This is a genomic window from Kitasatospora sp. NPDC085464 (assembly GCF_044541955.1).
Classification (GTDB): Bacteria; Actinomycetota; Actinomycetes; order Streptomycetales; family Streptomycetaceae; genus Kitasatospora.
This window is the reverse complement of the sequence record NZ_JBITTM010000025.1, coordinates 57,672-106,169: the sequence shown is the minus strand read 5'-3', so window position 1 is coordinate 106,169 and position 48,498 is coordinate 57,672. Positions and strand designations below refer to the sequence as shown.

Sequence of the window (48,498 nt, the reverse complement as noted above, 5' to 3'; positions counted from 1 at the left end):
CGGCAAGGCCAACCAGCAGTGGTCGCTCGTCCCGGTCGCCGGAACCGGCACCGTTCAGCTGGTGTCGGCGAACAGCGGCAAGTGCCTGGACGTCACCGGGGCCTCGACGGCCGACGGCGCGCTGATCGTCCAGTGGGCCTGCGGGGCCGGCAAGGCCAACCAGCAGTGGTCGCTCGTCCCGGTCGCCGGAACCGGCACCGTTCAGCTGGTGTCGGCGAACAGCGGCAAGTGCCTGGACGTCACGGGCGCCTCGACGGCCGACGGCGCGACGGTCGTCCAGTGGACCTGCGGCAGCGGCCGGGCCAACCAGCAGTGGACCGTCTCGTAACGGGACCGGCGAAGCAACTCCCCTCCCGCGTCGTGCCGGGCGCCTCCGGGCGCCCGGCACGGATCCCCCACCCCTTCCCACCAGGAGACGCCCATGGGTCGTCAACACCTGTCATCCGCCTGGCGCACCGCCCTGAGCGCGGCACTCGTGCTCGCCGGCGCGCTGGGCGGCCTCACCGCGCCGTCGGCCGCCCGGGCCGCCGCGCCGCAGGCCGCCGCCTCCACCGCGATCACCATCGACGGCACCAAGCCGGGCCTCACCTTCGACGGGGTCGGCGCGATCTCCGGCGGCGGTGGCAACTCCCGCCTGCTGGCGGACTACCCGGAGCCCCAGCGCAGCCGACTGCTCGACTACCTGTTCAAACCCGGCTACGGCGCTTCGCTGCAGGTGCTGAAGCTGGAGATCGGCGGCGACACCAACTCCACCGACGGCGCCGAGCCCAGCATCGAGCACACCCGGGGCACCGTCGACTGCAACCAGGGCTACGAGTGGTGGCTGGCCGAGCAGGCCAAGGCCCGCAACCCCGACATCAAGTTCTACGGGCTGTCCTGGGGTGCCCCCGGCTGGATCGGCAACACCGGTGACGGCGGCAACTTCTGGTCCCAGGACTCCGTCGACTACCTGATGTCGTGGATGGGCTGCGCCGCCCAGCACCACCTGACCGTCTCCTACCTCGGCGGGTGGAACGAGCGCGGCTTCGACAAGGCCTGGTACGAGAACCTCAAGAGCACGCTCGTGGCCCGTGGCTACGGCGCCACCAAGGTCGTCGCCGCCGACGACACCTGGGCCGTGGCCGACGCCATGGCCACCGACCCGGCGTTCAGGAACGCCGTCGACATCGTCGGCGTGCACTACCCCTGCGGGTACATGAGCTCCTTCACCGACTGCCCCAGCACGCCGACCGCCCAGGCGCTCGGCAAGCCGCTGTGGGCGAGCGAGAACGGCTCCGAGGACGCCGACGCGGGCGCCCCGGCGGTGGCGCGCGGGATCAACCGCGGCTACCTCGACGGGAAGATGACCTCGTTCCTCAACTGGCCGGCCATCGCCGCGCTCTACCCCGACCTGTTCTTCTCCACCGACGGCATGTCGATCGCCGACCAGCCCTGGTCCGGCAACTACAGCATCGGCAGGACGACCTGGGTCACCGCGCACACCACCCAGTTCACCAAGCCCGGTTGGCGTTACATCGACTCCGCGAGCGGCTACCTCGGCGACGCCCGTACCAACGGCAGCTACGTCACGCTGAAGGGCACGAACGGCCGCGACTACAGCACCGTCATCGAGACGATGGACGCCACCGCCGCCCGGACCGCGAGCTTCACCGTGACGGGCGGCCTGTCCACCGGCAAGGTCCACGTCTGGTCCACCGACCTCCACTCGACGAACCCCGCCGACTGGTTCGTCCACCAGCAGGACGTCACCCCGGCCCACGGCTCGTACACCCTCACCCTGCAGCCCGGGCGGGTCTACACCGTGACCACCACCACCGGCCAGGGCAAGGGCACCGCCACCCCGCCGGCCGCCGCGCCGATGAAGCTGCCCTACGCCGACGGCTTCGAGACCCCGGCCACGACCACCTCGCCGAAGTACTTCGCGGACATGAACGGCGCCTTCCGGACCGTCGCCTGCGGCGGCGGCCGCACCGGCACCTGCCTGCGCCAGATGGCGCCGACCAGGCCGATCAACTGGACGGACGAGCCGTACAGCGCGCCGTACACGATGATGGGCGACGGCAGCTGGTCCAACTACACCGTCACCGCCGACACGATGTTCGAGCAGTCGAGCACCGTCGAGCTCCTCGGCCGGGTCAACCAGCAGGGCCGCAACAACAACGGCCTGAACGCCTACCACCTGCGGGTGAGCGACACCGGGGCCTGGTCCATCGACAAGAGCGACACCCGCTGGAACTTCACCACCCTCGCGAGCGGCACCACCACCGCCCTCGGCACCGGCCGCTGGCACACCGTCGCGCTCGCCCTGGACAACGCGACCCTCACCGCGAGCATCGACGGCACCACCGTGGGCAGCGCGACCGACACGAGCTTCACCAACGGCCGGGCCGGCCTCGGCGTGACGGGCTACCAGACCGACCAGTTCGACAACTTCGCCCTCACCCCCGGCACCCCGACCACCCACACCGGCCCGATCGCCTCCGCCCTGCCCGGCACCTGCGCCCGGCCCGCTGCCGGCACCAGCGGCGCCGCCGTCCAGCTCTGGGCCTGCGACGGCAGCGCCGAGCAGGTGTGGACCCGTACGAACGGCACCCTCACCCACAACGGCAAGTGCCTCGACGTGACCGGTGCCGCCACCGCCAACGGCAGCACGGTCGAGCTGTGGGACTGCACCGGCGGCGCCAACCAGCAGTGGACGCCCCAGCCGGACGGCACCCTGAGGAGCGACCAGTCCGGCCGCTGCCTCGACGATCCGGCGGCGGCCACCGCCGACGGCACCCCGCTGGAGATCTGGGACTGCAACGGCGGCGCCAACCAGCGCTGGACCCTGCCGTAGCCTCCGGCCGCCCGCCCTACTCCGGACACCTGCCCGGCCCCGCGCGGAAACCCCGCCCGGGGCCGGGCGGTTCGTGTGCGCCGGTGACCGCGGCGGCGAGGGCGTGGGTGACCGCGCTCAAAGTTGTCTGGTCAAGTTTGGTAGGCGTTCTTCCGGTGGACAGCGCCGGCCGGTACTTATGTCCCGCTCATGGCGAACAGCCATGGCACCCACCCTCACCAACGGGACGAGGTACCCCCCATGAGACTGCGCTTGAGCTCCCTCGGCGGGCTGCTCGCCGCCCTCCCCCTGGTCGGCGCACTGGTCGTCGCCACCCCCGCCACCGCCGGGGCCACGGGCGGCAGCGGCAACCTGATCGTCAACGGCGACGCGGAGGCCGGCGGCTACTGCACCGGCGACTGGAGCGCGGCCGCCACCGTCCCCGGCTGGACCGTCCAGGCCGGCGGCATCGACGTCATGTGCCACTCGGTCGCGTCCTTCGGCCTGCCGAACGACGGCCGGACGCCCGGCAAGGCCTTCTTCGGGCCGGGCAACTTCGGCGACGGCTCGATGGCCCAGACCGTCGACGTCTCCTCGGCCGCCACGGCGATCGACGGCGGCGGCGTGCACTTCAACCTCGCCGGCTGGCTGGGCGGTTGGACCGTCAACAGCGGCTACGTCGCCGTCAGCCTGCACTTCCAGGACGCCGCCGGCCGCCCGCTCGGCGCCACCGCCAAGCTGCCGACCGTCTCCGCGACCGACCGCGGCCTGAGCACCCGGTTCCTCTCCCGCAGCGCCACCGGAGCGGTCCCGGCCGGCACCCGGTCGATCCAGGTCGAGGCGCAGTTCCTCTCCACCTCCAGCGAGAGCGGCTACCTGGACAACCTCTCGCTCACCCTGGACACCCCGGTCGCCCCGCCCGCGCCGCTCGGCCCGCCGGCGTCCGCCGTACCGGGCTACGACCACGTGTTCGTCGTCATGATGGAGAACACCGACTACACCCAGGTCATGAACGACCCGGCGGACACGCCGTTCATGCACACCCTGATGTCCCAGGGCGCCACCCTCACCGACTCCCACGGCGTCTACCACCCCAGCGACGAGAACTACCTGGCCATCGCGGGCGGCGACACCTACGCCAAGGGCGCCACCTACTTCCCCGACATCAACTCCCCCCAGCGCAACCTCGGCGACACCATCGAGGAGGCCGGCAAGACCTGGAAGGCCTACGAGCAGGGCATGGGCACCCCCTGCAACACCGGCAAGAGCAGCGACAGCTACTACGAGCCCGACGACGCGCCGTTCATCAACTACACCGACATCAGCGGCAACCCGGCCCGCTGCGCGGCGCACCTCTTCGACACCACGCAGCTCACCACCGACCTGCAGTCCGCGGCCACCACGCCGAACTTCTCCTGGATCGCCGCCGACGACTACTACGACGGCGAGGCCTCCGGCAACGGCAGCGCCGCCAGCCTGAAGGTGCAGGACGGCTGGCTGCAGCAGACCCTCGCCCCGGTGCTGTCCTCCCCGGCCTGGACCCAGCAGCGCTCGCTGCTGCTGCTGACCTGGGACGAGAGCCACGCCGAGGCGTACAACCACCTCGTCACCGTCGCCGTCGGCTCGCAGGGCACCGTCCCGGCCGGGACCAGCAGCCCGCTGCACTACGACCACTACAGCGTCGGCCGCACCATCGACCAGGCCCTCGGCCTGCCGGGCCTGACGGCCAACGACACCTACGCGACGCCGCTCAACGCCGCCTTCGCGCCGTCCCGGGCGACCGCGCCGACGCTGACCGGCGACCTGAACGCGGTGGCCGGCGGCGGCAACGTCACGCTGCGCTACGCGCTGCCGAACGCCTCCCAGGCCGGTGCGAAGAACTGGGTCGGCTTCTACCCGGCGGGCGTGACCCCGGGCTCGCGGTCCTCGCTGACCTGGTCCTACACGCCGAACCAGAGCGGCGCGGTCACCTTCGCCACGGGCAAGCTGGGCGGTGCCGGCGCGTACGACGCGTACTTCCTGGCCAACGACGGCTACTCGGTGCTGGCCGGCCCCTTCCGGGTGACCGTCGGCTGACGCCGCGCCCGGTGCGGCGGGGTCGGGGCAGGACCCCGCCGCACCGGGCATCCGGCCGCGTCCCCGGCGGGCGGGCCGGTCCGGGTGACCGCGGCCGTCGTCCGGGTGCTCAGGCGGCGGCGAGGCCGAACCTGGCGCGGTGCGAGGCGGGGACCAGGCCGGTGTACTCCGGGTGCTTGGTGATCCAGCCGCGGATGAACGGGCAGTAGGGCAGGACGGAGAGCTTCTGCTCGCGTGCCGCGTCCAGGGCGGCGCGCGCCAGCTTGCCGCCCAGCCCCCGGCCCCCGAAGCGGGGGTCGATCTCGGTGTGGATGAAGGCGATCTCGTCGCCGGAGCGGTGGTACTCGGCGAAGCCCGCGAGTTCACCGTCGTCGTGGATCTCGAACCGCGACATCTCGGCGTTGTCGACGACGGACTGCTCCATGGTTCCTCCTCCTGGGTGCGGCCCGATCGGGCCGACGAGAAGGACTGTAGTTGAAGAATCAACATTCGTCGATCGACATGCGCCGAGGGGTCGCCGACCCGGGGGTGGCAGTCGGCCCGGGCCGCCCGCACGAGGCCGCGGGGGACCGGCGCCGACTGCCGGGTGCGGTCCGTCAGAAGGCGACGATGCCCTCGCCGCCGACGCCGCGGGGAACGACCTGGGAGCCGATCGGCGTGAGGGACCCGTCGTCGCCGATCGCGAACTCGTCGAGGATGCCGTTGACGCCGGTCTGGACGTAGAGGAAGTGCCCGTTCGAGGAGACCGCGGCGTCGACGGTGCCGGGATCGGTGGGCGTGTTGCCCAGCGCGGTCAGCCGGCGGCCGTGGTCGGCGGTGCGGAAGCCGCTGAGGGTCGAGCTGCCCGCGTTGGAGGCGTAGAGCAGGTCGCGGACGGCGACGATCCAGCAGGTGGCGGACTGGTTCGTGGGCGCGAACGCCTCCTGCGTCGCGGTGCCGTCGCGATGGACCGTGAAGGTGGCGACGGCGTTGGTCCCGGCCTCGGTCAGGAAGAGGCCGTGCCCGCCGTTCGGGACGAAGGCGAAGGGCACCGCCCCGGGCAGGGTCGTCGTGACGGGCGTGTCGGCGGGGGTGCCGGAGCGGTCGAGGTTGAAGACCAGCAGGCTGCTGCCGTTCGCCTTGGTGGTGACCACGAGCTGGGAGCCCTCGCCGGTGAAGCCCACCTGCCCCGGGGTGTTGGTGAACTGCGGAGTGGCGTTCGGGTCGAGCCCCAGCGGACGGTTCCGGTCGGCCCGCGCCTCCAGGCGGCGGTCGTGCACGGTGTAGCCCTGGATCGAGCCGCCGTCCAGGGCGTTGAGGACGTAGACGGCGTCGTCGTGCACCGCGACGCTCACCGGGAACCGGCCGCCGGAGCCGACGACCTGGCGCAGGGCGAGGCGGTCGCCGTCCACCGAGAACACCGAGACGGTGTCGCTGCCGGCGTTCACCGCGTACAGGAGGGCGTGGCCCGGGTCGTAGGTGAGGGAGCCCTGCGAGGCCAGGTGGTCGGCGACCGATCCGTCCAGCACGCCGCCGAGGCCGTGGGTGTCGTAGGTCCCGGCCGGGGTGAGCTGCCCGCCCTCCGCCCGCCGGTAGGCGACGACCTGATTGCCCGCCGGGTCGTCGGTCTGGACGAACACGGCGTGGTGCCCGCCGCGCGGGTGTCCGGCGCCGCCGTGCGTCGCGGCGGCCGCGGACGGGGCGCAGACGGCTGCCGCCGCGAGCGCGGTCGCGAGGGCGACGGCGAGCCGAGTGGTCTTCTGCATGGGGTTCTGCCTTCCAGGGGTCCGTAATCGATCCCGGCCCGGGGCTGGGTGCCCGGCCGGGAGTCGGGGCGACGGGGGCGAGGGTCGTGGCGGGTGCCTTGGGTGCCCGTCATATCGCCCCGCGATACGGTATGTGACGTTTTGTCCGAAACCACTGAGGCCGACGGTGTCGGTCCCGACCGCCCCGGCGCGGCCGCGGATGCGGAGCGAAGCGGCGTACGTGTCGCTCGGGGGCGCGTGCGCCGGGGTGCAGCACAGTGGGGGGACGACGGCGCCGAGGGACAGCGAGCAGCGATGGGAATCCGGGTCGGATGCGGCGGAAGCGCGCGGTGTCATGAGTGACACCGCCTGGACCGGCGCGGCGGTGGCCGGTGTCGTGGCCGTCTACGCGCTCGGGTCGGCGCGGCTGGCTCGGTCGCCGGTGTCCGCCGCGATGGTGTTCGTCGGCTGCGGGATCCTGATCGGACCGGTCGGCCTCGACCTGGTGAGCCTGGCGAACGACGCCGGACCGCTGCTCGCGCTCCTGGAGGCCGCCCTCACCCTGGTGCTGTTCACCGACGCCACGTCGGTGCGCCTCGGGGACCTGCGCACCGGCGGAGCGCTGCCGGGCCGGCTCCTCGGGATCGGCCTGCTGCTCAGCATCGGGGCGGGCTGGCTGCTGGCCTGGCCGCTCCTGCCGGGGCTGACGGCCTGGGAGCCGGCGCTCGTCGGTGCGATCCTCGCCCCCACCGACGCCGCGCTCGGCGCGAGCGCCATCTCCGACCCGCGGGTGCCGCGACTGGTCCGTCAGACGCTGAACGTGGAGAGCGGGCTGAACGACGGCATGGTGCTGCCCTTCTTCGTCCTCTTCCTGGCCGGCGTCCCGGGCACCTCCTACGCGGAGGAGGGCGTGGGCGGGACGTTCTGGCGCGCGCTCCTGCTCAGCACCGCGTTCGGCCTGGCCCTCGGCTGGGGCGGAGGTCGGCTCCTGCGGTGGGCGGCGGCGCGCGGCTGGGTCACGGGCGAGTGGCGCCAGATCTACGTCCTCGCGGTGGCCTTCGCCCCGTACTCGCTCTCCGTGGTCACGCACGGGAGCGGTTTCATCGCCGCGTGGGTGGCCGGTTTCGCGTTCGCGCAGGGGCTGGGGACGGGCCGGCCCGCCGGGGCCGAAGCGCCCGCCGCAGCCGGCCGGCCCGCCGCCGCCGCCGGGCCCGCCGCGGACGACGGGCACACGACCGACCTGGCGGAGTACCTGGGTGGCCTGCTGGCCGTGCTGAGCCTGCTGTTCTTCGGCGCGGTGCTGCTCGGCCCGGCGTTGGAGCACCTCGGCTGGCGGATCGTCGGCTACGCCGTGCTCAGCCTCACCGTGGTGCGGATGGTGCCGGTGGCCCTCGCCCTCGTCGGCAGCGGGCTGCGGCCGCCCACGGTGCTCTACATCGGCTGGTTCGGGCCGCGCGGCCTCGCCTCGATCGTGCTCGGGCTCCTCGTCGCCGAGGAGCACATCACCGCGGTGGAGACGATCGGGCGGGTGGTCGCGGTCACCGTCGGCCTGAGCGTGCTGCTCCACGGCGTGTCCGCGGTGTGGGCCGCGGGCCGATACGGCGGGTGGTACCGGCGGGCCGCCGGCGCACTGCCGGGGTTGCGGGAGAGCGCGAGCGTACCGGCCGTGCGACGGCGTCGCAGGATCACCCTGGTCCACCGGCCGGACAACTGAGCGCCACCTTTCCACGGCGTCACCATGCTCACGACGAGCTGACCCGGAGTGCTCCCGTCATCACAGGTCACAGGGCACGTCCTGGTGGTCGGGACGTCCGCGGTCGCTTGCCGCCCGGCCGATGCAGCTCCAAAGCCTCAGCACAAGATGCACACATCCCCTTCTTCGGGCGGCCCTGATGCTCTAGATTGACCGTGCTTCGCGAGTTTGGGCACGAGTGGACAAATGGTGATCTACGGGTCCGGCCCTGCGGACGGCCAGCCGCCGTGCCCCGGCGCCGGACGTGGGGGTGATCGATTCTTGGAGCCCGAGAGGGCGCTTGGCGTGCCGGGAGCAACCGTCGACGGGTCCCCGCGCGCATCGGGAGGCGGGCGGGACGTACGGGTCCGCTGCCGCCGGGGTGGGATGTTCACGTAGCGCTGCAACAACCGGTTTTGCCATGTCGCGGGGAGGCGGGGGCGTCCTTGCGGAAGGAACGGCGCGGCGCGGGAGGCGGTGCCTCCCGGGGGAGGAACAGTGCGGGAGGCGCATGCGCCTCCCGGGGGGAGGAACCGTGTGGAGCGAACACGTCGAACCCACTGGTGACCTGGAAAACGCTGTGGAGGAGGGGGAGTTAGCCGACTCGTTCCGGTCGGCCCGGGGGCGCCCGGGGAACGGGGCGATCAAGCGGCCCGCGCGGCACTGGGAGCAGCGGTACCGCCGGACCGTGATCGTCAGTGACACCGTGGCCACCGCCTTCGTCGTGGCGGCGATCGGGGGCTTCTTCGGGGTCCGCGACGCGGCCAACTGGCACGAGAAGTGGGGGATCCTGGCCTTCGGCACCGAACTGCTGGTGCTGGGCGCGCTGACGGTGACCCGCTCCTGGGCGCCGGCCGTGCTCGGCCAGGGTGCCGAGGAGTTCCGCCGGCTCGGACGCTCGCTGTTCACGGCGGCCGTCGTCCTGGCCCTCGGCGGGATCGCCCTCAGCTCGCACAACATCAGGCTCTGGATCTTCGTCGCCATCCCGGCGATCACGCTCGTCACCATGACCGAGCGGTACCTGCTGCGCCTTCGGCTGCACAAGCAGCGCAACGAGGGACTGTGCCTGCGCCCGGTGCTCGCCGCCGGGAGCGTGGCCACCGTGCGCGACCTGATCGCCCGGACCCGCAAGTTCCCGCACCTCGGCTGGCGGGTGGAGGCGGTGTGCACGCCGGACGGCCTCGGGCCCGACGGCGACCGGCTGGACGGCGTGCCGGTCGTCGGGCGGCTGACGGACGTCGCCAACCACGTCCGCCGCGACGGCTACCGGGTCGTCGCGATCACACCGGACCCGCACTGGTCGCCGGACCGGCTGCAGCGGCTGGCCTGGAACCTCGAAGGCAGCGACGCCGAGATGGTCGTGGCGCCCGTGCTGATGGAGGTGGCCGGCCCGCGGCTGCACGTCGACGCGGTGCTCGGGATCCCGATGCTGCGGGTGAGCATGCCGACGTTCACCGGGGGGCGCCGGGTGGTCAAGGAGGTCGTGGACCGGCTGGGCGCCGCCGTCCTGCTGGTCCTCCTCGCGCCGCTGATGCTGTTCGTCGGGCTGCTGGTGCTGGCGGACAGCCGGGGCGGGGCGTTCTACCGCCAGCACCGGGTCGGCAAGGACGGCCGCGAGTTCACCATCGTCAAGTTCCGCACCATGGTCGTCGGCGCCGACCGGGCGCGGGCCGGGCTGGCCGACCGCAACGAGGGCGCCGGCCTGCTGTTCAAGCTCCGCCGGGACCCTCGGGTGACCAGGGTGGGAGGAGTGCTGCGCCGGTACTCGCTTGACGAGCTCCCGCAGCTCGTCAACGTGCTCACCGGCTCGATGTCGCTCGTCGGCCCGCGGCCGCCGCTGCCGGAGGAGTCCGCGGCGTACGGCCCGGAGATCCGGCGGCGGCTGCTCGTCAAGCCCGGGCTCACCGGCCTGTGGCAGATCAGCGGACGCAGCGACCTGCCGTGGGAGGAGGCGGTGCGGCTGGACCTGCGGTACGTGGAGGACTGGTCGCTCGCCCTGGACACGGTGATCTTGTGGAAGACGCTGCGGGCCGTGCTCCAGGGACAGGGGGCCTACTGATGGGTGGGGGGCGTCGTCCGGACGGCGCGCGGACGGCAGGCCGCAGGGGCCTGCCCGAGGGGAGGAACGGGTCATGAGGGTGAGCGTCCTGGGGCTCGGCTACGTGGGCTGCGTGTCGGCCGCGTGCCTGGCCAGCCTGGGGCACGAGGTCATCGGGGTGGACGTGAACCAGGTGAAGGTCGACCTGGTCAACGAGGGCAAGGCCCCGGTGGTCGAGGAGCGGATCGGCGAGCTCATCGCCGAGGTCGTGCGGACCGGGGCGCTGCGCGCGACCGCCGACGTCCGCGAGGCGATCATGGGCAGCGACGTGTCGCTGGTCTGCGTGGGCACGCCGTCGGAGCCCAACGGCAGCCTGTGCACCACCTACCTGGAGCGGGTCACCGAGCAGATCGGTGCCGCGGTGGCCGAGCGGGGCGGGCGGCAGACCGTCGTGTTCCGCAGCACCATGCTCCCGGGCACCTGCCTGAACCTGCTGGTCCCGATCCTGGAGAAGTACGCCGGCGGCACCGCCGGGGTGGACTTCGGAGTCGCCGTCAACCCGGAGTTCCTGCGCGAGGGCACGAGCGTGCGGGACTTCTTCGATCCGCCCAAGACCGTCATCGGCGAGCTCGACCCGGCCGGCGGCGACGTGGTCGCGGCGCTGTACGAGGGCCTGCCCGGCGAGGTGTTCCGGGTGCCGGTCCCGACGGCCGAGGCGATCAAGTACGCGGACAACGCCTTCCACGGCCTCAAGATCGGCTTCGCGAACGAGCTGGGCGCGGTGTGCCGGGCGCTCGGGGTGGACTCGCACCAGGTGATCGACGTCTTCCTGGCGGACCGCAAGCTGAACGTCAGCCCCGCCTACCTGCGGCCCGGCTTCGCCTTCGGCGGCTCCTGCCTGCCCAAGGACCTGCGCAGCCTGGTCCACGCGGCGCAGCGGGCCGACGTCGCGGTTCCCATCCTCGCCCACGTGCTGCCCTCCAACGCCGAACACCTGCAGCGCGCGGTGGAGTTGGTCGAGCGCACCGGCAAGCGCCGGGTGGGCCTGTTCGGCCTCTCGTTCAAGCCCGGCACCGACGACCTGCGCGAGAGCCCGCTCGTCGAGCTGGCGGAGCGGCTCTTCGGCAAGGGCTACGACCTGCGGATCTACGACCCCAACGTGAACCTCTCCCGGTTGCTCGGCGCGAACCGCGAGTACATCGAGACCCGGCTGCCGCACCTCGCGCAGCTGCTCGCGGAGTCCGTCGACGAGGTGCTCGAACACGCCGAGGTGTGCGTGGTCGGGACCAGGGAGCCGGCCGTCCTGTCGGCGCTGCCCCATGCCGGCGGCCCGGAGATCATCGACCTCATCCGCCTTCCCGACGCCGACGTGCGCCGGACCGAACCGGGGTACACCGGCCTTGCTTGGTGACGCGTCGTTCAGCGAGCCGGTCGGCGACGGCGCGGGCCGCCGCGCGCTGGTCCTGGTGGAGAACCTGTCGGTGCCGTTCGACCGGCGGGTGTGGCAGGAGTGCACGACACTGCGCGACGCGGGCTGGGAGGTGCACGTCGTCTGCCCGCGGGGCACCAAGCGGGACACCGAGCCGGAAGCGGTGATCGACGGCGTGCGGATCCACCGCTACCCGTTGCGCGCGGCCACCGGCGGGCCGGCCGGCTACCTGCAGGAGTACGGATCGGCGCTGTGGCACACCGCCCGGCTGGCCCGCAGGGTCGGCCCGGTCGACGTGGTCCACATCTGTAACCCGCCGGACCTGCTGTTCCTGCCGGCCCTGTGGCTGAAGCGGCGCGGGGCGCGGATCGTCTTCGACCAGCACGACCTGGTGCCCGAGCTCTACCTCTCCCGGTTCGACCGCGGCGCGGACCTGCTCCACCGCGCCGTGTGCGCGCTGGAACGGTGGACCTACCGGTCCGCGGACGTCGTGCTGGCCACGAACGAGAGCTACCGGGACGTCGCGCTGCGCCGCGGCGGCCGGCGGCCGGAGGACGTCTTCGTGGTGCGCAGCGCGCCCGACACCGACCGGTTCCAACCGGTGCCGCCCGAGCCGGAGTTGAAGCGCGGCAAGCCCCATCTGCTGTGCTACCTCGGTGTGATGGGCCCGCAGGACGGCGTCGACTACGCCTTGCGGGCCCTCGCGAAGCTGCGCGACGAGCAGGGGCGGACCGACTGGCACGCGGTGTTCGTGGGCGGCGGCGACACCTTCGACGCGATGGTGGAGCTGTCCCGGCGGCTCGGTCTCTCGGAGCAGGTGGAGTTCACCGGGCGGGTGCCGGACGCCGACCTGGTGCGCTACCTGTCCAGCGCCGACGTCTGCCTCTCGCCCGACCCGCGCAACCCGCTCAACGACGTGTCGACCATGAACAAGGTCCTGGAGTACATGGTGATGGGGCGGCCGATCGTCTCCTTCGACCTCCGGGAGGCGCGGGTCTCCGCCGGTGACGCCGCCGTCTACGCGCCCGCGAACGACGAGGCCGAGTTCGCCGCGCTCATCGCGCGGCTGCTGGACGATCCGGAGGAGCGCGGCCGGATGGGCAAGCTCGGTCAGGAGCGGATCAACGGGCCGCTCGCCTGGCGGAACTCCCAGCGATCGCTGCTCGCCGCGTACGCCGCCGCCTGCCGTGGTCGGGCGCCGGTGTCGGCGGGCGGCCCGAACCGGGCAGGGAGAAGGCCCCGCCGTTGAGCGATGAAACGATACGTCTGGTCACGATCGGTTGGATCCTGCGTCGGCGCTGGCGGCTCCTCGCCGTCCTCGCCGTGCTGGGTGCGCTCGTCGGCTACGGCACGTCCTTCCTGTTCCCGCCGCGCTTCACGGCGTCGGCGTCCGTCCTGCTGCCCGGGGCGTGGCAGGAGCGCGAGCTGCTGACCCAGGCGGAGATCGCGAGCAGTTCGGTGGTGGTCGACCGCGCGGCCGCCGCGCTCGGCTGGAGCGGCGTCACCGGCACCGCGCTGCAGGACCGGGTGAGCGCCACGGCCGCCGACGGGAACATCATCAAGATCTCGGGCACGGCCGAGACCCCGGAGCGCGCCCAGCAGCTCTCCGACCAGGTCGCCCAGCAGTTCGTCACCTTCGCCGCGCGGATCGCCGGCGACAGCACCGACCCCGCGGCGTCCCAGCCCGAGGCGCTGCGGCAGATGGTGGTGCAGGCCAGTCGGCGCATCACCGACCTGGCCGACGCGGCCGATCCGGGGCAGACCGTGGAGAGTGTGCAGACCCGCACCGAACTCGCCAAGCTGCGCACCGCGCTGCAGGACGCCGTCAAGAAGCTGGACCAGGTCGACCCGGCGGCGAACCGGGCCAACATGGTCGTCATGGGGCCGGCCGCCCGGCCGACCGGCGAGGCACCGCCGACGCGGATGCAGCTCGTCGTCGCCGGGGCGCTGCTGTTCCTCGTCCTCGCCGTCATCGGCCACCTCACCGCCGCACGGATGAGCCGCCGCCCGCGTACCGAGCCCGAGATCGCCGCGGCGCTGGGCTCGGTCGTCCTCGGCACCGTCGACGTCCCCGGTGAACGGCCCGTCCACCGGCCGCAGGGCCGCGGCCCGCTGGCCCGGCTCCGCCGACTGCTGGGCGTCGACACCCGGTGGGACGTCCCGGCCCCGCAGGCCTCCGGCGACGAGGCCGGACGGCAGGTCCGCTACCGGCGGGTGTGCGCCCGCCTCCGGGACCGGCTGCCCGCCGCCCAGCGGCTGCTGGTCCTCGTCCCGGACGGCGACGAGACGGCCCGCCTGGCCGCCGGGCAGCTCGTCACCGAGGCCGGCGGCGATCCGCTGCTGCGGGTGGTGGGGGTGTCGGTGTCCCGGCCGCTGGTGCCGGACCGTGACGACGAGTCCGGTGTCCTGGTCGTGCTCAGCGCGGGCAACTGGACCGCGGGCGAGCTCACCGGCATCGCCGAGGCGTGCGCGGACGCCCGGCACAAGGTCGTCGGCGCGGTCGTCGCCGGCGCGGTCCGGGCACCGGCGCGGACGGCCGGACGCCCGCCGGAGGGCGCCGAGCCCGCGGCCGCGGCTGCGCCCGAGCCGGAGACCGTACCCGAGCCGGGGACCGACATCCCGGCCGCCGTCGGCGACGAGGCGAGGAGAGGTTCGGGGTGACGACGAGTACGACGTCGGAGTCGCCGGCCGCCACGCCGCTGCTGGACCTGCAGGCGCTGGTGGTCGCGGTGCGCAGGCGCCGCCGCCTCTGGTGTGCCATGGCGCTGCTCGGGCTGCTGCTCGGCGCGGCGGCGGCGGTGCTGATGCCGGCGCCGCCGAGTGCGGTGGCCAAGGTGCTGGTCGCGCACGAGGCGGACCAGCCGAACGACCCCGGGACCCTCATCCGCACCGACGTCGCCCTGCTGCAGACCACGGGGATCGCCGGCAAGGCCCTGCAGGCCCTCGGCTCCCCGGACAAGCCGGAGGACTTCATGCAGGACTACGGGGGCATCGGCCTGACCAACAACCTGCTGCAGATCACCGTGAAGGGCCGCAGCGACGCGGAGGCGGTGGCCCGGGCCAAGGCGCTGGCCGACGCGTTCGTCGCCGACCACGTCCGGCGGATCCAGGAGGCCGCGGCCGCCGAGGCCAAGAGCCTGCTCGACCAGCGCGACCGGCTGCAGGAGCAACTCGCCCAGGTCAACAAGGCGATCGGCGACGCGACGCCGCAGAGCGGTCCGAAGGCCTCGGCGAACATGGAGTCGCTCTTCGCCAGCCGGGCCGAACTCACCTCGCGGATCACCGACTTCGGCCAGCGGGCCGCCGAGGCGAGCGTCGGCACGCCCCGGCTCGTCGCCGGCACCCAGATCGTGGACACCCCGCGCGCCGAGCGGCACTCCCTGGCGAGGACCGCCGCCACCGACGCCGTGGTCGGACTCGTCCTCGGGCTCGTCCTCGGGCTCGCGGTGTCGGCCGTCGGCGTGGTGGTGGCGGACCGGCCCGTGCTGCGCCGGGAGATCGCGGCGAACCTCGGCGCCTCCGTCATCGCGGAGCTGCGCCGGGTGCCCCGTCGGCGGGGGCGGCGGTGGCAGGGACGCCGGACCAGGAGGGCCCGCAGCCGGCTCACCGCGACCCTGGTCCGCAGCGTGCGCGACTCCGCGGAGCCGGTGTCGCTGCTGGAACTGGGCTGTGCGCGCAGCACGGGCGCGATCGCCCTGGACCTCGCCGCGGCACTGGGCGAGGAGGGGCAGGTCGTCGTGGTCGACGGCCTGCCCGGCTCGAAGCTCGCCGACCGCCGCCCCGGGCCCGGGGCGCCGACGGTGGTCGCCGACGGGACGGCCGAGGCCGAGTCGGCGCAGGAACGGCGGGTCGGCGTCGGCTCGGTGGCGCCCGGCACGGCGTGGACCGACCTGCGCCACCTCGGCACCCGGACCGTGCTCGTCGTGCGGGCCGGCCACGGCAGCGCCGCATGGCTGCACACCGTGGCGCGGCAACTCGCGGACCAGCGCATACCGGTGATCGGTGTGGTGCTGATCGACCCCGATCCGCGGGACCGGACCGACGGCACGCTCTGGGACGGGCCGCCCGCCGCGCCGCGCGGCCGCAACGACCGGCCGGCCCGGCCGATCGGCACGGGGCGGCGGCGGACCGAGCGGCTACCGATGTGGACCGCCATGGTCCCGGACAGCGACCAGGAGGCGAGGTAGGACATGTGCGGCATCGCAGGAACGTACCGATGGCCGGACGGGAAGGCGGTGACCGACCTGCTCACCGAGACCCTCGCGCACCGGGGGCCGGACGGGGCGGGCCGGTACAGCCACCCCGTCGGTGACGGCGAGGTGCACCTCGGGCACCGCCGACTGGCCATCATCGACCTGTCGGAGACCGGCGCCCAGCCGATGGTCTCGAACGGCCTCGTCCTGACGTACAACGGCGAGCTGTACAACGCGCCCGAGCTGCGGGCCGAACTGTCGGCCGCCGGGGTGCGCTTCCGCGGGACCTCCGACACCGAGGTGCTGCTGGAGGCCTGGCGGCGCTGGGGCACGGACTGCCTGCCCCGGCTGCGCGGCATGTTCGCGTTCGGGATCTTCGACGAGCGGACCGGCGAGCTGGTGCTCGCCCGCGACCAACTCGGCATCAAGCCGCTCTTCCTGCTCCGGCGCGGCGAGGGCCTGGTGTTCGCCTCCGAGCTCAAGGCGCTGGCCGCCGCCACCGGCGGGTCGCTGCAGGTGGACCACGCGGCGCTGGTGGCCTCACTGCTGTACTACTGGGTGCCGGACTCGCGGTGCGCGTTCCGCGAGGCGGAGAAGCTGCCGCCAGGCAGCTGGCTGCGGTGCCGGCCCGACGGCCGGGTGGAGCGCGGCCGGTTCTGGCACCTGCGGGACGTCGCCGCCGAGGGCCGGGAACGGGCCCGCAGCGGCGAACTGCCCGACATCGCCGCGATCGTCGAGGAGTCGACCCGGCGCCACCTGCTCTCCGACGTCCCCGTGGCGACCTTCCTCTCCGGCGGGCTGGACTCCAGCTACCTGACCGCGCTGGCGGCCCGCGACCACCCCGGGATCTCCGCCTACACGATCGGGTTCCGCGCCGAGGACGCCAGGTTCGAGGCGATGCCGGACGACCTCCGCTACGCCCGTCAGGTGGCCGAGCGGTTCGGCGTCGACCTGCACGAGATCGAGATCGCCCCGGACGTGCTCGACCTGCTGCCGCGGATGACGTACCACCTGGACGAGCCGATCGGCGACCCCGCCGCGATCAACACCTTCCTGATCTGCTCGGCCGCCCGGGAGGCCGGCGTCAAGGTGCTGCTCTCGGGGATGGGCGCCGACGAGCTGTTCGCCGGCTACCGCAAGCACCTGGCCAACCTGATCGCGCTGCGCTACCAGCGCGTCCCGCGGCCCCTGCGGCGCGGCCTGTCCGCGGCGGTGGACCGGCTGCCGGTGGCCTCGGCCCGCCGCGGGTACCGGTCGGTGCGGTTCGCCAAGCGGTTCCTGTCCTTCGCCGACCTGCCGGAGGAGACGGCGTTCCGGCGCAGCTACACCATGTACGACCGGGCCGAACTGCTCGCCCTGGTCGATCCGGACCTCGCCGGGACCGTCGACGACGTCCTGACCGAGCACGCGGACGTCTACCGGGACAACGAACTCGACGACTTCGTCAACCGGATGTGCCTGGGCGACGCCCGGATGTTCCTGCCGGGCCTGAACCTCGCGTACACCGACCGCTCCAGCATGGCCGCGTCGACCGAGGTGCGGGTGCCGTACGTGGACGTCGAGGTGGTCAGGGCGGCGTTCGCCGTGCCCGGCGACCGGAAGATCGTCGGACGGCAGGGCAAGGCCGTCCTCAAGGAGGCGGCCACCTCGGTCCTGCCCCGGGAGATCGTGTACCGGCCCAAGGGCCTGTTCAGCGCCCCGCTGCGGGCCTGGATGAGCCGGGACCTCGCCCCGCTGGTGCGCGAGGTGGTGCACGACGGCGTGCTCGTCCGCTCCGGGTTCCTGCGGCGCGACGCGCTGGCGCGGCTCGTCGCCGAGGACGCCTCCGGGCAGCGGGACTTCTCCAAACACCTGTGGCACGTGCTGACCCTGGAGTACTGGTACCGCAGTGCGACCTCCGGGGCCGACCACAGCGCCGGTTCGCCGGCGTAGAGCACACGTGACGGCTGAGAAACCTAGGGGACTCCGAGTGAAACAGGTCGTGCAGAACTACAAGAGCGGCGAGCTGGCGGTGCTCGACGTGCCGGCGCCGGGGTGCAAGCCGGGCGGGGTGCTGGTCCGTACCGCCTACTCGCTGATCTCCACCGGAACCGAACTGATGAAGGTCTCCGAGGCCGGCATGTCGATGCTGGGCAAGGCCCGCTCCCGGCCGGACCAGGTGGCCAAGGTCATGCAGAGCGTGGCCACCAACGGACTGCCCGCCACCTACCGCAAGGTGATGGGCAAGCTGGACTCGTACACGCCGCTGGGCTACTCGCTGTGCGGGGTGGTCGAGCAGGTCGGCGCCGGGATCGACGACGTGAAGGCCGGCGACCTGGTGGCCTGCGCCGGCAACGAGCACGCGCTGCACGCCGAGCTGAACTGGGTGCCGAAGAACCTCTACACCCCGGTGCCGGACGGCCTGGCGCCGCGGCACGCGGCCTTCGGCACCGTCGGGTCGATCGCGCTGCAGGGCGTCCGCCAGGGCGAGCCGCAGCTCGGCGAGGTGGCGCTGGTGATCGGCCTCGGGCTGATCGGGCAGCTGGTGGTGCAGCTGCTCACCGCGGCGGGCGTGCGCGTGGTCGGCGCCGACCCGGACCCCTCGCGCTGCGAGCTCGCCGAGCGCCTGGGCGCGGCGGCCTGCGGCGACCCGGGCTCGGCGGCCGTGGAGAACGCCGTCGCGGAGCTGACGGACGGCCACGGCGTGGACCAGGTGTACCTGGCGGCCGGCGGCGGCAGCAACCAGCCCGTGGAGCTGGCCGCGCACCTGGCCCGGGACCGCGGCCGGGTCGTCGACATCGGCAAGTGCCGCCTGGACCTGCCGTGGAACGCGTACTACGAGAAGGAGCTGGACGTCCGCTTCTCGCGCTCCTACGGCCCCGGGCGCTACGACCCGGAGTACGAGCTGGAGGGACGCGACTACCCGATCGGGTACGTGCGCTGGACGGAGCGGCGCAACCTGGCCTGCTTCATCGACCTGATGGCCCGCGGCCGCGTCGACGTCGACCCGCTGATCTCCCACGTCGCCGACTTCGAGGACGCCGTGGAGACGTACCGGCGCCTCAAGGACGGCGAACTGAAGGCCGTCACCGCGCTGTTCCGCTACGCCCCGGCGGAATCGGAGCCGCCGGCGAAGGCCGAGGCCCCGAAGCTGGAGATCCCCGCCGTCAGGCTCCCCGCCGCGCGGACGGCCGCGGCCCGCCCGGCCGGCGCCCCGGTGCGGCTGGCGTTCGTCGGCGCGGGCAACTACGCGTCCTCCATGCTGCTGCCGCACCTGGCCCGGCGCGAGGGCGTGGCACTGTCCGCCGTCGTCACCACCACGTCCCTGTCCGCGGCCAACGCCCAGCGCAAGTTCGGCTTCGCCCGGGCGACCACCGACCTGGACGCCGTCCTCGGGGACTCCTCGATCGACGCCGTCTTCGTGGTCACCCGGCACAGCTCGCACGCCTCCCTGACCCGCAAGGCGCTGCTGGCCGGCAAGGCCGTCTTCGTGGAGAAGCCGCTCGCCCTGACCGAGGACGAACTCGCCTCCGTGCTCGCCACGGTGGAGGAGTCCGGCAACGACCGCCTCCAAGTCGGGTTCAACCGCCGCTTCGCCCCGCTGCTGCGCGAGGCCAGGGCCCGCCTCGGCGCCCGTACGGGCCCGGCCAGCCTGCGCTACCTCGTCAACGCGGGCCGCCTCCAGCACGGCAGCTGGTACCTCCAGCAGGGCACCGAGGGCTCGCGCTTCGAGGGCGAGGGCGGCCACTTCATCGACACCGCGAGCTGGCTGCTCGGCGCGGACCCGGTGTCGGTGTACGCCGTCGCCCCGTCCGGCAACGAGGACCTCCAGATCGTGCTGGGCTACCCCGACGGCTCCACCGCCACCATCAGCTACGTCACCTCCGGGGCGCCCGGCTTCCCCAAGGAGACGCTGGACCTGCTCGCCGACGGCAAGGTGCTCAAGCTCGACGACTTCGTCCGCGCCTCGGTGTACGGCCGCAAGCGGTGGGTCAGCTCGCGGCTGCCCAAGGCCCGGGACAAGGGCCAGTCCAACGAGCTGGCCTCGTTCGTCAAGGCCGTGCGTACCGGCGGGCCGATGCCGGTGCCGCTGGAGTCCCTGGTCGCCACCACGGCGGCCACCCTCGCGGTGCAGGCCAGCCTGGGCGCCGGCGCCCCGGTGGCCCTGGCGAGGTCGCTGTGACCATGAGCGCGGGCTGGTACCTGCGGCGCCTGTCCGCGATGGGGCCGCAGGAGGTCGCCGGCCGGGTGGGCGACACGCTGCGCCGGCGCCGGTGGGGCAACGAGATCCCGCCGGCGGGCCCGGCCGTCAGCGGCGCCCGGTTCACCGCCGTGCTGCCCGCCGGGGCGGTCGAGGCGGTGCCCGCCGAGGCTGCCAAGCGGCTGGTCGCCGAGGCGGACCGGCTGATGGACGGCCGCGCCGGGTTCTTCGGCGTGGAGCGCGCGGACATGGCCGACCCGGACTGGTGGTTCGACCCGAAGACCGGCCGCCGGGCCACCGCCGGCTACGCCTTCGACGTGCCCTACCGGGACGAGGGCGCCGTCGGCGACATCAAGCAGATCTGGGAGCCCTCCCGGCACCAGTACCTGACGGTGCTCGCCGCCGCGTACGCCGTCACCGGCAACGAGCGCTACGCCGAGCGCGTCGCCGACCACCTGCGCTCCTGGTGGAAGGTCAACCCGCCGCTGGAGGGCGTGCACTGGGTCAGCGGCATCGAGCTGGGCATCCGGCTGCTGTCCTGGGTGTGGGTGCGCCGGCTGCTGGACGGCTGGTCGGGCGCGGCCGCGCTGTTCGAGGCCAACCCGACGGCGCTGCACCAGATCTGGCACCACCAGCGCTGGCTGGCGGCCTTCCCCAGCCGGGGCTCCTCCGCGAACAACCACGTCATCGCCGAGGCCGCCGGGCAGTTCGCCGCCTCCTGCGCCTTCGACTGGTTCCCCGAGTCGGAGCGCCGGCGCGCGGAGGCGCTGCGCTCGCTGGACCGGCACCTGCGCGCCAACACCTTCCTGTCCGGCCTCAACCGGGAGCTGGCCAGCGAGTACCACGGGCTCGTCCTGGAGCTCGGCCTGGCCGCGGTCGCCGAGGCGGACGCCGCCGGGGTGCCCGTCCCCGCGACGGTCCGTCTGGTGCTGCTGCGCATGACCGACGCCCTCGCGGCCGTGGTCGACAACCGGCTGCGGCCCCCGCGCCAGGGCGACGCGGACGACGGGCACGGCCTGGTCGTGGACGGCGCGGGCACCGACCGCTGGGCCTCGCTGCTCGCCACCGGGGAGGCCGTGTTCGGCCGCCTGCCCTGGTGGCCGGAGGTGGCGGCCGGCGACGTCCGCACCCCGCTGCTGGCCGCGCTGCTGAAGCCGTACGGGGCGGGCGTGGCCCGCCCGGCGAGCCGGCCCGTCCACCTGGCCGACGCCGGGATGACCATCCTCCGCGACGAGGAGGACCGGATCTGGTGCCGCTGCGACGGCGGTCCGCACGGGTTCCGGTCCATCGCCGCGCACGCCCACGCCGACGCGCTGTCCCTGGAGGTCCGGCAGGACGGGGTCGACGTGCTCGCCGACCCGGGGACGTTCTGCTACCACGGACAGCCGGAGTGGCGGCGGTACTTCCGCTCGACCCTCGGCCACAACACGCTGGAACTGGACGGCGCCGACCAGTCCGTCTCCGGCGGCCCGTTCCTGTGGACCCGGCAGGCCCGCAGCCGCGTCCTGGTCGCGGACGTGGCAGACAAGGACGCGGCCGGCGGGGGAGTGGCCCGCTGGTGCGCCGAACACGACGGCTACCGGCCCTCCGTGCACCGCCGCCGGGTGGAACTGACCGCCGGGAGCCGGGAGTTGCGGGTGGTCGACGAGGTGAGCGGCCCGCGCCGGCCGGTACGGCTGGCCTTCCACCTCGGCCCCGCCGTCACCGCGGACCTGACGGGGAACCGGGCGCTGCTCACCTGGACCCGTGACGGCGAGGACCGCTCCGCGGAGCTCGACCTCGCCGGGCAGCTGTCCTGGCGCGCCCACCGCGGCGAGAGCGACCCGCCGCTCGGCTGGTACTCCGCCGGCTTCGGCCGCAAGGAGCCCGCCACCACGCTGGTCGGCACCGGCTTCGCCGACGGCGCGCAGGGGTTCACCACCGTACTCAGGTTCCACGGCTAGGGGGGCGCGTGGGGATCACGAGGCGGCCGCACCGGGGGGCGTCGACGCCGCGGCGCACGGCGTCGGCTGCGGCGGTGCTGACGCTCGCCCTGCTGGCGGCGACCGGCTGCACGAGCACGTCGGACGCCCCGGCGAAGCCGACCGGGGCGCCGACCGCGGCCGCGGCCGTGGCCGTCGCCCGGGTGTGCGCCGAGCCCGCGGCCGGACCGGCGACGGCGCCGGCGGGCGCGGTGACGGTCGACCCGGCGGTGGTCGGCGACCTGTCCGCGAAGACCAGGAACAGCCCGCCGAACACCACGTTCTGGCTCGGACCGGGCACGCACCGGCTCGCGTCGGACCGGTACGCCCAGGTCGTCCCCAAGGAGGGGGACAGCTACCTCGGCGCGCCGGGCGCGGTGCTCGACGGCGGGAAGACCAACGAGTACGCGTTCGGCGGCGCCGCCGGCGGCGTCACCATCCGCTACCTGACCGTGCAGGGCTTCGTCGCGCCGCAGAACGAGGGCGTGGTCAACCACGACTCGGCCGACGGGTGGGTGATCGAGCACGCGACGATCCAGAACAACTCCGGCGCCGGGCTGATGGCCGGCGCCCACCAGCGGGTCCGCGCCAGCTGCCTGCGCGGCAACGGGCAGTACGGCATGAACGCGTACAAGACCGGCGGCCCCGTCAGCGACCTCGTGGTGGAGGGCAACGAGATCACCGGGAACGACACCGACGAGTGGGAGCGGCGCCAACCGGGCTGCGGCTGCACCGGAGGCGTCAAGTTCTGGGCCGTCAACGGCGCCGACGTGCGCGGCAACTGGGTGCACGACAACCGCGGCACCGGGCTGTGGGCGGACACCAACAACAACGACTTCCGCATCGAGGACAACGTGCTGGAGTCCAACGACGGCGCCGCGCTGATCTACGAGACCAGCTACAACGCGGTCATCCGGAACAACACGATCCGGCGCAACGACTGGGTCGAGGGCCGCAGGTACGCCGACCGTGGCGACAACTTCCCGGTCGCGACCGTCTACCTGTCCGAGTCCGGCGGCGAACCGCGGATCCCCGCCCGCACGGACAAGATCGAGATCGACCGGAACGTGCTGGAGGACAACTGGTCCGGGATCACCCTGTGGGAGAACGCCGACCGGTTCTGCAACAGCCCGGCCAACACCTCGTCCGGTGACTGCACCCTGCTGGTGAAGAACACCGCCAGCTGCGCACAGCCGGGCATCGCCGGCGCACCGCTCTACGCCGACTGCCGGTGGAAGACCCAGCGCGTCGACATCCACGACAACCGCTTCGTTCTGGACCCGACCGTCCCCGGCTGCACGACCGGCTGCGGCCGGATGGCGGTGCTCGCCAACTACGGCACCTACCCGGACTGGTCGCCGTACAAGGGCGAACCGGTGGCCGAGGCGATCACCGGCAAGCAGCAGAACCGCTGGCACGACAACACCTACCTCGGACCGTGGAGCTTCGTCGCCCACGACCCGAGCCGGACGCTCGACTCCGCGCAGTGGCAGGGCGCGCCGTACCAGCAGGACCAGGGCAGCACCTTCCGGCCGCGGGCGGGTGGTTGAGATGGGCCGGAACCAGATGTGCGCCGGGCCGCCCGCCGGACCGGACACCGCGGGCGCGCGGCCCGACGCCCGGCCGCGCCCGGCCGGCACCCCGAAGGCCGTCGGGACGGTCTGGGGGCTGCTCATCCTCAACACCCTCGGCTCCGCCGGGGCGAAGACCATCGTCCCGCTGCCCCGCTCCCTCATCCAGATGGCCACCATGGGCGCGCTGGTCACCGCGTTCGCGCTGGCGCTCGCCCTCAACCTCCGGCTGCGCATCCGCGCCGGCGCCTTCCTGTTCCTGCTCACCCTGATGCTGGTGCTGAGCGTGATCTCCAGCGCGCACCTGGAGTCCGGGTTCGGGGCGCTGTTCCGCTGCTTCCGGCTGACCCTGTTCGTCGGCACGCTGTGGCTGCTCAGCCGCTGGTGGGACGGCGGCCCGCTGCTCGTCCGGCACCACATCCGGATGTACTTCGCGGTGCTCGCGTCGGTGGCCGCCGGCCTGGTCGTCTCGCCGGGCGCGGCCATGCCCGACCTCTACGGCGGGCGGCTGGTCGGTGCGCTGTGGCCGCTCACCCCGCCGCAGATCGGCCAGTACGCCGCGGTGATCATCGGGCTCACCGTGCTGCTCCTGCTGGACCGCCGGACCACCGGGGCGAGCGCCGCCACCGTCATCGTGCCGTCCTTCGTCCTGCTCGCGCTGACCCACACCCGGACGGCGACGGTCGCCATGCTCATCGGGCTGGTGCTGGCCGTCGGTTCGCTCGTCCTGACCAGCGCCGCCGCCCGCCGGTTCTTCACCTGGGCGGTGCTGTGCGCCACCGTGGCCGCGGTCGGGCTGAGCTCCCTGCTGCAGGCGTGGTTCCTGCGCGGACAGAGCCAGGAGAACTTCTCCAACCTCACCGGCCGGGCCAAGGTCTGGGACGCGCTGCTGGCGGCGCCCCGGACGACCACGGAGCAGCTGTTCGGCGTGGGGCTGGGCGACAAGTCGTTCGGCGGGCTGCCGATCGACAACAGCTGGCTGGCCGTCTACAACGAGCAGGGCCTGGTCGGCGTCACCGTCGTGGCGGCGATCCTCGTCGTGCTGGGCGGCGTCGCGCTGCTGCGGCCGCCGTCGCCGGCGAGGGCCTGCGCGATCTTCCTGATCAGCTACTGCGCGATCGCGTCGTACACCGAGGCCGGGCTGGGCGACGCCTCGCCGTACCTGCTGCACCTGACGGTGGCCGCCTCGCTGCTGGTGACACCCGCCGCGGCCGGCCACGGACCGGCGCTCGGCGGCACGGTGCCCGGCGGCACCGTGCCCCGAGACAGGGTGGCCCGCGACAGGGTGGCCCGAGTCGCGGCGTTCGGAGAGCCGGTGCCCGGAGCCGGGGTGCCCGGAGCGCTCCGACGACGCACACCGCCATGGACCCACGGATCGGAGGGAGGGTGAGCATGCGCGTCCTCGTGGTGCACAACCGCTACGCCTCGGCGCAGCCGAGCGGGGAGAACATGGTCGTCGACCAGGAGGTGGGGCTGCTGCGCGAGGCCGGGCACCGGGTCGAGGTGTTCGAGCGGCGCAGCGACGACATCGCCGCCCGGTCCCTGCCGGGCAAGATCGCGGTGCCGCTGCTGGTGCCGTGGAACCCGGCGGTCCGCACGGAACTCGCGGCCCGGCTGCGCACCGAGCGGCCGGACGTGGTGCACGTCCACAACGTCTTCCCGCTGCTGTCGCCCGCGGTGCTGGCCGCCTGCGCCGACGCCGGCGTGCCGGCCGTCGCCACGCTGCACAACTACACCCAGGTCTGCCCGCCGGGCACGCTGCAGCGGGACGGCCGGCCGTGCACCGAGTGCGTGGGCGGCTCGCCGCTGCCCGCCGTCCGGCACGGCTGCTACCGCAACTCCCGGTTGGCGACGGTGCCGCTCGCCGTCAGCCTGTCGGTCAACCGGCGGCGCTGGTGGTCCGGCGTGGAGCGGTTCTTCTGCATCTCCGCGGCGCAGCGCGACGTCCTGGTGCGGGCCGGCCTGCCGGCCGAGCGGCTGGCGGTCAAGCACAACTTCGTGCCCGACCCGGGCACGTGCCGCAGCGGCGCCGGCGAGCACCTGCTCTACCTCGGCCGACTCGCGGAGGCCAAGGGCGTGCGGCTGCTCATGGCCGCGTGGGACGAACTCGCCGCGGCCGGCGGGGTGGGCGTGCCGCTCGTGCTCGCCGGCGCGGGCCCGCTGGAGCGCGAGGTGACCGCCTGGGCGGCGGGCCGGGACGACGTGCGGTACGTCGGCCTGTACGACCGGGACCAGTGCCGACAGGCCCTCGCGCGGTCGGTCGCCGTGGTGGCGCCCTCGACGTGGCTGGAGGCGTTCGGCCTGGTGGTCGTGGAGGCGATGGCGGCCGGCGTCCCGGCCGTCGCCGCCGGTCACGGCGCCTTCGCCGAACTCGTCGAGGACGGGGTGACCGGGCTTCTGCACCGGCCCGGGGAGGCGGCCTCGCTCGCGTCCTGCATCCGCCGGATCACGGCCGGGGCGGACCGCAACCAGGAGATGGGCCGGGCGGCCCGGCGCCGGTACGAGCAGGGCTTCAGCCCAGCCGTCGGGCTGGAGCGTCTGGTGGAGGGGTACCGCACCGCGATCGCGGTGCGGTCCGGCGGCGCGGACGGCGCGCCGCCGGTCGGGAACGGAAACACGGGCTCGCGCCGGGGCACCCGCGCGGGCAGGGATGGGGGCAGGACATGACACGATGCCGACTCTGCGGATCGACGGCGTTGGGGAGCGTCGTCGACCTGGGGGCGACCCCGCCGTGCGAGAGCTTCCTCGCCGCGGACGAACTGGACCGGCCGGAGCCGGCGTACCCGCTGCACCTGCGGGTCTGCACCGACTGCTGGCTGGCGCAGATCCCGCCGCTGATCACGCCCGAGGAGACGTTCACGCAGTACGCGTACTTCTCCTCCTACTCGACCTCCTGGGTGGAGCACGCCCGCACCTTCGTCACCGGCGCCGCGCAGCGGCTGGACCTGGGCCCCGACGCCTTCGTGGTCGAGGTCGCGAGCAACGACGGGTACCTGCTCCGGCACGTGGTGGACCGGGGGATCCGCTGCCTCGGCATCGAACCGTCGGTGAACGTCGGCGCCGCGGCGCGCGAGGCCGGCGTGCCCACCCTCACGGCGTTCCTGGACCCGGTCACCGGCTCGGCCGTCCGCGCCGAACACGGCCCGGCGGACCTGGTCGTGGCCAACAACGTGTACGCGCACATCCCCGACGTGGTCGGGTTCACCCGGGGGCTGCGCGCCCTGGTCGCCGACGACGGCTGGGTCTCCATCGAGGTGCAGCACCTGCTGACCCTGATCGAGGAGAACCAGTACGACACGATCTACCACGAGCACTTCCAGTACTACACGGTCGCCTCCGCGGCCCGGGCCCTCGCCAGCGGCGGACTCACGCTCGTGGACGTCGAACTGCTGCCGACGCACGGCGGCTCCATCCGGCTGTGGGCCCGCCCGGACGGGGCGGCCGGCGAGCCGACCGGCCGGGTCGCCGAGGTGCTGGACCGGGAGAAGGCCGCCGGGCTGCAGGACCTCTCCGGGTACGCCGAGTTCTCCGCCCGGGTGGCCAAGGTGCGCCGGGACCTCCTGAAGTTCCTCGTCGAGGCGGCCGAGCGCGGCGAGACGGTCGTCGGCTACGGCGCCCCGGGCAAGGGCAACACCCTGCTCAACCACTGCGGCATCCGGCCCGACCTGCTCCCGTACACGGTCGACCGCAACCCGTACAAGCACGGCAGGTTCACCCCGGGCACCCGCATCCCGATCCTGCCGCCCGAGCGGATCGCCGCCGACAAGCCCGACTACGTCCTCGTCCTCCCGTGGAACCTGCGGGCCGAGCTGACCGAGCAGCTCTCCTTCGTGCACGAGTGGGGCGGCCGGCTGGTCTTCCCCATCCCGGACCTGACCATCGTGGAGGCGAAGGCATGAAGGTCGTCCTGTTCTGCGGCGGTTACGGGCTGCGCATGCGCAGCGGAGCGTCCGACGACGTGCCCAAGCCGATGGCGATGGTCGGCCCGCGGCCGCTGATCTGGCACGTCATGCGCTACTACGCGTACTACGGGCACACGGAGTTCATCCTCTGCCTCGGGTACGGGGCCCACCACATCAAGGAGTTCTTCCTCAACTACGAGGAGACGACGTCCAACGACTTCGTGCTGCGGGGCGGGAAGACCGAGCTGCTGTCCACCGACATCGCCTCCTGGACGATCACCTTCGCGCAGACCGGCATCGAGTCGCCGATCGGGGAGCGGCTGCGCCGGGTGCGCCACCACCTCGACGGCGAGGAGATGTTCCTCGCCAACTACGCCGACGTGCTCACCGACGCCCCGCTGCCGGAGATGATCGACGCGTTCGCCCGGCGCGACGCCGGTGCGTCGATGATGGTGGTGCCGCCGCAGTCCTCGTTCCACTGCGTGGAGCTGGGCGAGGACGGCCTGGTGGGCGGCATCACGGCGGTGAGCGAACTGCCGCTGTGGGAGAACGGCGGCTACTTCGTGCTCCGCCAGGAGGTCTTCGACCACATCCCGGAGAACGGCGACCTGGTCGCCGACGGGTGCACCCAACTGGCGAAGCGCGGACGGCTGGTGGCGCACCAGCACCGCGGCTTCTGGAAGCCGACCGACACCGTGAAGGAACGGGCCGCGCTCGACGCCGCCTACGCCCGGGGTGACCGCCCGTGGGCCGTGTGGGAGCGGGACGGCGCGGCCGGCCGTCCGGCCGGCGCCGCGGCGGGGACCGCGTGATCCGCCTCGGGGCCGGGCGCCCGGACGCGGTCGTCGCCGTGGGCGCGCACTGCGACGACATCGCCATCGGCGTGGGCGGCACCCTGCTGACGATGTGCCGGGCCCGGCCCGGCCTGCGGGTCGACGCCCTGGTGCTCTCCGGCGGCGGGGGCGAACGCGAGGCGGAGGAACGGGCCGCGCTCGCCGCCTTCTGCCCGGACGCCGACCTGCGGCTGACCGTGCTCAAGCTGCCCGACGGCCGGCTGCCCGCGCACTGGGACGAGGCCAAGGCCGCCGTCGAGGAACTGCGCGGGCGCAGCGAGCCGGACGTGGTCCTCGCCCCGCGCACCGAGGACGCCCACCAGGACCACCGGGGCCTGGCGCAACTGATGACCACCGCCTTCCGCGACCACCTCGTGCTCGGCTACGAGATCGTCAAGTGGGACGGCGACCTCGGCCGCCCGGTGGCCTACCAGCCGCTGACCCCGGAGACCGCCGAGGAGAAGGTCCGGCTGCTGCAGGAGCACTACCCCTCGCAGCGCCACCGCCCCTGGTACGACCGGGAGGCCTTCCTCGGGCTGGCACGGATCCGCGGCATCGAGTGCCACGCCCGCTACGCCGAGGCGTTCGCCGTCACCAAACTGACTCTGAACCTGGGGGGATGACCCAATGCGCGTACTGCTGACCGGACACCAGGGGTACCTGGGCACCGTGATGGCCCCGGTCCTCGCGGCCGCCGGGCACGAGGTCGTCGGGCTCGACGCCGGCCTGTTCGCCGACTGCGTGCTGGGCCCGGCGCCCGCCGACCCGGCCGGGCACCGGGTGGACCTGCGCGACGTCACGGCCGAGCACGTCGCCGGGGTGGACGCCGTGATCCACCTGGCCGCGCTGTCGAACGACCCGCTGGGCTCGCTGGCCCCCGACCTCACCTACGACATCAACCACCACGCCTCCGTCCGGCTGGCCGAACTGGCCCGGGACGCCGGGGTGCGGCGCTTCCTGTACGCGTCCACCTGCTCGGTCTACGGCGCCGCGGGCGGCGACGAGCTGGTCGCCGAGAACGCCCCGCTGCGCCCGGTGACGCCGTACGCGGAGTCCAAGGTGCGGGTGGAGGACGACCTGCACGACCTGGCCGACGGCGACTTCAGCCCGGTGTTCATGCGCAACGCCACCGCCTTCGGCTACTCGCCCCGGCTGCGCGCCGACATCGTGCTGAACAACCTGGTGGGCCACGCGCTGCTGACCGGCGAGGTGCTGGTGCTCTCCGACGGCACCCCCTGGCGCCCGCTGGTGCACGCCGCCGACATCGCCCGGGCCTTCGCGGCCGCGCTGGTCGCGCCGCGGGAGGCGGTGCACGACGAGGCGTTCAACATCGGCAGCGAGACCAACAACGTCACCGTCGCCGAGATCGCCGAGCAGGTCGCCGAGGCGGTGGACGGCTCCAAGGTGCGGATCACCGGGGAGGCGGGCGCCGACCCGCGCTCCTACCGGGTGGACTTCTCCCGCTTCCGGGCCGCCGTCCCGGACTTCGCGTGCGAGTGGACCGTCCAGCGGGGAGCGCTCGAACTCGCCGAGGCCTACCGCGAGTTCGGCCTCACCAAGGAGGCCTTCGAGCAGCGCTTCACCCGGCTGGCCGTGCTGCGCGAGGCGTCCGCGGCCGGCACCGTCGACGACACCCTGCGGTGGCGCCGATGAGCACGCCCGGTGAGGAGATGCACGCGCTGGTGGAGCGGCTGTACCCGATCTGCCGGAGCATCACCGGCGACGGTGTGCGCGCCACCCTGGACATCGTCGGCGAGTACCTTCCGCTGCAGGTGCACGAGGTGCCGACCGGGACGCAGGTGCTCGACTGGACGGTGCCGCAGGAGTGGAACATCCGGGACGCCTACGTCGCCGACCCGGCCGGCAACCGGGTCGTCGACTTCGCCGCGTCCAGCCTGCACGTGCTCGGCTACAGCGTGCCGGTGTCCGCCACCATGCCGCTGGCCGAGCTGCGCGGACACCTGCACACCCTGCCGGAGCAGCCGACCTGGGTGCCGTACCGCACCAGCTACTACACGCCGGAGTGGGGGTTCTGCCTGGCCCAGGAGGCCCTGGACGCGTTGCCGGACGGCGACTACGAGGTCCGCATCGACTCCACGCTCGCGGACGGCCACCTCACCTACGCCGAGCACGTCGTCCCCGGGCAGGTCCCCGACGAGGTGATCGTCTCCTGCCACGTCTGCCACCCGTCGCTGGCCAACGACAACCTGGCGGGCATCGCGGTGGCGACGTTCCTCGCCAGGGAGCTGGCGCAGCGGACGCCCTGGTACACCTACCGGTTCCTGTTCGCGCCCGGCACCATCGGGGCGATCACCTGGCTGGCCCGCAACGCGGAACGGGTCGAGCGGGTCAAGCACGGGCTGGTGCTGGCCTGCGCCGGGGACCGGGGCTCGCTGACGTACAAGCAGAGCAGGCGCGGCGACGCGGAGATCGACCGGGTGCTGCAGCACGTGCTGCTCGCCTCCGAACGCCCGCACCGCATCAACGAGTTCACCCCGTACGGCTACGACGAGCGGCAGTTCTGCTCGCCCGGGTTCGACCTCGGCGTGGGCTCGCTCAGCCGGACCCCGTACGCCGGGTACCCCGAGTACCACACCTCGGCGGACAACCCGGACTTCGTCTCGCCGGAGGCGATGGCGGACACGCTCGCCGTCTGCCGCGAGGCGTTCGACGTCCTCGACCGCAACCGGCGGTACCTCAACCTCAGCCCCTACGGCGAACCGCAGCTGGGGCGGCGCGGGCTGTACGAGTCGCTCGGCGGCCGCAGCGACGCCAAGCAGGCCCAGATGGCCATGCTCTGGGTGCTCAGCCTCTCCGACGGCGAGCACAGCCTGCTGGACGTGGCCGAGCGCTCCGGGCTGCCGTTCGACACCGTCGCCGTCGCGGCCGACGCCCTGCACGGCGCCGGGCTGATCAAGACATGACGGGGGCGGCGGGGGCGGGGGCGAAGGGGCCGGTGGCGACGACCGGCACGGGGGAGGAAGCTGCGGCGTCGGCTGGGTCGGCGTCGGCGTCGGCTGGGTCGGCGACGGCGTCGGCTGGGTCGGCGACGGATGGGTCGGCGGCCCCGGCCGGCGACGGCCGGCGGACCGCCCGGCGGGCCCTCGTCGGCCGGCTGTCCTGGGGGCTGGCCGACCAGGCGGCCTCCAGCGTCAGCAACTTCGCCGTGGGCATCTACGTGGCACGCTCGCTGGGGGTGACCGCGTTCGGCGTGTTCAGCCTCGCCTGGGTGACGTACGGCGTGGTGCTCAACGTCTCCCGCGGGCTGGCCACCGACCCGCTCGTGGTGCGCTTCAGCGGCGTGCCCGAGGCGTCCTGGCGCGGGGCGGTGGCCCGGTCCACGGGCACCGCCCTCGGCGTCGGCACCGCCATCGGCGCGGTGTGCCTGGTCGCCGGGCTCGGCCTCGGCGGCCGGGTGGGCGCCGCGTTCGCCGCCCTCGCCGTCATGATGCCGGGGCTGCTGCTCCAGGACGCCTGGCGGTTCTCGTTCTTCGCCGCCGGCGCCGGGCGGAAGGCGTTCGTCAACGACGTCGTGTGGGGCGTCGCGCTCGTCCCGGCCATGGTGGTGGCCGCCCGGGTCGGCAGCGTGGCCGCCTTCGTGCTCGCCTGGGGCGCGTCCGCCACCGTGGCGGCCGGCTACGGCTACCTCCAGTCCGGCATCCGGCCCCGGATCGCCGAGGCCCGCGGCTGGCTCCGCGAACAGCGCGACCTCGGCTACCGGTACCTGGTCGAGAACGTCAGCCTCAGCGGCGCCAGCCAGCTGCGGGCGTACGGGCTCGGCGCGATCGCCGGGGTCGGCGCGGTGGGCGCGGTGCGCGGCGCCGAACTCCTGCTCGGCCCGTTCCTGGCCGTGCTCATGGGGCTCTCGCTGGTCACCGTCCCGGAGGCGGCACGCGTCCTGCGGCAGGCCTCGCACCGGCTCGGCGGGTTCTGCCTCCTGCTGGGCGGTGGCCAGGCCGTCGGCGCGCTGCTCTGGGGCGCGGCGCTGCTGCTGATGCCCGGCCGGCTCGGCGAGCTGGCGCTCGGCGACGTCTGGCACTCCTCCTCGCAGCTCATCGTGCCGATCACCCTCGGTGTCGCGGGCGCCGGCCTCGGCACCGGCGCGGCGGCCGGGCTGCGCGCGCTCGGCGCGGCCCGGCGCAGCCTGCGCTGCCAACTCTTCGCCTCCGCCTGCTACGTCGGCGGCGGGCTCGGCGGAGCCGCCGCCGGCGGCACCGTCGGCTCGGCCTGGGGCGTCGCCGCCGCGACCCTCAGCGGCTCCGCCGTCTGGTGGCTGCAACTGCGGTCCGCCCTGCGCGAGCACCACCGCACACCCGTCCCCCAAGGGAGGACCTCATGACCGCCCGACCCAGGCTCAGCATCGGCCTGCCCGTGTACAACGGCGAGGAGTACCTCGCCGAGTCGCTCGACGCCCTGCTCGGCCAGACCTACGAGGACTACGAACTCCTCGTCTCCGACAACGCCTCGACCGACGGGACCGAGGAGATCTGCCGCGCGTACGCCGCGAAGGACCCGCGCATCCGCTACCTCCGGCTGCCCCGCAACATCGGCGCCACGCCCAACCACAACCGCGTGCTCGACGAGGCCCGCGGCGAGCTGTTCAAGTGGGCCTCGCACGACGACCTGTACGGCCGGGACCTCCTGCTGCGCTGCGTGGAGGCCCTGGACGAGCGGCCGGACATCATCCTCGCGCACACCGGCCAGGCGGTCATCGACGGCGACGGCCAGGTGACCGTCCCGTACGAGTACGGGCTCACCACCGACTCCCCGCGCGCGCCCGAGCGCTTCCGCAGCCTGCTGTTCGAGCCCGGCGGCGACGACTTCTACGGAGTGATGCGGACCGACGTCCTGCGCCGGGTGAAGCCGATGGACAGCTACCACCACGCCGACCGCACCTACGTCGCCGAGATCACCCTGCACGGGCCCTTCCACCAGGTGCCGGAGCTGCTGTACTTCCGCCGCGACCACCCCACCCGCGCCGAGCGGGCGAACCCGTCCAAGCGCTCCCGGTGCGTCAACCTGGACCCGCGCCGGGCCGGCCCGCTGCACCCGACGCCCCGGCTGCTCGCCGAGTACGTCTGGGGGTTCGCGTCGGCGATCCGGCGGGCGCCGCTGACCCCGGCCGACCGGCGCGAGTGCTACCGCCACCTGGCCGCGTGGATGACCAGCCGGCTGCGGCCCGGCGCCGGCGAGCGGGTCGAGGACCGCGCCCCGGTCGACCCGGCCCTGCTCACCGTGGACGTCGACGCCCTCGTGGCCGGCCGTGAGGGGAGGCGGGCATGACGGCCGTACGGGGCGGGGGCGGGGACGGGGGTCGTGTCAGGGCGTCCGGAACGCCGGTGCGCGTCGGGCTGTTCGGGCTGCTCGGCTCCGGCAACCTCGGCAACGACGGCTCGCTGGAAGCCGTGCTCGGCTACCTCCGCGCCGAGCACCCGGAGGCAGTCGTGGACGCGCTGTGCGGCGGCCCCGAAGCCGTGACCACCCGGTTCGGGATCCCCGCCACGCGGCTGCACTGGAACCGCTCGGAGTACCGGACCGCGTCCCGGGCGGGCTCGATCGCGGCGAAGGGCCTCGGCAAACTCGTCGACGTCGTCCGCACCGCGGCCTGGGTGCGCCGGCACGACGTGGTGATCGTGCCCGGCATGGGCGTCCTGGAGGCCACGCTGCCGCTGCGGCCGTGGGGCTTCCCGTACGCGCTGTTCCTGCTCTGCGCGAGCGGCCGGCTGCTGGGCACCAGGATCGCGCTGGTCAGCGTCGGCGCCGCCGAGATCGGCAACCGGCCGACCCGGGCCCTGGTGCGCTGGTCGGCGCGGCTGGCCGCGTACCGGTCCTACCGGGACGGCCCCTCGCGCGACGCGATGCGGGCGATGGGCGTGGACACCTCGCGCGACGAGGTCTACCCGGACCTCGCGTTCTCCCTGCCGGCGCCGACGGCGAGCGTGCCGCCTCCCGAACCGCCGGGGAGCACGCCGCCGCCTCCGCAGGGCCCGGTCTGTCTCGGCGTCATGGACTTCCACGGGGGCAACGACGACCGCGCCCGGGCCGACGAGATCCACCGGCGCTACCTCGACGGGACGATCCGGTTCGTCCGCACGATGGTCGAGGAGGGCCGGCCGGTCCGCCTGCTCACCGGCGACCGGTGCGACGCGTCGGTGGTCGCCGCGATCCTCGACGCGGTGGAATCGCCGCTGGTCACCGCCGCCGAGCCGGCCTCCCTGGCCGACCTGATGAAGGAGATGGCGGTCGCCGACACCGTGGTCGCGGTCCGCTACCACAACCTGATCTGCGCCCTGAAGACCGGAACGCCGGTGCTCGCCCTCTGCTACGCGACGAAGAGCGAGGCGCTGATGGCGGACATGGGCCTCGGCGCGTACTGCCACCCGGCGCGCGAGGTCGACGCCGACCGGCTGCTCGAACAGTTCAGGGCGCTGGAACAGCGCTCGGCGGAGCTGCGCCGGACCCTCGTCGAGCGGAACGTGACCGCCGCGCGGCGCGTGCAGCACCAGTTCGACGCCCTGACCGCGGCCCTCTTCCCGGCGGCCGACCGCGGCCGTGCCCATACCGACGCCCAGACCCATGACCTGCGGGAGGCGCAGTGAAGGTGACCAGAGTCCCGGAGATCGCCGGCGCGTACCTCTTCGAGCCGACGCCGTTCGCCGACGAACGCGGCTTCTTCTGCCGGACCTTCGACGCCGACGTGATCCGCTCGGTGGGCCTCGACCCGGACGCCTTCGTCCAGCACAGCCTGTCCCGCTCGGTGCAGGGCGTGCTGCGCGGCCTGCACCTGCGCTCCGGCGCCGGCGAGGCCAAGCTGGTGCGGTGCTCGTACGGGAAGGTCTTCGACGTCGTCGTGGACCTGCGGCCCGACTCGCCGACCTACCGCAACCAGGCCCACTTCGAACTGTCCGGCGAGACCCAGGTGAGCGTGTACATCCCGGCGGGGTGCGCGCACGGCTTCCAGGCGCTGACCGGGACCGCCGACGTCTCGTACCGGATCGACCGCCCGCACGACCCGGCCGAGGACGTGACGATCGCCTTCGACGACCCGGAGCTCGCCGTCCCCTGGCCGCTGCCGGCCGTGTCGATGTCCAAGCGGGACCGGGAGGCACCGAGCCTCGCCGAGGCCCTGAAGCACAAGGAGGAGGAGAGGCCGACGTGAGCACCGAACACACCGTAGGCACCGAAGGGGTGGGCGAGACCGGCGCGACCGGGGAGACCGGCGCGACCGGGGAGTTCGCCCTGCCCCGGTCGCGGGCGGCGAACGAGCGGCTGCACGCCCTGATCCCCGGGGGCGCGCACACCTACGCCAAGGGCGACGACCAGTACCCCGAGAACCTGGCCCCGGTCATCAGCCACGGCCGCGGTGCCCACGTGTGGGACGTCGACGGCAACCGCTACGTCGAGTACGGCTCCGGCCTGCGGTCCGTCAGCCTCGGCCACGCCCACCCCCGCGTGCTGGAGGCCGTGCGGCGCGAACTCGACCGCGGCTGCAACTTCGTCCGCCCGTCCGTCCTGGAGATCGAGGCCGCTGAGCGCTTCCTGGCCACGGTGCCGACCGCCGAGATGGTGAAGTTCGCGAAGAACGGCTCCGACGTCACCACCGCCGCGGTGCGACTCGCCCGCGCCGTCACCGGGCGCTCGCGGGTGGCCATCTGCGCCGACCACCCGTTCTTCTCCGTCGACGACTGGTTCATCGGCACCACGCCGATGTCCGCCGGAGTCCCGGCGGCGACCACCGAACTCACCGTGGCGTTCCCGTACGGGGACCTGGCCGCCACGGAAGAACTGCTCACCCGCCACCAGGACGAGGTCGCCTGCCTGATCCTCGAACCCGCCGGCCACACCGAGCCGCCGCCCGGGTACCTCGCCGGCCTGCGCGAGCTGGCCGACCGGCACGGCTGCGTGCTGATCTTCGACGAGATGATCACCGGCCTCCGCTGGTCCGAGGCCGGCGCCCAGGGCCTCTACGGTGTCGTCCCCGACCTCTCCACCTTCGGCAAGGCCCTCGGCAACGGCTTCGCCGTCTCCGCACTGGCCGGGCGCCGCGAACTGATGGAACGCGGCGGGCTGCGGCACTCCGGCGACCGGGTCTTCCTGCTGTCCACCACGCACGGTGCCGAGACACACGCGCTGGCCGCGGCCATGGCCGTCCTCACCACGTACGTGGAGGAGGGCATCACCGCGCGGCTGCACGCCCTCGGCGAGCGCCTCGCCGCGGGCGTCCGCGAGGCCGCAGCCGGAGCGGGCGTCGGCGACCACGTCCTCGTCCGGGGGCGGGCCAGCAACCTGGTCTTCGCCACCCTCGACGAGAAGGGACAGCCGTCGCAGCCGTACCGCACCCTGTTCCTGCGCCGACTGCTCGCCGGCGGCGTCCTGGCCCCGTCGTTCGTGGTGAGCAGCGCGCTGGGGGAGGACGACATCGAGCGCACCGTCGAGGCGGTGGCCGGGGCGTGCGCCGTCTACCGGAAGGCACTGGACGCCGGTGACCCCACCCCCTGGCTGGGCGGCCGGCCGGTGAAACCGGTGTTCCGGCGCTTCGCGTGACGTCAGCGGCTCTCCAGCCACGCGGACTCGGCAACCCTGTCAACCGACCACGCGGTCACCGGAACCACCACCAGCGCCGTACACCAGCCGCCCAGCACATCGGTCGGGTAGTGCGCGCCCAGCGCGACCTGCGCCCACCCCATGGCGGCGCCCGCCGCCACCGCCGCCCCACCGAGCACGAGGGGACCGCGGTGGCGAGGCGCGGCCAGCGCGACCGCGAGGGCCAGCGCGGTGAAGAAGGCCGTGTGCCCGCTCGGGTAGGACAGGTTGCCGTCGCCGTGGATGGTGCGTCCCACCACGTGCTTGAGCACCGTCGCCGTCCCCACCGTCAAACCGACCCCGGCCACGACGAGCACCGCCCCCCGAGGACGCCGGCCCAGCAGACAGCCGATTACCACGGCCACGACCAGCAGCGTCGAACCCACGGGCTCCCCCAGGAAGTCCAGGACCAGCGCGACACCCCGCCACGGCTGCCCCACCCCGTACACCGCCGACTGAATCCGAGCATCCACCACCCCGGGCCCACCCGCACCCGCATACCGAACCCCGCCCACGGCGACCACCACTGCAGCCACCGAAGCGACGACCCCGAGCCGCACCCGACTCGCCGCAGACACCAACCGCCCGCTCACCCACCCACCCCGCCCCACGACACAGAGAGCCGCCGAAGCCCCGGCTGGGAACAAGTCTGACAGACCGTCACAAATCGCGGGCTGTATCGCGGTTCACGGCACCCAAGAAATGAGACCCACCACGCGGGCGCCCCACCCCTGCAGCCGGGCCGCATGCGCCCCCAGGACTCTCCCCGCAGCCGCGGAGCCGACCGCTACGAGACCGACCGAGCCCTCCGCGAGATGGGACCATCCCTGCGGGTGCAGGGCAGACGCGGTCGCCATACCGGTGCTCACCTTCGGAATCGGACCATCCCCACCACCGCGGGGCCGACACCACGAACGAGTACCCGATGCCCGACCAGCCGGGACCATCCCCACGAGCGCGGGGCCGACAGGTCGGTCGAGGCGTAGGTGTAGGTGCTCACAGGACCATCCCCGCGAGCGCGGGGCCGACTTGATGTCGGCCAGCCGGAAGCGGATCTTGCAGGGACCATCCCCGCGAGCGCGAGGCCGACGCGTCCGGCCACGGGTCGAAGCCGTCGCCCAGGGGACCATCCCCGCGAGCGCGGGGCCGACTCGTGGCAGGCCTGCGAAGCTGCCGACAAGGCAGGACCATCCCCGCGAGCGCGGGGCCGACGGGGGAGCCGTCGTGGCGTGGCTGCGGGCGGCGGGACCATCCCGCGAGCGCGGGGCCGACGGCCGCCCCGGTCAGTACACCTCCAAGGTCACAGGACCATCCCCGCGAGCGCGGGGCCGACGTCTGGGAGTCGGCGGGGCGGGGTCGGCACGCAGGACCATCCCCGCGAGCGCGGGGCCGACTGGACGCCGGAGACGTTTCCGAGGCCCTCGAAGGGACCATCCCCGCGAGCGCGGGGCCGACCGCGGCACGGGCAAGACCGACGGCTGCGCGCGGGGACCATCCCCGCGAGCGCGGGGCCGACACTTCCTGACCTGCTGTGATCTGCCTCAGTGAGTGCCATTCAGTTCAGTTCGAATCCGGATCCACCGTACGTGCGGCTGGCTCGTGTTCGCTGAGCAGTAGCGGTCTGCCGAGCAACCTACCGGAGAACCTCGTACGCGCGAGGCCGATGGGGCTGCCAAGTCAATCAGTGGACACCGGGTAGCCATGCCCATGGGCGCAGGTGCCCCGGCGAAGCTCGCTTGCTGACTGGGCGTCACGATCGGAATACACTCGGTGCCATGGATGCCCAGGTCGAGTTCGAGTACGTGATCGACTATGTCATCGCCGTCGAGCCGGATGCCGAGCCCGAGCCGGCCCGGCGGACTCTCCGTGTCCGGGTCACAGACCCCGCCCCGGTGCCCGGACGCGGGCCGGCCATTGCACACATCCACCGGGCCCTGCGCAGGGCCATCCGCGAGGCCGACCCCGACTCCTACAATCGCATCGAGCACCCGGACCAGCTGGTCATCGTCAGGGTCCGAGACGCCGACGCGGCTACCTAGGGTCGCCACAGAAACAGTCCGTTTTGTGGCTCCCTTGAAGCGAGACCCGTGATCCGGGCGCGCGCCGACCTGAGAGCAGTTCCGGCTTTACGGGCGCCGTAGGCACTTCTGGCAGGATGACGCGCGACCTGTCCCGTCGAGATCACGAGGTGCCCGTGAGCAGCAAGTGGATTGTTCACGGTAGCCGGCCTCTGTACACCAGCCCGTGGGTGAGCCTTGATCTGGTCGACGTTGAACCGCCAGGGCGTGACCGCTACGAGCACCACCTGGTGAGGTTTGCCCCGGTGGCAGCCACCGTGGTTCTCAACGACCAGGACGAGGTGCTCCTCATGTGGCGGCACCGCTTCGCCACTCGGACGTGGAACTGGGAGATCCCCAGCGGCATTGTGGAGGACGGGGAGAGGCTCGCGACTGCAGCTGCTCGCGAGGTGTTGGAGAAAACCGGGTGGCAGGTGGAATCGGTCGAGCCGCTCGCGTACAACCAGCCGATCGGCGGTATGAGCAACGCCGAGCACCATGTGTTCCTCGCTCGTGGTGCCGTCTTCGTGGCGCCGCCGGTGGACACGCATGAGGCGGACCGGATCGAGTGGATCCCGTTGGACCGCGTTCAGGACATGATCGACCGTCGGGAGATCGTGGCTGGCGTCGCCCCGGGCTCTTGCAGGTGCTGGCCCGACGGCCTTGATGCGCCGGCGCGGGGTTCTCGGCTACCGGCAGCTTGCGCAGGTCTGTTGACTTGCGGCCGGCCAGTCACGCCTGGCGCGCGAGCCGGTGCGGGCGGTGGCAGTAGCTGGGCGCCGCATACGAGGGCCCGTCGTCGACCCTCGCCGCCCACAATCGGACTCCTCTGCCCTTGGACTGAGGCCCTGCTCACGAAGCAATCCCCGCACGTGTCGTGGTGTCGTACTGGTTGCCGCCTCGCGCCGTGGGGCGGGCCGAGGAGAAATCCCGCGAGTGCGGGGGCTCTTGCGGTCGGTGGGCCCACGAGACTGGCTGATGTTCCGTAGTCTCGGCTCATGCGATCTGTGGTGTTCGACATCGGCGAGACCTTGATCAGCGATACCCGCTACTGGGGTGACTGGGCTCGTTGGCTTGGAGTGCCGCAGCACACACTGTCGGCGCTGGTGGGCATTGTGGTGGCCCAGGGTCGGGACAATGCGGATGCCATCCGGATCCTCCGCCCAGGTGTGGACGTGGCAGCGGAGTGGCGGGCCAGACAGGCTGCGGGTCGGGGCGACTACCTCGATGAGACGGACCTCTACCCGGACGTGCGTCCCGCCCTGTCCCGGCTGCGTGGGGCCGGTCTGTGGGTGGGCATCGCGGGGAACCAGAACGCCGCTGTGTCCGGGCTCCTCCGTGATCTCGGACTGCCGGCCGACGGCATCGCCACCTCGGCAGAGTGGGGCGTGTCGAAGCCGGGCCCCGGGTTCTTCGAGCGGGTGGTCGAGTGGGCGCCGGGGGAGCCTCACGAGATCGTCTACGTGGGCGACCATCCGATGAACGACGTCACGCCGGCCCGGTCAGCGGGCCTGCGGGCCGCGCATCTCCGCCGTGGTCCCATCGGCCTCACAACCACGGCGGAAGACGCCGACTGGACCGTCGATTCGCTGACCGAGCTGGCCGAACTTCTGGTCGGGCGACAGTGAGGTTGCCTCAACCGAGTGACCGTCGGGGCGATCTCGCCCGACGCCTGTGCGGCGCCGGTACCGTTCCGTTGCGACCACGGAACGGAGCCAAGTATGCCCGCGCCCAATGCTCCCACGCTCGGCCTGCGCCTGGAAACGGCGCGTGCTGCGGCCCGGCTGTCCCGGCGTCAGCTGTCCGAACTCTCCGGAGTTTCACCGAGCATGATTCAGAAGATCGGTGACGGCGAGCGGCATCCGAGCGACCAGGTGCTCGGAGCATTGGCGAATGCTCTCGGGACAACCCCTGAGGAACTGGTCGGCGGACCTGTACGGGCAGACAGCCGGGTTCACCAGGTCATTCCGAATCTCCAGCGGGCTATCGCCGCATACGACTTGCCGGACGACGGCCCGATCAGGCCCCTTACGCAGGTAGCCGCCGACGTCAAGGCCAGCGTTGAGGACCGGGTGCAGTCCCAGTACGTCCGCCTCAGCGAGCAGGCGCCGGCCCTGCTGGCCGAGCTGTTCCGGGCTGTCGACAGTACTCGTGGCAGCGAGCGGGAACAGGCCGCGCGTCTTCTTGCCCTGGCGGCCCGTTCGGCAGATGCGGTGGCCTACAAGTACGGGTACCGAGACCTCAGCGCCCGCCTCGTGGAGCTGATGCGGTGGGCAGCAGAGACCGCAGCCGACCCAGCGCTCGATGCAGCGGCAGCATACGTGCGCATGGAGACCTTCTTCGCAGCTCAGCAACTCGGCCCCGGACTGCGGTCGCTGCAGGCCGCAGTAGACCGGCTGCCGTCGCTGCAGACTGAGCGGCTGGTCGCCGCTGCTGCCGCTCTGCACATGCGGGCCGCGGTTGCGGCCGGTCGTATGGGTCAGGCCGACGATGCCCGCGCGCACCTGCGTGAGGCAGAAAGGCTTGCGAGTCGAGTGCGAGAGCGGCTCTACGATGGCACGGCTGTGGGGCCCAACTCCGTGGAAATCCACCGGTTGTCGGTGGCGGTCGAGCTGGGTGAGCCGAAGGACTTGCAGGAGGCAGTCGAGGCCGCGGCCAGGTGGGTGCCTCCGTGTGAGCTGCCAGCCGAGCGCCGGTCGCACTACTACGTCGACCTAGGCCGTGCTCACGTTCAGCTTGGGCGCCCACGACACGCCGTCGAGTCGCTGCTGGTGGCTCGCCAGATCGCCCCTCAGCACGTCCGTGAACACGGTCAGGTACTGATGGCTCTGGCCACGATGGTGCGGCTGACACGAGGTCGGGACGAGCGGGTGATGTCGCTCGCGCGGTGGGCGAAGGCCGTTTGAAGCGCGACGGATCTCTACCACTGCGTGTGGTAATTCCGGTGCTGGCAGCCGGGGATCGTAGAGGGCGTGACAGGGACACCGAACCCGATCGTTCTCGATCCGGACGCGATCAGCCCCGCGCGGCTCTACGGAGACGCGTCCGTGGAGTGCGGTTCATCTGAACCACCGTCGGCTTCTTCAGGCCGTGTCTGCACACCGACCGATGAGTCGTCCGCCTTACTCGGCTGGACTGTGGCGGGCGACCCATCCTGCATGGGCGGAGGCACCCGATGAGGCTCGATGGGCCCCTCACGGTGGCGGTGGACGGCTATCTGGAGCCTGCCACCCTGCCGACGCTGAAGGCCTTGGACGTCCTTTGGCAGACGGTGCGCGTGCTGCCGATGGACGCCTGCCAGCGGCGGGGGATGGAGCTGATGTTCGGCAGCGGATCCGCCGTCGACCTCGAACGGTGGATGGGCGACGACGCCGTCACCGACCTGGCGGTCGGCCTGACCGACGGCAGCCGTGCCATCGTGCGCGTGCAACACAGCGACGGTCTGACCGTCGCTCAGCGGATCTTCGCCCGGTACACCGTCGAGCAGTTGCTGAACGACCGGCGGCACCGGGACCCGTGGGTCATCCGCGATTCCCAGACCGGCGACCTGGTCAGCGCCGGTGTCGGTGGATTGCGGCCGCTGGAGTTCGCGATCCGGGAGAGCGCCGAGGCGTGGGTCCTCGGCCGGGCGAATCTCGCGCAGTACCGCGTCCTCCCGGGCGGGGCGGTGGGCTGGTGACTGCCGTCGGTGGGCCGCAGTGGCGCCGTTCTCGTCAAGGCTCGTTGCGCGTGAACTCCCGTCCGGGAGAAGAGCGCCCTGTGATGACCCACCCCGTCGACCTGGAGCGCGCGTGGCGTCGAGCGCTGGTTCTCCGGCAACTCGGCGAGGCCCGTCGCTGGCGGCGCCTGCGGGGGCTGCGGTGACGTCCGCCGACTTCGTTCCGTTGGCCGCGCGCCGACGAGGGCTGGTCCTGCGTACGTACCAGGTGGACGCAGACGGTCGGCGGCACGGCTACTCGCCGGTGGTCGTGGTCGTTCCCGAACCGGTGCCGCCGATGGCGGAGTTGTGGCTCGACCTCTGGCCGGACTGCCGCTGCCCCCATCACCGCGCCGACTGTTCGGCCCGCCAGCCCACCCCCGGATCCGCGCCGGCCACGTCGGCCGGCGCCCCCTGATCTCCTCCCGCGCACTCGCCGGGAGGCTGCACCACGCTCTCACCGAGAGGACCCCCGCCATGAGCACCACCATGACGACCCCCGCGCCGCCGCCGTCCCCGCCGGCCCCGCCCGGGCCCGGGCCGATGATCCCGGTGGCCACCGCGACGACCGGCACGACCACCACGACCACCACCGCGACGACCAGGTAGGAGACTCCCATGGCATGGGGAATCGGTAAGGGCGGCAGCTCCGGCGGTGGCAGCGGCTCCAACGACGGCGGGCAGGGCAAGCGCGCCGGAGACAAGGACTTCGGCACCTCGAAGCCGTCCCCGGACAGCGCGAAGTCGCCGTCCGGCGGAAAGCACCGGGGCAAGGACGACGACAAGTGACGCGTCCCGCGCACCAGGAGCAGGCCACCACGCGCGGCCTGCTCCGCGCCGTCTCCCGCACCCTCGGATACGAGGTCGCCGCCGAGTGGCGCCAGGCCGCGGCCGCGGCCCCGCGTCACGCCTTCCTCCCCGACCGCGTCTGGCTCGCCGACGGCGATGCGTACGAGTCCTGCGACCGCCAGCGCGAACCCGAGCGCTGGCTCGCCGCGGCCTACGCGGACGCCCCCGTGGTGACGCAGATCAACGACGGCCAGGAACCCGAGGACGCGGCCGACAGGTGGCCGTCCTGCTCGGCGTCGGCGCCCTCCATCGTGGTCACGATGCTCGATGCGCTCGAACTGGCGCCCGGTGCCCGGGTCCTGGAGATCGGCACCGGGACGGGCTGGACCGCCGCGCTGCTCGCACACCGGCTCGGCGACGCGAACGTCACCACCATCGAGGTAGACCCCTGCCTGGCCGCGCGCGCCCGTGCCACGCTCGGGGCCGCAGGCTACGCCCCGACCGTGGTGTGCGGTGACGGCCGCGCGGGGTGGCCGCCCGGGGAGTCGTACGACCGTGTGGTGGCGACCTGCTCCCTGCGGCGCGTCCCGCCGGCGTGGATCGCCCAGACCAGGACCGGCGGCATGATCCTCGCCCCGTGGGACAACCCGTGGGTGTGCGGCGGCCTGCTCAACCTGACGGTCCTCGCTGAGGGGAGCGCTGTCGGCCGGTTCACGCCCGACAGCGCGTTCATGCTGATGCGCACCCAACGGCAGAACGTGCGGCTGTTCCGGGACGTCGTGCACGAGGACCACCAGCCGGTCCGATCCGTGACGACGCTCGACCCGTGGGCGGTCGCCGACAGCAGCTTCGAAACGCGGTTCGCGCTCGGGCACCGCCTCGGCGATCTGTGGCACGTCTGGGACCACGACCCCGGCGTGGACGGGGTCGCGACACGGCTGTGGGTGGCCGGGACACCGACCGGTACACGGTGTGGCAACACGGCCCGCGCCGACTGTGGGACGAGGTCGAAGCCGCCCACCGGTGGTGGCTCGACGCCGACCGGCCAGGACCGACCCGGCTGGGCCTGACCGTGACGCCCGACGGTCGGCACCGCGCGTGGCTCGACACTCCCGAGAAGAGCTGGCCCCTCCCGTAGGCGGCCGGCCACGAATGCCCCGCCCGACTCAATGAATAGGGTGGCAGACCGGCCTCGAAGTTCGAGACCATCCGACCATGTCGAATGGCGCCCCGGGACAGGACCTTCCGGTCGGCTTCGGGTTCCGGCCGTATCGCGGCGACGAAGACCACGGCCCCATGGCCGTGGTGCGGCTGGGTTGTGCTGAACGGGACCAGGTCGACGCCCGTTCGGTTGTGGAAGGGCTCCCGACGGCGACCGAGATCGCCGAAGCCTCTGCCGAGCTGGAGGAGCCGTCCAAGAACCAGATCCTGGTGGTGCACGACGGGAACGTCGTCGGCTACTCGACGATCCGATGGTGGCAGGAGCGGGACGACACGTGGCTGTACCTGCACCGCGGCTACCTCCTGCCCGAGCATCGCCGCCAGGGCATCGGCTCAGCCATGCTGAGCTGGGCCGAAGAACGGATCCGCCGGCTCGTCGAACAGCATGGAACGGCGCGGACGGCAGTGATCGGCGCGAACGCCATGGCCACCGAGCAGGACGCCACGGCGCTTCTGCTCGCAGCCGGCTACCGACGTGTCTTCAGCCTGGTCGAGCTGGAGCTGCGCGATCTGCAGCAGTTGCCCGACCGGGGCAGCGAACTGCCGGCCGGGATACGGACGGGACCGATCGGGCCGAGCCACTACCGTGCAGCCTGGAGGACCGTCGTCGACGCGTATGCGGACGCCGGTTTCACTCGGAAATGGCCATTCCAGGACTTCGTCGACACCGCCGACCCGGCATGCTGGAGTGCTGCATGGAACGGGCAGGACATGGTCGGCGTCGCCCTCTGCTCCATCCGCCGTCACGACCACACCCTGGGCGAGGTCGAAGAGCTGTCTGTCCGGACGGACCATCAGCGCCTCGGAATCGGCCGGGCCCTGTTGCTGGACGGGCTGCGGAGCCTTCGCGGGCAGGGTGCAACGACCGCCCGGCTGTTCACGGGCACGTCAAATCCGCACCGGTCCTACGATCTTTACGAGAGTGTGGGGTTCCGGCGGCAGAACGAGTACGTCCGCTACCGCAAGCCGCTTGCCTGACCGGCCGGTCATCGGGCGGTCCGATCAGTCCACAGGATTCGACACCATCTCCCGTCAGGGAAAAGCCGGGAGCGAGTGTCGAAGATCGCTGGGTATAGTGCAGGCGCTCTGCCCCGATGATCCCGTCGCCGAGGAGGCCGTCCCATGGAACCCGTCACGCTGATCACCGGTGGCTCGACCGGAATCGGTGCCGCCACCGCCCGGGCCCTGCTCAAGCAGGGCCACCGCGTGGCCGTCACCGGACGCGACGCGGGCAAGCTGGCCGCCTTCGCCACCACCGCGGGAGCGGGCGAGCGGTTGCTGACGATCACCGGCGACGCGAGCGAAGCGGATGACGTCGCCGCCACCGTCCGGCACGTGCTGGACACCTGGGGCCGGCTGGACAACGTCATAGCGAACGCCGGTTTCTCGCTGCCCGGCAACCTGGAGACCCACGCCCCCGAGGACATGCGCGCCATGATCCTCACCAACGTCCTGGGCCCCGCCCTGCTGATCCAGGAGACCCTGCCCCACCTGAGGGCCTCCAAGGGCCGAATCGTGATCATCGGCTCGGTCGCCGGCGTCCGCCACACCCCCGGCAACCTGTACTCCGTCACCAAGTGGGCCGCCCACGCCCTCGCCGAGAACACCCGCCTCCTGGTCGGCCAGGACGGCGTCGGCGTCACCGTTGTCGCCCCCGGCATCGTGGACACCCCCTTCTGGCACGGCCGCGGCGGCACCCCCGAGGCAGCCGTCACGATGACCGGCGAGCAGATCGCGGACACCATCGTGTTCGCCATCAACCAGCCCGCCGGCGTGGACATCAACCACATCACGGTGCGGCCGACGGGGCAGGTCGGCTGAGGTCGGAGCTCCCAAGGGCCGTACGGGGGAGGCGCCTTCGGCTCCGCCGGAGCCGGGCTGACGCCGGCTGTGCCGCAGGCGTGGGGTGGTTTCGAAGCGCCTGGCATACTCGGGCCGTGATGGATGTCGAGGAGTTCTGGGCCCTGATCGACGAGGCGTGCGCCGAGGTCGACGCCCTGGAACCGGACTTCGACGATCGGCGCGACGCGATCGGGCGCGCGTGCGAGGAGCGGCTGGTGAGCCGCACGCCCGCCGAGATCGTCCAGTTCTCCCTGCGCCAGTGGCAGCTGCGCGACCATGCCTACCGGTACGACCTGTGGGCGGCGGCGTTCCTCATCGAAGGCTGGTGGTCCGACGACGGGTTCATGGACTTCCGCGAGGGCCTCATCTCGCTCGGCCGGCACTGGTACGAGCGCGCGCTCGCCGACCCGGACTCCCTCGCCGACCATCCGGCGGTGCAGGACGGCGGGGACGTGCTCATCGGGAACGAGGACTTCAACCAGGTGGCCCACCGGGCCTACCAACGTCTCACCGGTGAACCGGACGGGCTCGACGAGACGCTGGAGGCCTCCCCGGAAGCCGGCCCGCTCCGCGCCGTGACCGAGCCGGTCGGAGTTCGGTGGGACGTCGCCGACGGCGACGAGATGCGCCGCCGCCTGCCACGCCTCGCCGGAATCCTCCTGGACTGATGCGCCGGCGGTGGATCCTGATCACGCCGGCGGACCCGGCGCGGGAGCGGACGCTCCGAGACAAGGCCTACGCGAACCGGACGATCCGAGAAACCCGCTCGACCAGACCGCCCGCTTCAGAGACCCTACGGGCATGGAGTTCTTCGTCTACCACCGCGATCGGCCCGGCTCCGAGAAGCTGCGCACCGAGCTACTGGAAGAACACTGGTCCTACATGGACCAGTACGCGACAGAGATGATCGCCCGCGGCCCGACCCTCAGCGACGGCGGCACGCCCACCGGCAGCGTGCACATCGTCGACCTGCCGGATCCCGCCGCCGCCCGCGCGTTCGCCTTCGACGAGCCCGGCTACCAGGCCGGCGCCTACCGGGACGTGCTGCTACGGCGGTGGCACAACATGCTGGGGCGCACCATGTGGGACTTCCCCGGCGGCCGAACCGGCGGCAACCGGTACCTGGTGCTCGGCCTCGGCACCCCGCAGGCCGCCGACCTGGCCGCCGTGCCGCCCGACAGCGACGAGCTGATCGCCTACGGGCCGCTGCTGTCGGACGACGGCGCCACCTGGCTGGGCACGGCGGCACTGGTCCGGGCGCCGGACCCGGACACGGCACGCGCCGTGCTGACTCCGGAGGGGTACGCCGACGTCGAGGTGCACAACTGGCAGTTCGGCGGGCGCCGGTCATGACCCGGCGACGTCCGGCCGACGTCACAGCTGGCAGTCGCAGCCCTTCGGGCCGCTCGGCAGCCGGGCGATCACCGGCACCCGGCGCTCGTCGGCCGACGCGAACAGCATCAGCGCCCGTCGGTCTGGACATCAGCACCGCGCGATCATCCCCGCAAACGCGGGGCTACCGGACCACCTGCCGGGCCATGTCGCCGCCGAAGGGACCATCCCCGCGAGCGCGGGGCCGACACCGTGCTCATCACCGTCGGCATGGTGTGGCGGGAGCAATCCCCGCGAGCGCGGGGCCGACTGCAGGTACGGGTACTGGGCCTCAACCTGCCGCGAGCAATCCCCGCGAGCGCGGGGCCGACTCTCGAGGACCTGGGCCACGCCTGCTGGACGTGGAGCCATCCCCGCGAGCGCGGGGCCGACGGAAATCACCGAATCGTGCTCGGCGCCCACCAGGAGCCATCCCCGCGAGCGCGGGGCCGACACTTGCTGAGCTGCGGGGATGGGGATCAGA

At 73.0% G+C, this 48,498-nt stretch carries 40 protein-coding genes and 2 CRISPR repeat arrays; of the genes, 37 read left to right on the top strand and 3 right to left on the bottom strand.

Features of this window, described 5'->3' with window-relative positions:
- The 3 genes from ACIGG8_RS22750 to ACIGG8_RS22740 all read left to right on the top strand — a co-directional run.
- The coding region (locus tag ACIGG8_RS22750; RefSeq protein ID WP_396550256.1) for an RICIN domain-containing protein at positions 1–328 on the top strand (328 nt) is incomplete at its 5' end.
- A 93-nt stretch (positions 329–421) separates the two neighbouring features.
- Positions 422–2,836 (top strand): ricin-type beta-trefoil lectin domain protein, encoded by a 2,415-nt coding sequence (locus ACIGG8_RS22745; protein WP_396550254.1) that lies wholly within the window; start codon positions 422–424, stop codon positions 2,834–2,836.
- A 240-nt stretch (positions 2,837–3,076) separates the two neighbouring features.
- Positions 3,077–4,891, top strand: coding sequence for an alkaline phosphatase family protein (locus tag ACIGG8_RS22740; RefSeq protein ID WP_396550252.1), 1,815 nt, complete (start codon positions 3,077–3,079; stop codon positions 4,889–4,891).
- Between the two features lie 109 nt (positions 4,892–5,000).
- Here the strand turns inward: ACIGG8_RS22740 and ACIGG8_RS22735 are convergent, their stop codons facing one another.
- Positions 5,001–5,315 carry a GNAT family N-acetyltransferase gene (locus tag ACIGG8_RS22735; protein ID WP_396550251.1) on the bottom strand — a complete coding sequence of 105 codons (315 nt, stop codon included), beginning with the start codon at positions 5,313–5,315 and terminating at the stop codon, positions 5,001–5,003.
- Between the two features lie 172 nt (positions 5,316–5,487).
- The gene (locus ACIGG8_RS22730; protein WP_396550247.1) at positions 5,488–6,636 is read right to left on the bottom strand and encodes a lactonase family protein; all 1,149 of its coding nucleotides are present in this window, start codon (positions 6,634–6,636) and stop codon (positions 5,488–5,490) included.
- Positions 6,637–6,970: 334 nt separating this feature from the next.
- Here ACIGG8_RS22730 and ACIGG8_RS22725 point away from each other — a divergent pair, with 334 nt between their 5' ends.
- The 22 genes from ACIGG8_RS22725 (at position 6,971) to ACIGG8_RS22620 (ending at position 36,998) form a co-directional block, all read left to right on the top strand.
- Complete coding sequence (locus ACIGG8_RS22725; RefSeq protein WP_396550246.1) at positions 6,971–8,329, top strand: cation:proton antiporter; 1,359 nt, start codon at positions 6,971–6,973, stop codon at positions 8,327–8,329.
- A 598-nt stretch (positions 8,330–8,927) separates the two neighbouring features.
- Positions 8,928–10,406, top strand: a complete 1,479-nt coding sequence (locus ACIGG8_RS22720; RefSeq protein WP_396550309.1) for a sugar transferase — start codon at positions 8,928–8,930, stop codon at positions 10,404–10,406.
- A 73-nt stretch (positions 10,407–10,479) separates the two neighbouring features.
- Entirely contained in the window at positions 10,480–11,796 is a 1,317-nt protein-coding gene (locus ACIGG8_RS22715; RefSeq protein WP_396550244.1) for a nucleotide sugar dehydrogenase, read from the top strand.
- Positions 11,786–13,063: a glycosyltransferase family 4 protein gene (locus ACIGG8_RS22710; RefSeq protein ID WP_396550242.1), complete on the top strand. Its 1,278-nt coding sequence runs from the start codon at positions 11,786–11,788 to the stop codon at positions 13,061–13,063. Before ACIGG8_RS22715 ends, ACIGG8_RS22710 begins: the two co-directional genes overlap by 11 nt.
- Positions 13,060–14,475: a Wzz/FepE/Etk N-terminal domain-containing protein gene (locus tag ACIGG8_RS22705; RefSeq protein ID WP_396550240.1), complete on the top strand. Its 1,416-nt coding sequence runs from the start codon at positions 13,060–13,062 to the stop codon at positions 14,473–14,475. Before ACIGG8_RS22710 ends, ACIGG8_RS22705 begins: the two co-directional genes overlap by 4 nt.
- Positions 14,472–16,001, top strand: coding sequence for a Wzz/FepE/Etk N-terminal domain-containing protein (locus tag ACIGG8_RS22700; RefSeq protein ID WP_396550239.1), 1,530 nt, complete (start codon positions 14,472–14,474; stop codon positions 15,999–16,001). Before ACIGG8_RS22705 ends, ACIGG8_RS22700 begins: the two co-directional genes overlap by 4 nt.
- A gap of 3 nt (positions 16,002–16,004) precedes the next feature.
- The gene (gene asnB, locus ACIGG8_RS22695) at positions 16,005–17,939 is read left to right on the top strand and encodes an asparagine synthase (glutamine-hydrolyzing) (RefSeq protein ID WP_396550237.1); all 1,935 of its coding nucleotides are present in this window, start codon (positions 16,005–16,007) and stop codon (positions 17,937–17,939) included.
- A gap of 37 nt (positions 17,940–17,976) precedes the next feature.
- Positions 17,977–20,169 (top strand): bi-domain-containing oxidoreductase, encoded by a 2,193-nt coding sequence (locus ACIGG8_RS22690; protein ID WP_396550236.1) that lies wholly within the window; start codon positions 17,977–17,979, stop codon positions 20,167–20,169.
- Positions 20,166–22,130 (top strand): alginate lyase family protein, encoded by a 1,965-nt coding sequence (locus ACIGG8_RS22685; RefSeq protein ID WP_396550235.1) that lies wholly within the window; start codon positions 20,166–20,168, stop codon positions 22,128–22,130. Before ACIGG8_RS22690 ends, ACIGG8_RS22685 begins: the two co-directional genes overlap by 4 nt.
- A 74-nt stretch (positions 22,131–22,204) precedes the next feature.
- Positions 22,205–23,698 (top strand): right-handed parallel beta-helix repeat-containing protein, encoded by a 1,494-nt coding sequence (locus ACIGG8_RS22680; RefSeq protein ID WP_396550233.1) that lies wholly within the window; start codon positions 22,205–22,207, stop codon positions 23,696–23,698.
- A 1-nt stretch (position 23,699) separates the two neighbouring features.
- Positions 23,700–25,109 (top strand): O-antigen ligase family protein, encoded by a 1,410-nt coding sequence (locus ACIGG8_RS22675; protein ID WP_396550232.1) that lies wholly within the window; start codon positions 23,700–23,702, stop codon positions 25,107–25,109.
- Between the two features lie 2 nt (positions 25,110–25,111).
- On the top strand, positions 25,112–26,386 hold the full coding sequence (locus tag ACIGG8_RS22670) for a glycosyltransferase (protein WP_396550230.1): 1,275 nt from the start codon (positions 25,112–25,114) through the stop codon (positions 26,384–26,386).
- Positions 26,383–27,618: a class I SAM-dependent methyltransferase gene (locus tag ACIGG8_RS22665; protein ID WP_396550229.1), complete on the top strand. Its 1,236-nt coding sequence runs from the start codon at positions 26,383–26,385 to the stop codon at positions 27,616–27,618. Before ACIGG8_RS22670 ends, ACIGG8_RS22665 begins: the two co-directional genes overlap by 4 nt.
- Complete coding sequence (locus ACIGG8_RS22660) at positions 27,615–28,433, top strand: glucose-1-phosphate cytidylyltransferase (RefSeq protein ID WP_350525570.1); 819 nt, start codon at positions 27,615–27,617, stop codon at positions 28,431–28,433. The genes ACIGG8_RS22665 and ACIGG8_RS22660 overlap by 4 nt, the downstream gene beginning before the upstream one ends.
- Positions 28,430–29,077 (top strand): PIG-L deacetylase family protein, encoded by a 648-nt coding sequence (locus ACIGG8_RS22655; protein ID WP_396550227.1) that lies wholly within the window; start codon positions 28,430–28,432, stop codon positions 29,075–29,077. The genes ACIGG8_RS22660 and ACIGG8_RS22655 overlap by 4 nt, the downstream gene beginning before the upstream one ends.
- A gap of 4 nt (positions 29,078–29,081) precedes the next feature.
- The gene (locus ACIGG8_RS22650; protein ID WP_396550225.1) at positions 29,082–30,107 is read left to right on the top strand and encodes an NAD-dependent epimerase/dehydratase family protein; all 1,026 of its coding nucleotides are present in this window, start codon (positions 29,082–29,084) and stop codon (positions 30,105–30,107) included.
- Positions 30,104–31,378: a DUF4910 domain-containing protein gene (locus ACIGG8_RS22645; protein WP_396550223.1), complete on the top strand. Its 1,275-nt coding sequence runs from the start codon at positions 30,104–30,106 to the stop codon at positions 31,376–31,378. The genes ACIGG8_RS22650 and ACIGG8_RS22645 overlap by 4 nt, the downstream gene beginning before the upstream one ends.
- A gap of 191 nt (positions 31,379–31,569) precedes the next feature.
- Positions 31,570–32,793, top strand: coding sequence for a hypothetical protein (locus ACIGG8_RS22640; protein WP_396550307.1), 1,224 nt, complete (start codon positions 31,570–31,572; stop codon positions 32,791–32,793).
- Positions 32,790–33,737 carry a glycosyltransferase family 2 protein gene (locus ACIGG8_RS22635; protein ID WP_396550222.1) on the top strand — a complete coding sequence of 316 codons (948 nt, stop codon included), beginning with the start codon at positions 32,790–32,792 and terminating at the stop codon, positions 33,735–33,737. Before ACIGG8_RS22640 ends, ACIGG8_RS22635 begins: the two co-directional genes overlap by 4 nt.
- Positions 33,734–35,053 carry a polysaccharide pyruvyl transferase family protein gene (locus ACIGG8_RS22630; RefSeq protein WP_396550221.1) on the top strand — a complete coding sequence of 440 codons (1,320 nt, stop codon included), beginning with the start codon at positions 33,734–33,736 and terminating at the stop codon, positions 35,051–35,053. Before ACIGG8_RS22635 ends, ACIGG8_RS22630 begins: the two co-directional genes overlap by 4 nt.
- Positions 35,050–35,613: a dTDP-4-dehydrorhamnose 3,5-epimerase gene (gene rfbC / locus ACIGG8_RS22625; protein WP_396550219.1), complete on the top strand. Its 564-nt coding sequence runs from the start codon at positions 35,050–35,052 to the stop codon at positions 35,611–35,613. Before ACIGG8_RS22630 ends, rfbC begins: the two co-directional genes overlap by 4 nt.
- 29 nt (positions 35,614–35,642) lie before the next feature.
- Entirely contained in the window at positions 35,643–36,998 is a 1,356-nt protein-coding gene (locus ACIGG8_RS22620; protein ID WP_396550305.1) for a glutamate-1-semialdehyde 2,1-aminomutase, read from the top strand.
- A 2-nt stretch (positions 36,999–37,000) separates the two neighbouring features.
- On the opposite strand, the gene ACIGG8_RS22615 is transcribed toward ACIGG8_RS22620, so the two are convergent.
- Positions 37,001–37,630 (bottom strand): phosphatase PAP2 family protein, encoded by a 630-nt coding sequence (locus ACIGG8_RS22615; RefSeq protein WP_396550217.1) that lies wholly within the window; start codon positions 37,628–37,630, stop codon positions 37,001–37,003.
- Between the two features lie 225 nt (positions 37,631–37,855).
- Positions 37,856–38,553: direct repeats of the CRISPR family, unit length 28 nt; unit sequence GGACCATCCCCGCGAGCGCGGGGCCGAC.
- A gap of 259 nt (positions 38,554–38,812) precedes the next feature.
- On the opposite strand from ACIGG8_RS22615, the gene ACIGG8_RS22610 reads away from it, so the two are divergent.
- The 12 genes from ACIGG8_RS22610 to ACIGG8_RS22555 all read left to right on the top strand — a co-directional run bounded on the left by ACIGG8_RS22610 (position 38,813) and on the right by ACIGG8_RS22555 (position 47,996).
- Positions 38,813–39,076, top strand: a complete 264-nt coding sequence (locus tag ACIGG8_RS22610; protein ID WP_396550215.1) for a hypothetical protein — start codon at positions 38,813–38,815, stop codon at positions 39,074–39,076.
- Between the two features lie 116 nt (positions 39,077–39,192).
- Positions 39,193–40,083, top strand: coding sequence for an NUDIX hydrolase (locus ACIGG8_RS22605; protein WP_396550214.1), 891 nt, complete (start codon positions 39,193–39,195; stop codon positions 40,081–40,083).
- A gap of 9 nt (positions 40,084–40,092) precedes the next feature.
- Positions 40,093–40,722 (top strand): HAD family hydrolase, encoded by a 630-nt coding sequence (locus tag ACIGG8_RS22600; RefSeq protein WP_396550212.1) that lies wholly within the window; start codon positions 40,093–40,095, stop codon positions 40,720–40,722.
- 93 nt (positions 40,723–40,815) lie between these two features.
- Positions 40,816–42,000 carry a helix-turn-helix domain-containing protein gene (locus ACIGG8_RS22595; RefSeq protein WP_396550210.1) on the top strand — a complete coding sequence of 395 codons (1,185 nt, stop codon included), beginning with the start codon at positions 40,816–40,818 and terminating at the stop codon, positions 41,998–42,000.
- A 293-nt stretch (positions 42,001–42,293) separates the two neighbouring features.
- A complete protein-coding gene (locus ACIGG8_RS22590; RefSeq protein ID WP_396550208.1) occupies positions 42,294–42,773 on the top strand; it encodes a hypothetical protein in 480 nt (159 codons plus the stop codon).
- 495 nt (positions 42,774–43,268) lie between these two features.
- Positions 43,269–43,400 carry a hypothetical protein gene (locus tag ACIGG8_RS22585; RefSeq protein ID WP_396550207.1) on the top strand — a complete coding sequence of 44 codons (132 nt, stop codon included), beginning with the start codon at positions 43,269–43,271 and terminating at the stop codon, positions 43,398–43,400.
- Positions 43,401–43,409: 9 nt separating this feature from the next.
- Entirely contained in the window at positions 43,410–43,580 is a 171-nt protein-coding gene (locus ACIGG8_RS22580; protein ID WP_350525587.1) for a hypothetical protein, read from the top strand.
- Positions 43,577–44,650 carry a methyltransferase domain-containing protein gene (locus tag ACIGG8_RS22575; RefSeq protein WP_396550206.1) on the top strand — a complete coding sequence of 358 codons (1,074 nt, stop codon included), beginning with the start codon at positions 43,577–43,579 and terminating at the stop codon, positions 44,648–44,650. The genes ACIGG8_RS22580 and ACIGG8_RS22575 overlap by 4 nt, the downstream gene beginning before the upstream one ends.
- A gap of 145 nt (positions 44,651–44,795) precedes the next feature.
- Positions 44,796–45,779 (top strand): GNAT family N-acetyltransferase, encoded by a 984-nt coding sequence (locus ACIGG8_RS22570; protein WP_396550204.1) that lies wholly within the window; start codon positions 44,796–44,798, stop codon positions 45,777–45,779.
- 144 nt (positions 45,780–45,923) lie between these two features.
- Complete coding sequence (locus ACIGG8_RS22565) at positions 45,924–46,622, top strand: SDR family oxidoreductase (RefSeq protein ID WP_396550202.1); 699 nt, start codon at positions 45,924–45,926, stop codon at positions 46,620–46,622.
- A 119-nt stretch (positions 46,623–46,741) separates the two neighbouring features.
- Positions 46,742–47,311: a DUF4240 domain-containing protein gene (locus tag ACIGG8_RS22560; RefSeq protein WP_396550303.1), complete on the top strand. Its 570-nt coding sequence runs from the start codon at positions 46,742–46,744 to the stop codon at positions 47,309–47,311.
- A 133-nt stretch (positions 47,312–47,444) separates the two neighbouring features.
- Positions 47,445–47,996, top strand: a complete 552-nt coding sequence (locus ACIGG8_RS22555) for a YciI family protein (protein ID WP_396550201.1) — start codon at positions 47,445–47,447, stop codon at positions 47,994–47,996.
- A 145-nt stretch (positions 47,997–48,141) separates the two neighbouring features.
- Positions 48,142–48,468: a CRISPR direct-repeat array (repeat unit 23 nt; unit sequence ATCCCCGCGAGCGCGGGGCCGAC).
- Positions 48,469–48,498: the final 30 nt, after the last annotated feature.

What these genes read in the sequence shown, in the direction of transcription:
- ACIGG8_RS22745 (WP_396550254.1), top strand. Translation starts at nt 422, where the DNA reads ATGGGTCGTCAACACCTGTCATCCGCCTGGCGCACCGCCCTGAGCGCG.
- ACIGG8_RS22740 (WP_396550252.1), top strand. Translation starts at nt 3,077, where the DNA reads ATGAGACTGCGCTTGAGCTCCCTCGGCGGGCTGCTCGCCGCCCTCCCC.
- ACIGG8_RS22735 (WP_396550251.1), bottom strand. Translation starts at nt 5,315, where the DNA reads ATGGAGCAGTCCGTCGTCGACAACGCCGAGATGTCGCGGTTCGAGATC.
- ACIGG8_RS22730 (WP_396550247.1), bottom strand. Translation starts at nt 6,636, where the DNA reads ATGCAGAAGACCACTCGGCTCGCCGTCGCCCTCGCGACCGCGCTCGCG.
- ACIGG8_RS22725 (WP_396550246.1), top strand. Translation starts at nt 6,971, where the DNA reads ATGAGTGACACCGCCTGGACCGGCGCGGCGGTGGCCGGTGTCGTGGCC.
- ACIGG8_RS22715 (WP_396550244.1), top strand. Translation starts at nt 10,480, where the DNA reads ATGAGGGTGAGCGTCCTGGGGCTCGGCTACGTGGGCTGCGTGTCGGCC.
- asnB (WP_396550237.1), top strand. Translation starts at nt 16,005, where the DNA reads ATGTGCGGCATCGCAGGAACGTACCGATGGCCGGACGGGAAGGCGGTG.
- ACIGG8_RS22675 (WP_396550232.1), top strand. Translation starts at nt 23,700, where the DNA reads ATGGGCCGGAACCAGATGTGCGCCGGGCCGCCCGCCGGACCGGACACC.
- ACIGG8_RS22670 (WP_396550230.1), top strand. Translation starts at nt 25,112, where the DNA reads ATGCGCGTCCTCGTGGTGCACAACCGCTACGCCTCGGCGCAGCCGAGC.
- ACIGG8_RS22665 (WP_396550229.1), top strand. Translation starts at nt 26,383, where the DNA reads ATGACACGATGCCGACTCTGCGGATCGACGGCGTTGGGGAGCGTCGTC.
- ACIGG8_RS22660 (WP_350525570.1), top strand. Translation starts at nt 27,615, where the DNA reads ATGAAGGTCGTCCTGTTCTGCGGCGGTTACGGGCTGCGCATGCGCAGC.
- ACIGG8_RS22650 (WP_396550225.1), top strand. Translation starts at nt 29,082, where the DNA reads ATGCGCGTACTGCTGACCGGACACCAGGGGTACCTGGGCACCGTGATG.
- ACIGG8_RS22645 (WP_396550223.1), top strand. Translation starts at nt 30,104, where the DNA reads ATGAGCACGCCCGGTGAGGAGATGCACGCGCTGGTGGAGCGGCTGTAC.
- ACIGG8_RS22635 (WP_396550222.1), top strand. Translation starts at nt 32,790, where the DNA reads ATGACCGCCCGACCCAGGCTCAGCATCGGCCTGCCCGTGTACAACGGC.
- ACIGG8_RS22630 (WP_396550221.1), top strand. Translation starts at nt 33,734, where the DNA reads ATGACGGCCGTACGGGGCGGGGGCGGGGACGGGGGTCGTGTCAGGGCG.
- ACIGG8_RS22610 (WP_396550215.1), top strand. Translation starts at nt 38,813, where the DNA reads ATGGATGCCCAGGTCGAGTTCGAGTACGTGATCGACTATGTCATCGCC.
- ACIGG8_RS22605 (WP_396550214.1), top strand. Translation starts at nt 39,193, where the DNA reads ATGACGCGCGACCTGTCCCGTCGAGATCACGAGGTGCCCGTGAGCAGC.
- ACIGG8_RS22600 (WP_396550212.1), top strand. Translation starts at nt 40,093, where the DNA reads ATGCGATCTGTGGTGTTCGACATCGGCGAGACCTTGATCAGCGATACC.
- ACIGG8_RS22595 (WP_396550210.1), top strand. Translation starts at nt 40,816, where the DNA reads ATGCCCGCGCCCAATGCTCCCACGCTCGGCCTGCGCCTGGAAACGGCG.
- ACIGG8_RS22585 (WP_396550207.1), top strand. Translation starts at nt 43,269, where the DNA reads ATGAGCACCACCATGACGACCCCCGCGCCGCCGCCGTCCCCGCCGGCC.
- ACIGG8_RS22580 (WP_350525587.1), top strand. Translation starts at nt 43,410, where the DNA reads ATGGCATGGGGAATCGGTAAGGGCGGCAGCTCCGGCGGTGGCAGCGGC.
- ACIGG8_RS22570 (WP_396550204.1), top strand. Translation starts at nt 44,796, where the DNA reads ATGTCGAATGGCGCCCCGGGACAGGACCTTCCGGTCGGCTTCGGGTTC.
- ACIGG8_RS22565 (WP_396550202.1), top strand. Translation starts at nt 45,924, where the DNA reads ATGGAACCCGTCACGCTGATCACCGGTGGCTCGACCGGAATCGGTGCC.
- ACIGG8_RS22560 (WP_396550303.1), top strand. Translation starts at nt 46,742, where the DNA reads ATGGATGTCGAGGAGTTCTGGGCCCTGATCGACGAGGCGTGCGCCGAG.
- ACIGG8_RS22555 (WP_396550201.1), top strand. Translation starts at nt 47,445, where the DNA reads ATGGAGTTCTTCGTCTACCACCGCGATCGGCCCGGCTCCGAGAAGCTG.